Below are 57,671 nucleotides of genomic sequence, written 5' to 3'. Positions count from 1 at the left end.
CGACGACCAGATTGTGGCCAACCTGATCAGCGGTGCGCCGCAGGCATCGAGCACGATCATGGCGCTGAAGAACGGCAGAGCCTAAGCCGCCTCGGGCTCGGAGCCGTCTTCAGCAGCAAGAGCCTTAACGAGCCCCACAATTTTCTTCCTGATGCCAGGGTCCACGATTTTCGTGAATGCCCGGTTCAGCGCTAACCCCTCAGAAGTCGAAAGGAATGATGTCACCAAATTCTCAGGGGCATGTTGAACACTATCCGGTCGATCACTTCCCTCAGCGGTGGGCATCCCTTCGAAAAAATGTGACACTGGAACGCTCAGTATGCTGGCAATGTGCGATAGGCGGCTGGCGCCTACGCGGTTTGTCCCCTTCTCGTATTTCTGCACTTGCTGAAACGTGATGCCAAGCGCATCGCCTAGTGTCGTCTGGCTCATACCCAATATCTGCCGTCGCAAGCGAATGCGCTGGCCAACATTGACATCGATGTCATTCGGTTTCTTCTTCTCTACCATTGTGATCCCCTTAAAATGATCCTGTCTAGGATGCTTTCCGTTTCCGAGTAGCTTTGACCTTGGGCTTTTCGCCGTGCTTCGTAAGGAATGCCCCCGCAACATCGCTGGTGACGCCATCGGGCCATCCTGCTGGCGGCTTCAATCCTTTCTGCTCGATCAATTTCGCGATGTACGCGCACTGCGCCTCGCTGGCCGGTCGCGGCGGCACAGCGGCTCGGGAGGTGTCAATCCATGCGGATAGGGCCTTGGACGAGCCTAGAACGTCCTCAGTGAGCGAGAGGCCGGTTTCCTTAGCGAGTGTCTGCGCATACGCGATCTGCTTCTCAGACGGCGTGTCCGTCCGCTCGACAACTGCACCTGGCTTGCCCTTGTCATTCTCACAGATGACCATGCAGCCATCGCGATAGCCGGAGCATCCAAAGAAGCTCCTCGACTTTGCTGTGACGAGCCGGAGGGCTTTTCCGCAGGCAGGGCATGGGTGAGCTGGTTTGATCGCGGCGAGCTTGCCAAGCTCGACATCGAGGCGTTGATCGAGATCCGCGATCACGGCAAGATAATTCTCCTTGCCATCGGCAATGAGATCGAGGCGTTTTTCAAGATCCTTGGTGAAGTCGTATTCCGCGAAATCAAACCTGCCAACGAGATTGCCGACGATAGCTCGGCCACTCGATGTCGGAACCAGATAGCGCTTCTCCACAACGACATATTTTTTGTTGCAGATGTTCGAGACGATGGCCGCGAATGTTGATGGCCTGCCGATCCCCATCTGCTCAAGCTTACGAATGAGACTCGTTTCAGTGTAGCGGCGCGGCGGCTTTGTTGCCTTGCGCAGGATCTTACCGTTCGTCGCCGTCACGGACGTACCTGGCTGTAGCAGCGGCACGCGCCCGTTCGACGCCTCCTCATCATCGTCGTCATCGGACTTCTCGTCGGCCGCGACAACCTTCCAGCCCGGCCGCACAAGCTCGGCGCTGCGAGCCCGGAAGAGGAAGCTTTCGCCGTTAGCGTCAGCCGCGAGATCGAGCGTCACCGTCTTGTAGACCGCATCCGCGAGCTGTGAGGCAACGGCGCGCTGCCAGATCAACCGGTAAAGCGCCTTCTGCTTGTCGTCCTCGCCGCCGTCGCGGTCCTCGACATGCGTGGGCCTGATAGCCTCGTGCGCCTCCTGCGCACCTTCAGGAAGAGGCCAGCGGCGTTTCTTCTCCGATACCTGCCAGCCCTGCCCCTCGGCAAAGCTGGCAATCGCGGCCATGCCGTCATCAGAGAGATTGGGATTGTCTGTCCGGTGATAGGTGATCAGGCCTGCCTCGAATAGGCTCTGTGCGAGCTTCTGTGTGAGCGCCGGTGGGTATCCAAGCGTTGCCCCTGCGGCTTGCAACAGGGCCGATGTCGTAAACGGCGCGGGCGGTCCCTTGGCGACTGGCTTTTCTGCCGACGCTTTAACGACAAAGGCGCGGCAGGCCGCTGCGCGTTCAGCCAGGCGCTGATCGAGGATGTATTCATCGTCACCCTGCAGAAAGGGTTTCGTCTGCCAATCAGCCGTCCATGCGCCGCCGTCAAATTCCGCCAGTGCGGAGAAATGGTCTGTGACTTTGAAGCTGTCGATCTCGTTCTGTCGCTCGACAACGAGACGAACGGCTGGCGACTGGCAACGCCCCGCCGTCAGCGACTGGCCAGCGGCTGTCGATATCGGAAAGGACACTCGATAGCCGATAAGGCGATCAGCAGCTCGGCGCGCTTCCTGCGCTGCGACCAAACGTCGATCGATCGGTCTAGGCGCTGCCAGCGCTGCCTTCAGGCCTGCCTCGGTGATCTCGTTGAACGTGACACGTTGATACCGCTCGATGCGCAGATAGCGCTTCAGGTGCGCCGATATGGCCTCGCCCTCACGATCCGGGTCGGTCGCCAGATAGATTGCGCTGGCTTCGGCAGCGAGAGGCTTTAGCTTGCTGATCACGGAACTGCCGCGCTCTGATGGAACGTAGGTGAGCTGGTAGGTCTGCGGCTCGATAGCCATCTGATCCGCAGGCAGGTCAACGATGTGGCCCATGCTCGCCTCAACGCGCCAACCCGCACCAAGTAGCGATCCGATCTTCTTGGCTTTGGTCGGGCTTTCGACAATCATCAGTTTCAAAGCACCCTCCTGATAGCAAATCGCAAAAACATTTGATAACGTTTCCGCATATGAAATTACTGTCAATAACCGATTGGGGAAAGAGGAAATGGCTCCACGGGAACAGAAGAGCGTCGGATGGCTTGAAATCTGCACAGCTCTATTCTTCTGCTTAGCGATCCTGACCGTTGTCTGGGTGATTTTCCGCGCGCCGGTTGGACTGCTCTACCGCGCTGCGCGAACCGCTGAGACCGGCACGCTTTGGAAGATGACAGCTTGGGGCGATTATTTTGCCTACACGCCGGGGAAGGAACTGAGCATTCAGTCCATCTTTCTGTCATCCCTGCCATTCGGCGTGGTTTGTGCGGGCATTATCTTCCTCGTTGGCCTCTACATGAAAGCCAAGGTCGAGGGGAAGCACATCATCACGTACCTGCGGCCAAACAAGGATGCTGAGTATGCGATGAGCCACACGGAGCTGATGCAGCGATTTGCGCCGTTCTATCCGCACTGCGAGTTCTTCCTGAAATTTCCGATGCACCGGTATTCATCGAGCACAGGTCCGGCATCACAGCCGATGTCAGCCCTTGAGCTTCTGATCGACAGCGGCGCGATAGCCGCCGACAAGTTCAAGCCGGTCAACTTCGAATCGTCGCAGAACCCGGAAGAAGCTGACGACGAGCAGAAGGCTGGCGAACGGGCGATCAACAGGAACGCGCTGCGCAAAGCGCTTGAGAAGCCGTTCGGCCCTCACAATCCTTTCCTGAACGTGAACCTGCGAAACGATAGCGCCGTCAAGGCCGCTATCGAGGAGTTGCCCTGGTACGCCTGTATCATCCTGTATTCTTCGCTCGTGCGGGTAAACGCGCTCCACAGTAGCGACACCAAGCTTTCCAATGTTCTCGAAGCGAGTGAGGATTTCCTGCGCGACGTTTGGCGGGACATCAATAGAGAGAAGAGCAAGCTCGGTGACAAGCTTGTCATCGGCCCCTACGATTACCCCGACACGGCCAAAAAGACCGGCAAGCCCAAAAAGAAAGGGAAGAATACAGCGGTCGAGAATGGTGTCGAGCAACCGGCTAACATCGTGATCCTTGCAGATCATCTGGCAAAAGTTGGTCCTGACTTCAAAACGACAAAGCGGGCCAAGGAGGAACTGGTAAAGATCATCGTCAAGCCTTCGCCTGGGATAGACCCCAAGCGTCCCGTCGATGTCATTGACCGGATCTTGCTGCGGCACGGATATGTATTCGGCGTTCTGGCGTCATCCCTGACGGATGGTAAGGACGGCACACTGAAAGCGGCTCGATCTGCCGGTGTCTTCGCGCCCAACACCTTTTTGTGGCTGCGTTTCACTGACAGAAGCATGTGGCGGTTCCTGAACTATGTGGGGATGCAGACACCCTGCCCTGAAGCCGCAGGGATGTACGATCACTGGCAAACTGAGCTGGTCCTGAAGGCTGGTCGCACGAAGCCGGAGATTGCGGACAGCACGATCACAGCCATCGTCCAAGAGGCTCGTAAGCAGTCTCCTGACGCGCTGACGATGAGGGACTTCGATGAGCTGGTTGCGAAGGTCAGAGACCAGACCAACGCGGTCGATCAGATGATCATCAAGCAGTCCGATGATTGGAACAGCGAGACCAATGCAACGCCTGAACTCGGGCCAGTGAGATAAGGGAGCAGCAGCATGACGAGATCGGATAAATCGCAGTCCTCATGGGGTACATATTGCAGGAGCTATCTTGTCACCCTCGGGGGCCTCTTGGGCGGCGGCTCTGGCGTGTTCCTCCTTGCTCACTACGCTGACTCGCTTGCGCTGCCGGGGCTTGTCACAGCCATCCTCACAGCGTTTCTGATAGGCGGAATTTTGCTGGCCCTCGCGGGCCTATTGGGCACTTCAGCACAAATGGAAAGACTGGCTGACAGCACCTCTGACTATGAGTTGGTCGGTCGGATCGCGATAGTTGCCCATCCGGTTTATCTTATGCTGAGACCGATCTACGAGCGAAGTTAACCTCGACGCTAGTCGGGCTGATCCGTGGAGTGGACCACTGCTCGGAGCGGATCAGCCTGACGGCCTTCTGGCTCGGAGCTGGATAGCCAGGCGCACGCTACTCCACCCGGCAATAGTGAAGTGTCCGCTTTCCATTCGCGCTCTCGATGGCGATAGACAGTGCAAGTTTGCCATGCTGCGTGAGAGTACCGTGAGCTGGTTCAACGCCGTCTCCGCTGCCGTCAGCGGCCTCACTCTCGACGCGTATCGTGAAAGGGGTAACGTTTCCGGCTCGCTTCCCAAGCTCGACATCACCAGTCACAGCCGACACATCCTGATTATCGTCCCAACGACCAGGCGCTATCGTTAGGTGCTCTGCGAGTGACGGATCATACAAATCAGAAGACAGGAACATCCGGCAATCTTCATCGCCTGCCGGGCCTCGATCCTGCTTGGCAATCGTATCAGCTTGGAAATAGGCGTATCGCCCGTAAACGTCTTTGCCGTCACCGGCAAAAGAGGAATACGGGATCGAGACGCTCAAAACGATAGCCGTGATAAATCCGCGGCCAATCATTGCTGGCCCATTTCCGTCCGCGACATCAGCAGGAGCATATGCGCAATCGCGCTATCGGTACGACCTTCCAGATTCTGCGAAAGCGCTGATGCGGCGCGCAGCTCCAATGCGTTCTGACGGGTCATGTTGATAGCGAGGGACCGCAAATCGCTTTCGGCATTGGCGGCAGCACTCCCACCGCTCGTCATGTACGTGCCCTCTCCGCCTGCCATAGCGCCGGAATTGTCGCTGTCGCCGGAGCTGGTCGGCGTCTCTGCGACATCCTGCCCTGGTGTGCAGGTGTTGGGCAGCGACTGATTGCGACCGGCGCGAGCTGCGGCCATACCGACGACCGGGACACGCTCTTTCAGATAGCGCTCTGGATTGACGTAGTACCACGTGTTGGGAGATGCGGAAGAAAGAGCATCGGACGTTGCGAAGCCGTTCGGATCGCGCTTACCGCCACCAACAGGAAAGACGCAATCGTCTGTGCTTGAGCCCGGCACGCATTTGCTGGCCTTAACGGCGCTGGCAGGAACCTGCACCTCAAAGTGCAGATGCGGTTTGCCTGCCGACTGGTTGTCGCCCACCTTGGCGATCTCTTCGCCTGCCTTCACGTCCTTGGGATCGGGCCGGGAGTACGAGTGAAGATAGAGCGTGCGAAATTGACTGCCCGTAACTTTGACGCCCATTGAGCCGACACCAAGCTTGCCTTCGTGCGCAGCGAATAGTGGCTGGTTGGTCGAGGCTTGGCCCTGTGCGCCCTGCGGATAAATATCCGAGCCTCTGTGCCAACCATTGCCCGAGCCAGCGCCAGGACGGTTCCACGCCCCATACTCGCTGAAGACGACCGGGCTCTGGACCGGATGCGCAGTAAGGCAGGAGCCGCCACCACCGGCAGCAACCTCGTCGCCGCTGCACGCCTCGTTGACCTGATTTTCAGCAACGTAAGTGCCCGCGCAAGTGCCGTTGCCATCAACAGCTCTGCCGGTACATGAGCCGCCGCTGGTCAGCCAGTCTTTAAGACCGCCAGCGCCGGTTAGATGACTGCCAGCGATAAGGCCACCACGTGTGATGGTGACGCCGTTGATCGTCTGCCCAATGTACTGCTGATAGTTGCCGAGATAGGTGAGGTTGCGATTGCCGTACTCAAGGAAGGCCGCATCCTGCGCGGTTGGCGTGTTCAGATAGTCGTTTAGCGAGTTGATACCGTTTTTGCCCGTCCATGTGCCATCTCCGCGCATGTAGCCAACGTCGATCAGGGCTGATTTGCCCATTTGATATGCGCCGTAATAGCCGTTGCCGGTGTTGGTGCTGTAATTCCCGCTGCCTTCACTCTGGCGAATGTTGTTCAGCATCGAGCCGCAGTCGGTCGCGGTAGGCTGAGCATTGCGCGCCATGGCATCAGTGGCGAGCACCGTGCTTGCGAGAAAAACTGTCGCGGCCGTGAAAAGGATGCGCGAGGATCTGATCATGGGAGTTGCACCGGTTTGCCGCAGATCGATAGCTTTCCATCGGTAACATCAACCTGATTGCGATCCGCGCAAGCGTTGATCTTATCGGTGGAGTCAATCACCTTGAAGTCTGGCGTCACCTTCTGGACGGACCACGTGCACGAGTTCGCGCCACACAGCGGCGATGACATCATCGAGACGAGGTACTTGTTTCCGCCTGCGTCAAACGTCGAATACATGTACTCGTAGCTTGCACCCGTAATTTCCTGGAGTTCTTTCCGCCAGACCCTGTTCATGATCCCGGCGACCACGTTCTTAGGATCGCTGATCTCGGCAGGGTTGAACAGTTCCGTGAAGGTCAATGGTGCCGCCGTGGCTGATGTCGCCCACAAGGCTGTCGCCACTGACACTGCGCGATATATGGCCTGTAGCTTCAACTGCATGGGTTTTGCGTCTCCTTGCTCAAGCGTACGTTTATCCAACCACCGAAGGCACGGAAGTAGATTCCTGCGCCCTTGACTAGAAACTCTTTTGCCAGAAGAAAGGCGATATGACAATGTTTCTGCATTGCGATATGATGTCGAATGAAATCGCGACGGCACAGGATAACGGCATGTTTTCACGGATTATGATCACTACCACGCTATCAATTCTCTGTGCGATCTCCCCTACCCTATCGGTAGCGCAAGACACCCGCGCGCCTGATGCCGTGATCACCAAGCCAGGCGGTGAGGGTAATGTGTCTCGGTATGAGTACGCACCGGAGAACCAGCCAGCGCTTGAATACAAAGCACCGCCATCGGGGGCAGACTCAGACCTATTCGGCACTGAGGTAGACATTCTGCGGGATCAGGTTCGCGATCTTGAGAACGCTCTGATGGAGGTCCGCGCAGAGAACAGGCGCTTGAAGGCGCACAACGAGACGCTCCTGAAGGAAACAGGAAAGACGGAGTAACAGATGACCGATCTCACCGAAATCATCATCAACCTCTTCAAATTTAACTCGATCCTGCTCTCGATCATGATCCTGTCGATCACGATTTTCGGTGTGATCGTTGGCGGAATGGGACTGCTCGAGGGATACCAATACACGAGCGGAAACTCGCGGTTTTCAACTCGGCAGCCGACTTTCACCGGGGCAATCATGAAGCTCGCGCTTGGGAGCGCGGCAGCTATGGGCGCAGTGATCTTCTATCGGCTGGCCGGGACTTTCTCGTTAGCTGAAGACACCACAACGGGTAATGTCTTGGACTTCGCTCAGAATGGCTCCATCTCGGGGACGTACTGCCAGCAGTTTCAGTATTCGGTGACGCTGATCTGGATGGTGATAGGTACGGTCGCAATCTTCAATGCAGCCAGGTCCGCTTACAAAAAGTCGAACGGCGAGATGGTCCCATGGAGTACGCCGGTTGCGTACCTGATCGGCGGGATCATGTGCTATTTCGTCAACGGCATCACAGCGATGATTGCGAATACCATCGGACTCGAAGTTGGTCTGGACAATTTGTGCAAGGCGTTCGGAATGGCCGGGGCGTAGAGCATCTAAGCCCGCTGCCCGGTCCCCCGAGCAGCGCTCCTCATGCGTTAACGCATGATGCGTCAATCGATCTTGGCCCTATCCATAAGTTCCTTCAACGCGGCCGGATAGCTCAGATCGTTGTCGATAGCGAACCTCAGAAATCGATTGTAGGTCTTCAGCGGCGGGCGAATGTTGAGGTTTGCTGACGGTTCAGCTTCCTTTCGCCGCACGAGCTTCTGTGTTGGCTCGCGGGAGACAAAACCATGTTCCTTGGCTACTGCATCCAGGCGTTCCAGATCGACTGGCTCAGATGGTCCGGTCTCTGGTTTGATCAGCGAAAGCTTTTTGTTTTTTCCGAAGCCTAGATCGCTCATGCTTTATTCTCCTCGCTAACAAAAAACTCTACGACTTCCTCAGCCAATCGAGTTGCGTTGGCTATTGCCTGCGGAATGCCATTGACAAGTGCCGGGTCCATTTCAGTCAGATCCAGATTATACATGAACATGGACTTGTAGGCAGCGCGGTCATTCAACTGCGTATTGAACCTTGCCACCTCACCCAAGTCCATCTGCGCAATGATTTCCTTTTGAAGGCGGGTAGGAATAGCCTCCGAGGTTCGTGTGAAGATGACGCGGTGCGGAATTGGTCTCTCAATAGCTTCTTCCTCCGCACCGATCAGCGCGATGGATTCTGCGGCAGCTCCGGCGTCCATCGGGCTGGCTTGCAGCGGGATTAGGACGAGGTTTGCACGAGACATTGCGCGCGAAACAAGCACGCTTGCTACACCTTCCATGTCAACGAAGACGAACTGGTACTCTTTGCGATAGGCATCGATCTTTTTGACAATGTTGTTCTGATCGACATCACCATCGACGATGACGGGATTCTTCGACTTTCCCGATCTCCATTTTACGCTCCACTTGCGTGGGTCGCAGTCGATCACGATGACGCTGGCTCCTTGGGCGGCTAGCGTCGTGGCCAAAACCATCAACGTGGTGGTCTTCCCTGCCCCGCCTTTGGGGTTCGCAACGGTAATCACTGGCATGGTCTCGTCCTTAGCTATCAACAATGTAGCATCAATAATGCGTCGTGTTTACTTTATAACGCGTTAACATGCAACGTTGTAGCGTCATTAACGCGTTATGTTTTGCTGTTAATGCGTCAATGATTGACGCATGAAGCGTCTGATGACTTCTGATGCGAGATAGAACGGTATTCACGGCCAGCGGCAGGCGGATCGCGAGCGGGAACCGCGCTACCCAATTGCGCCGTAGGTGACGGGAGCGATCTTCGAGCCTGCAAACCGATCACGCCAAACAGAGAACTGAGAAGTACATCCGCAGCTCAGCGCCCGTGAACAAGCTTTACAGTGTTAACGCGTGCATGACGCAGCATGCGTCAATGCAACTCGGCAGGAGGATCGCGGCCGGGAACCGCGCTCCCAAATTGCGCCGTAGGTGACGGGAGCGATCAATCGAGCCTGTCGAATGTCAACCAGTCACAAAAAAAGACCTCCAGAAACGCTCCCTGAAGCGATTGGAGGTACCAAATGACAGTAGGGGAGGGGAGAGCGGCGAAACGCCTCTGTACGCCCTTTTAGCCGATTAGGACTCGTCTTCGTCCTCATGCCCCTTGCTAACACGCCTTTTATCCCAAACCCGATGCTTCAGGACGACACCTCGACGGGTGTCCTGCACCTTCTTGGTCCAAAGGAGATAGTCATCCTCAAGGCCAAAAAGACGGCGGTAGTCATCAGCCGTGATGTTATAGCCGACGAGGCTCCGCGTTAAAATTTGGAACTGTGCGCCATCGAGCAGGCTCGTGATGTGTTCCGTTGTCGTCGCGGTATCCACGTCTCTCACGGGGAGCAGACGAGGCGAACTATCGAGAGCATCCAGCTCATCGATTACGGTCGCGAAGTCTTTGGTGTAGTTTCCGAGCTGAGTGAGTTTCACGATGTACTGCGTCAGCGTGTCCTGGGCCTTCCTACGAGCCGGGGTAGAGAACTTCTCAAGTTCTTCAGCACGCGGCGAGGTGTGGTCCAACTCAGCGATCAGGGCTTGCTCCTGGCGCAACAACTCCGAAAGTTCACCGATGTATTCACGTTGCTTCTCGATAACGGCCCGAAGACGCGTGCGCAAACGACGTTCCGCCGGTCGATGACTGCCGCGTTTAACCGTCTTCCGCGTCATTGGTAAACCTCCCCACGCGGCAGAACACTTTTTGTCATTATTGGGATAAGCTCCTGTGGTATGCGATGGCGGCAAATCATAGTCCTTTAATCGGCCCGCCACAATTCATTAAAATGCGTCACAACGCTTTGATAAACTTAATCCTTTCGAATAGTAGCTAGTTGAGTAAATCGCTCGGCTTTGTTTCTAACTGCGGTTGCCAGATTTGAACAAGTTTGCAAGCTCAGCTTGAACAAACTCCCCAAGGGGGGCCTTTTCCTCATAGAACCGATTTTCGGAAACTTGCCATGCTCGATACCGCATAGCGAAAGCCCCCATGAAAACTGGCATCGAAAGCAAGAAAGCGGCAAACATCATACTGCCCGAACCGCGCCAGCCGCTATAGAGCACCGCGCCCGACAGCACTGCACAACCCACCACAAACAAAATAGTTGCCCATCGTTCGAAGTAGGCCTTCCGCGCTTCAGGGACATAGTGAACCTGCTCACCATTGATGTCGGCAAGTTCGCGAAGCGTGATGGTCAGGGCACAATCGGGATCTGAACACTTGCGGATATTCGGCCTGTTTGGAACGGGAAGGAGTACGCCGTCCCGACCCTCAGCCCGGCAGTCAGGGCACTGCGGCCGATCCGCCGAAAAAAACTCAGTTGTAAGCTGAAGCGTCTTGCGATGCGACGCCTTGATGGGCCGGGGGATTATCTTACCGGGCCAGCGAAGAAAGCCGCGTCTATCGACCTTCGGCGTAGTATCCTGCTCAGGCTCCGCTTTGCGACGCCGACGAAAGAACCCCATAGCTAAGCAGCCCCTTTGGAAAATGACTCAATGGAGCTGGATGTGCGGAAACCAATCCTCAAACAACTCGGCCTGATCGAGGCGATCAGCGGGAACCGTGAGCAAGGACTGCTCGCCGTTGCTGGTGATGGAAAGCGCAAGGCCATCTCCGGTTAAAGACAGGGAACACCAATCCCTGTCACCATTAGAGAATTCAGTCGATACAGAAAGGTCGCCAGAATCCACAGTGAAGGTGTATCCACGCCAAGCCACTTCGCCGTCACTGCTTCCCCAAAGCTCAAAGAGCTTTTTAATCGCTGGATGCGCCAACGAACCTGCAATATTCATTGAATAAAGAGCGGGCAGGGCCATCCAGATGGCAACTGGCGGCTCAGATCGGCTCACTTCGTGCACGGCTCGCTGCATGGGTTTAGGCTCCGTATTCAGATCAACGACAGAGTAATCGAATCGTGATCTGATATCAAGGGCGCTAAAATATTGCGAATGCTCGTCCCTGCTATCGCATGATATCACGTGACATCACCACATATCACATTACATCGCATTACACCGCAACATTCCAAGCGCATGCGATGCATATCGCAATAATTGCTGTTCCACCTGAATATGTCGAAACACCGCGAAACGTATCCCTTGATACTCATGCAACACACAAGACATCACGACAAATCAAACCGTTGCAATTGATCCCGCAACGTGTGAAATGTAGTAAATCAGAAACGATTGTCCGCTAATGTTTGCCGGGACACCGTAAGCGCCAGGAAGGGGAGACTATGGCTCCGCGTCGAGCAAAAGCCTCTGGGAGCGAAGCAGTAGCCGAGCGTCCAATCATAGACATGCACACGCTTCGCCTACCACGTGAAGAAGCCGCACGTGTCGAGATGTTCAAGAAACTCAATCGGCTCCCGACTGGCGATCTCTATGTGTTTCTGATGAACGTCACCGGCGTTAATGAAGATGGTTCGAACCGCGTGCTCGTGGATTACGCACGCTTTGATGCCGAGGACGATGTGCGGCCGACAATCGACAACTCGTCAATGCGCCTGCCGCGCGATCAATCCGATCGGATGAAGAACTTCAAGAAAAACCACAGGCTTTCAGTTGGCGAAATGCTCATCTTCATGATGGACAATGCCGGTGTTGCAACAGACGGGAACACCCGGCTGCTAATCGACTACGAAACTCTAACTTTGGCGGAAAAGTAGCAGGCAACCCATCCAAGATTGCCCGCAGAATAAACACGTAAGTGCGAACGACTAAACCAAGAAAAGGCCGATTAAGAGCCGGGTAAAAGCTAAACGCTTCGATCAAGCAAACTCATACTGTAGACCCGGATCAGTGATCACCCCAGGTGTAACAATACGCCCAACGATGAACAATCTTCCAACCGGCTTACCACCAGCTTGATCCTCGCGAACGCGTCTCATTGTTCGACGGAACGTAGTTCCATTTAGGCGCGCCTTCAGGAACGAATCCCTATTTTCAACAGCAACATCGATCTCAAGATCGGGCTGAGGCAAATGCTTGGCGCGGATAGCACAGTCGTCGAACATTTCGACTGCAACCGGAATGCGGATCAGCACGCCTTTCGCAGGCACAGTCAAGCGATCCACTGGAAAACTCCCACGCTGCTTGGAAAGGTGCGGCAGTGCGGCAGCGCTCGCAGACGAACCGACCCGGCGATCAAGACCGCCCGGCTGAAAATGATCAATGGTTGTAACTTCTGCTAAATCGCGCACCAGAAACCTCTTTGTTACCGCTTGAGAGAATATACCGGATGTTTGTCCTCATTGGGATGAACGCGTCCGTCTTCACGCAAATATTTGAGAGCGGCCCTACACCTTGCACCAGCCTTAGATCGGTCGATATCGAACAACTCTTCGAACGTCGATGAAAACACGCTCATCCTTGCCCCTGCAACATCGCCCTCTTCCAAAAGGGTAACGATTAATTCTGCGTCACGGCGCATCTGTGAATTGGCACGCCTACCGCCAGCATCATCGGCAAGCTTTTTGGCAAAGATATCCTTCGCCTTTTGTCTGTCGTAACCGAGCGTATCATCACGCTCGCTCTTTGCCCGCTTGTTACTCATTCATGCCTCACTCAATATAGAGAGAATACGTTACCAAACGCAGGAAAAAAAGCAAGTGATGCCCGCGTTGCAATCTAGCCAAATGTCGGGCCATCCGGCTTGATCCTGACGGATCGAGGACGCTCACCCCTCGGTTGATTTTCCTGACTGGAACCTACCTTCTGGACTGACTTAAACGAAGGTTTGTTCGCGCTGGTAGACGATGCTTTCGAAACCGACTTCGCCAGCTTCTCTAACGATTTCTCATCAACATTGTTAACACTCTGAATAGATGGCTTTACAGCTATTCCTGCTCTGCCTTTTTTTCGATTACCGTACGCTACATGCGCCGTTACCGCGCTACGGTGGCCCATGGCTGCGGCAACTTCACCACCAGCATAATTGAGTGACAATTTAGCATTTGCTGCAAATTGATGCCTTGCATCATACAGTCGCGTTTTCATCTGTTTTTTCGTAACAAGTCCCATGCGCTGCAACTTCTTCTTTGCACCCGCCAAGGCTCGCCTTACATTCTGTCCAACATCATCCCATTCTACGCCGTGAAGCGCCTCAAGAACTCTGAACACTGCATTTAAATGACTTTCTGATATCGCCTCATCATCTAGTAGAAGCTCACGCATTTCACCATTTCCAGAAATCCCCGGTCGGAACTTTGCATTCGGCACGTGAAGAACATTGTCCTCAATCCAAGCATCCTTCCATTCGATTGGTCTTAGACCCGTAGCAATTCCGGCTTCAATCATATCTGCGGCGAGTTTCTGATTTCTTCCGGGTGTACCTCGTCGGAGAACGGTTATCAGATCAGTTTCGAGTTGTTCATTCAGACCTTTAGGGAGACGCTTCTTGGGTTTAACATCGGGCCTTTCTGACCGAAAAGATGTGGTAAAACGTTCTGCTTCGTCGTCAGAAATCGTCTGACTAATCCACCACTTCAGAGCCGCGCGAATAAACCGCCAGCTTGCATCCGTTAGATCGGGTCGTTCCGCCGTGGCCACAGCAAGATACGTCGCGGCTGATGGAGACATTGAACGGAGCTTCAGTTCTTCGTCAAAACGCGCAGCTGTCCGCCTATACGCTCGCTCGGTTCTTGCCGATATCACAATCCCATCCCCTACGTTTACGCGTCACTGATATCAACAGATGTATGGCAACGTATGTGCGCCATCAAGTGATATCACGTGCTATCAGCCGATAGGGTGGTGCATCTTCTTGTTTCCTTTGATTTCTGGCTTTTCATTTGAGTCTCTTGCTGGCATAAAAGCACAGTGATTTCCATTTTTAGAAGGTTGTGAACATGCTGCGGAAGATGATCGTGCTGCTCGTTATCGCTGGTTCCGTAACGGGATGCCAGACCGCCTCCAATCAGCCGACCGACGCATTTGTGAAGAAGACGTTGGAGGGGAACGCGACGACAATGACGCCGCGTGTGTCGCCTGCGACTGAGGGCGATTTTCCGACCGCGCCTGGTGCATAATCATCGGCAATGGCTATGCAGGCACAAACATGCGCCATTGATCTCGGCACTGTCTTCGTGAAAGCTGTTGCAACCTTACCTGGGGTTCCCCGTGAAGTCGTCTTCCCTACGAGACTGGCGATGGGCTCAAGGGTTGTTTCCGGGCGCGAGCGTCCTCCTCAAGTCATTCAGTTTGATGACGCACCAGTGAGGGTAGGGGACCGCTCCTCCCGCGTAGGATTTGTGGAAAGCGAGATGCCAAGAGCACTTATGGATGCTCACGGTCATGCTGTGATAATAGCGGCGGCATTTGACCGACTTGGCATAAGCGGAGCATCTACATTGATGCTAGGATCTGGATTGATACGCGATCAATCCGATGCTGCCTATCTTGCTAATTTGATCGGTCGATGCCGTGCAAGTGATGGGCGCTCATTCAAGGTTGGTCGTCTTGGCTCAATGGGAGCGACGGAGGCCATTCTGGCTGATTTCTCACTGACAACGAGTGGCGCAATATCGCTGCGCAGCGGTAAGGAAGAAAGGGGACGCTTTGGCGTTCTTGATTTGGGGTCGTCGTCGTGGCGTCTCAGTCTTGTAGCTGACGGTGAAACATCAAATGAAGTCCTGTTTAGGACCGTTGATATTCCGGTAAAAATGGCTGTTGAACGCCGCGCATGCGACCTGATCGAGGAACGCCTTGGTGTTCCTGTCTCCGGCATAGCCGAGACGTTTAATAGCCAGGTTGTTTATTCCAAGCGAAAGAAGCTCGACGTTACCATGCTTATCTCCAACGCATGGCGTGAAACGTGGGCTAACTTTGGCCCCCGGATTGTTGACGAGATTTCTCAATTCGGTGCAACCACAATGTATGCGGCTGGCGGGAATGCAACGCTTCTAAAAGAAGTGCAGCCGTCCTTAAAGGACATTGATTTCAAGATTGCGAAGCAATGTGAAATTAGTATAGTACGAGGGCTACTCAAAAGCGCGAGGCGTTGGGGAGAGCAAGCTTGAAAGTGGGAATAGGCGAAGAGAAAGCGGATGACGTTTCGATAATGCTTCCTTTAGCGTTGCTGAGTGGGGATCTTTCGTCACACCTCTTGGGACTTCCTGCCGAGAAGCGCGCCGCAGCAATAGCGCGGTTTGCTCGAATCGGATTTGAGAAAAAGACAAATGCAACTGCCAAGCGAGGCTTGGGCGATCCACCGGGGAATGTGGCCTTGGTCGATTTTCTAGGAGGCACTATCAGATGGTTCGCATGAACAGCGCTTTTGCGGCGGCACTATTGTTGACGGGGGTGTCGGTCGCGCAAGCGCAAGAGGACACGTTGTCAGTTCGGCAAAACGTTTACCCAAACCAAGTCCAGGGCGGCTACTACCCTCCGACAGGATATCCCGGCGTGTATCCCGGTGCTTATCCCGGCGTGTATCCGGGCGCTTATCCCGGCGTTTATCCGGGGTATCCGCCTGTTGGCTATCCCGGCGGTTTTCCCGGCCAACAACAGCAGGGCGTCCCGTTGAATGCTCAAGGTATGGCAGGCCAAAGCGTCATTCGTGATCCTGTTTCAGGTCAGATGCTTCAAGCGCCTACCGGAGCTGGTTCCAATGTCGTTGTTGATCCGTCAGTCTACATGCGCGGTCAGACGCCAGACAAGCGTGGACCGCAGGTTCCGCCTGGATCGGGACTTGGTGGGCAAGGGCCAGCAAGAAAAGAATTGGTTCGCAAAACTGCACGAACAGCAGGTATCAGAGATGGATACGCGCAGGAAGCTGAGCGGATCAACGACTCTCTAAACAAGATGGCGAACTGGTTGGATCGGAAATATCCATTCCCTTCGTTGATGATCAATAACCATATTGTTCCCCCTGTCGTTATCCTGACGAATAGTCGTGTAGAAAAGAACGGACCACAGATTCTTGAGCTGACGCTTGGGCGATTTCAAATCATCACACCAGCTAAGGTGACGGCACAAGCGCCTTCGTGGCGCAGCTATTTGTTCATGCAGTCTGATCCCGACAGCGGTGTCGATTTGCGACCGCACTCGAAAGAGGATGGCAGCGCTTGGCAGAGTGGTTACAGCGAGGGACAGAAGGTCGGGATCGCTGAGGCCAGATCTTATTTCGAAGAAGCTGAGCGGCGTATGCGGCGCGACTATGAAGGTATGGCGCGATATCATGATCTTGCGTCACGTGGCGCAGTGTCGATGCCTGTTGCGTCTCAGAAGAGCAAAGCACTTCAAATCAGCAAGGATGGACGCGTGGCGTTGCGCGGATCTCAGACGATCAAGATCGTTGTGTCACCGACTTTTAACGGCAAGGCGGGTGCGTCCGCTTTCCCGGTCGGGTCCGCTGACGTAACCATGCGCAACGTTCCGGTGCCAATCGCAAAGGGCCAGTGATGGACGCCCGCGTAGTTGAAGATAATATCGGTCTCTGGACCGGTGAGCGCGACCTTACCCAAGACTTTCGCATGACGGAATCGGGCGAGGACGTGATGAAGATCCTCTGCTACGCGGCTCGCAGCGGGTGCCAGGACGTTATTTTCCAAACCGGCGCTCCGATCTTAATGAATAAGCTTGGTTCGTTGATTGCGCTAACAGCGTGGACCTACGACACCACGGACTTCATGCGGGCGGCGAAACATATTAGCGGCTCTGGCGGTGACGTGGAAACCCGTCTTGCAGGGGGCCGGGCGTTCAATAAGCGCATTGATGCTCGCGATTTCAATGACCGTGACGAATACGGCGAGCCAAGGGTGTACCGGTTCCGGGCGAACGTCACGGCGTGTGCCTATGGAGCTGCGCTCGGTGGACAGATGGTCCTTCGTTATATTCCAGAGCATCCTCCAACAGTAAAACAGATCTCTCTTGAGGAAGATATCATTGGAGCATCGACGCCAGAAATGGGCTCGGTGATCCTTTCCGGGCCTACGGGCTCCGGCAAAACCACGACTTTTGCAGGCCTTCTTCGACGTGTTATGGAAGAGGATACGCCAATCGAGGGTAATGTCGTCACTCTCGAACAGCCAATCGAGTTCTCGTTTGACTCGATCCAGTCTCATCGCTGCGTCATCGCTCAATCAGAAATCCCTACCCACTTTAGCAGCTTCGAAATGGGGATCGAGGAGGCAATGCGAAGGGTTCCACGCTTGATTGTCGTGGGCGAACAACGCGACTATCAGACAATGGCTGCTGCGCAGGAAGCCGCGAACACCGGCCACGCTGTTTATACGACCGTCCATTCGAACACGTCTTCGCTGGCGATCCAGCGTATCGTAGGCAAGTTTCCGCGCGAGATGCAAAGCCAGGCGTTTGAGATGGCTGTTGCCACCACGCACATGATCGTCAGCCAGGTGCTCGTTCGAAACACAAGCGGCGGTCGCGTCTGCTTGCGGGAATGGGTCATTCTGAATGATGACGATCGTCAGGAGTTGACTAAGGCTGGCTTCCTCGGATCGCGTGCGTTTCTTTCGGATTTGATGAACCGTGGTTTCAGGCATGGTAAGCCGATGAAGGCGACGGTATCAGAGCAATTCAACAGTGGGAATATCACGCGGGAGGCGGCCGAGCTGGCCTTGAAGCGATACGGCTACAGCTCGTCTGAGAAGGTTTTGTGAGATGATTAGCCGACGCTCTTTGATGGTCGGTGCCTTTTCGAGTGCCCTTGCAGTTGGGGCGTCTGCTTATGCTCAGAACGAGGACGCGAAGGGGGAGAAATCTGCGAAAGTGCCTTTCGCACCCTCTCCTGACGATGCCGACGACAGGGCGTTCACCAAGGAGGTCGAGAAGGCCGCGCCGAATTCTGATCCCCGAACGACCGGTTATGGATCGTTGCAGCTTTACAGGGAAGCAACGGGGGAGAGCATAGCTGCGCGCTACCGTTACGAGGGTGGTGTTGACCGTCGCTCTATCGCGGAACTGTCGTGGTTCTGGCGAGATGTGAAGGATGACGACAAGGCGCTCTGGATTGATCCGACGCTGTTCGATTTCGTGTCGTCTGTTCAATCAACGATGTCGATGATCCACGGATCTATGTTGCCCTTCATCCTGACGAGTGGGTATCGCACACGTAGACACAACGCCTCGATTGAGACAGCAGCTCGTAACTCGCTCCATATTGACGGCCTGGCTGGCGATCTGAAAGTACCTGGCTATCCGCCTCGATCTCTTGCCATTGCGGCCATGACTTTCAAAGGCGGCGGCGTAGGGGTGTACTCGCGCTTTACCCATCTGGATGTGGGGCAAATCAGGTGCTGGCCGTATTCCTGCAATCAGATCATGGGAGGCCGAAATGGCTGAAGACAGGCGCGTTAGCTTTTCAGGAGATGGATGGCGCTGGACCGGTGAGCCGATCAACGGTGCATTAGGCCTGCATGGATCGGTCATGCTTTTCATTCCCTCAGCGATAGCTACCGGGATGGTATGGCAGTTCACAAAGCTTCCGCTGTTCTGGCCGTTCGTCATATTTTGGGTCGTATATATAGGCCTTGCGGCTTACGCAGCTCGCAAGGGTTACACGCCGCGCGACATGATCGAGCGGCAAGTGATTATGAAGCTGTTTCAAGGCAGGTACAAAGTTTGAAAGCGCCGAGCCAACGATCAGAACACACAGTGTATCAGCTAACGCGTTTCGTTGTCGAAGGCGCTTATGCAAATGTGCTCAGCAGTCGCCTATCAGGAAGGCCAGACCCAGCCGATGCGCAGCGCGAGCTGTATGAGAAGGTTATCGAAAGAGCGCTGAAAAAGATGGGGCCGGAAGCCGCCGCTCTTCGCCCCGCTATGGCAACTCCTGATTTTCCAGACTTTGCTTCAGGGCTGTGGCTCGAAGACGGCTTCGTCATGCCGATAGTCATGGGATACACAGAGCATGTGGGCAGGATCATAGGGATGCTGCCCGTTGATCGGCCTACATTCTCGGTGAGTTTTGCGAGAGGCGGCTGGTTCGATGTGCGTTTTTCTCGGGCTGAGATCTATTCGACGCCGGAAATGAAAAAGGCAACAGCGGTCGCTTATGGACAGGTTGTCGCTCATTCAACACGAGAAATTTTCCGCGACGGTGATGCGCTTTCCATCGGTCTCGATAATGCTTGGAAGCTGGCCGCAGGGTGAACGGCTTGGCTGTCCTGCGAGCCAGCAATTCGACAGTGTTTTTTAGACTGACTTGACAATCAAACTCTTTCTGGCCTTTTATTTGGTTGTGAGTGCTGGCGAGTCTGTCAGCCGGTGATTTTAGTTGGTTGGAGAAGAACATGGCCGAGCGCAAATATGCGGGTCCAAAACTCCCTGCTACCCTTGGGAACGTCGCTCTGAAAGTGAGCGAGTACGCCACAAAAGATGGCGTGACGACTGTTAAGGGTAATCATCTCCAGACTGGCGACGAGCTATCGGTCCAACTCATGTCACCTGTTCGTGCCGCGAACATGATGAAGGGGCGTAATGACGTTGATGATCGCGAGCGCGTCAGAATTTGGGAAGAGCGCTTTGCCAATCGCCGCGATCTGACGGTTTTTTCTGATCAGAGCAACGAGCACAGTGTGAAGCCTGGCGGAGTCCTGCTCCTGAACAATACACGTCTCGATTTCAGTGATCGGCGCTACTATGCGCAAGCGGCATACGGGTTCGTAAGCGATCCCGAAGCACAGGCCGCGATCTCTGGCATGATCTCATTGTCAAAATTCAATGATGGATCGATCAGGCTCCAAGTTTTCCAACCGGAAAACGCTTCGTTGCTGTCGGCATCCGATAAGGATGACGCTCAGCGGTCCGTGAAGGCCGCTTTTGAAGCGCGTTCCCCGGTCGGATCGGGCGTGATGGCACGCGCGGTCATCGTCACGCTCAAGGAAGCCGGTAGCGAGGGACAAAGCAAAGCGTTCTACATGCGCAGCGCTAGTTTCGAGGCCGATTCAGGCAATGGCGTGCAGTTTCAATTGTCCAACGGTTTTGGTGATACGCTGAAGCGCACCAACCTTGACAGCAATTCGGGAGCAGGGGCGGCAGCGATTGCGGCGGCGACTGGTGTCTCGGTGCAGATGGTATTGGATCGTTTGGGGGCGGACGCCACAGAGGAAGACCGGGACTCCCTCAAGAAGATTTACGATGCTGTCGCTTCGGGGGCAACATCAGCCGCTCTCACTCCAGGCTACACGATCCCAATTGTCCTGAAGTCTGTAGAGCATTTGAGCAAACGGCCGGAGCTTTTCCATTCGGGAGCATTTAGCGGTGCGGTCGCAATTGCTGTTCGCGGTGCTGGCGGCGGCGCGCTTGAACGGCCCGCAGCGTATGCGGTCACAAGCTATTCTACACTGCCGAAATCGGAGCCTGAGAACGCACCTACACCAGCAAAAGAGGCGATCAAGGCTCATGATCGGCTGGTGTCATCTACAGGAGGAAGTGCGGAAGCAGCTCCGGCCACTCGGCCACCAACGCGGTTTGCTTCGCCCGGCCGTGACTTCTAGGCGGTGGCAAACTGATGGCTTCTGTCCCACTCCCCATTATCGGCATCGACGGCATCGGAGCCGCGTACATCCCTCGGGCATCCCGGATGCACGCGAACGCGGGTGATCTGCTGATTTCCGCTCCTACCGATTTGATGGCGTTTGCGGTTCGCGGAGGCCTGAAGCACTGCAATGTGCCAGTCCTCAACACCGTGACGAAGGGGGAGGCAACGATTTTCGTCGTGCGCCCGCCTGCGGATCTCGATCCTTCCGATCTATGGGTTGCCTGCGGACTGCCGCTTAAGCGGCTTTGGGAAAGTGACTTCAACGTTGATACCGCAGATCGCGCAGCGCTCTCCAAGCGGTTCCACGACTGCATGACAGCGACGGGCATGAGTGATCTAGTCACGCCTCGCCGGATTGGGCTCAATGTGGCAGGCTCTACGGTCTTTGACACGATTGGGGGCCGCGTAGCCGTCAACAAAGCGAACGAAGCCCACTATGAGTTCGACCGTTTCAGCAACGGTCGGGAAAAAGGGGAGCATCGTGACAGGTTCCTGAGAGCGCTGCGCACGTCTGATCTCGTTGGATGTGCGGCCGGTGTGGCGCTGGCTATTGTCCAAGGGGAGAGCTTTGACCGTGGATCGATAGCGCGGCTGCACAAGGATATCGTCATCCCTGACGCGCCTGCTATGGTCAGCGTTTTCGCATTTCAGGAAGAGATCGAGGCCGCACTTGCGGTGCAAGCGGCGAACCTCGTGCGCAATGGTGGCGACTACCGGGAAGTGGCGCGAGAGCTGACTGATCGTTCAGCAGCCCACGGGGACCGGAATGCACAGCGGCTCCGGCTGCAGCAATATTCAACGCCTCTGACCATCTCGGCCGTAGCACAGGACATTCTGCGTATCCGCGAGGGCGAACTTGTCTTGGAGCCTACGGCAGGCAATGGAACACTGGCACTAGGCGCGGCAGCGGCAGGCGCCAGGATCGAGGGCTTTGAGTTAGACAAAGTGCGTGCAGAGCGCGGCGCTCGGGTTCTGAAAGAGGCTGGTGCGCAGTTTGTAAATATCAGGCCGCGAGCTTTCGAAGTGAAAGCCGAAGGCGGTTCTGCCTCAATGTCGTTCGATGCCGTGCTGGCAAATCCGCCGTTCGAAGCGATAAAGGCTGAGAAGGTCATTGATCGTGAAGGCAGAACACTCTCGATATCGCGCCTTGATCATCGGATTGTCTATGATGCGCTAAACCAAGTGCGCGCAGACAATGGGCGAGCTTTTCTGGTGTTGCCCGGTGAGATGATGGGCGAGGGGAAGCTTGAAGGCGCAACGCGCTTCTTCAACAACTATCTCCATGCCACGTTCGAAGTCGCAGGGGCGGCAATGCTGGACGGCCGACTTTACCGGAAGTCTGGTGCTGAGTTTCCCGTGATTGTCTATGCGCTCGGGCCACGGCTGGAAAACCCGCTATCTGCTGACGCAGCCAAGAAGATCCCCGACCAGTTACCATACCTCCATACGACTGATCAGCTTTTTGGTTGGGGTGAGGCAGCACGGCTGGCGATGGACGAGATCTTGGCCCGTCGCGCAGCTCCTGAGACGATACAGGTGGCGCGAACCTTCGTGGCACCTGATTTCGATGACGATGACGAGGTAATGACCGTCGAAGATCAGAGCCCTGAGATTTCGAGCGGTGATGATGTTGCGATGTCGGAGGACGAAGCCGATTTTGCCGTTTCGCCTGATGTTCTCCTCGACGACCTGGTGATTGAGAACGATCCCTTCCAAGTGACCTACGAGTCTGCCTCGCTTGTTGGCGGACCCGTTTTGAAAATCCAGAAGGCTCTCGCGGAGCCTGTTGCGCTCGCTCTGACCGAGCTTGAACGCATACGCGGGCCGGTCGATCAGTTCGTTGCAGACAGCATCGGTGTAGAGGTTGACCAGCTAGGAAGCCTACTTCACGCCGGTCAGGTGGATGGCGTCGGACTAGCTCTGCATAAAGCGTTGCGTGCAGAGTCAATTATTGTTGGAGACCTGATGGGTGTCGGCAAGGGTCGCCAGCTCGCTGCGTTGGCGCGGGCAGCACTGAAGGACGACCGTCCTGTGCTGTTCTTCACCGACAATGCCTCGCTCTTCACCGATTTCGTGGCCCGCGATCTCGCGACGGTTATGCGGAGGCCTGCGAGTGACCTACCGCAAGTTATCCGGCCATACATCGTCAACAGCAGCAAAGATGCTTCCATCCTCGATCCAGATTATCAGGGCGAGCGTCGGCGCGGACAGGGGTTCGTGTTCCGCGCTTCTGCCAGCTCGGCCAAGCGCGAAAAATCCATCGATCCGTCGATGAATATGATCCTGTCGTCTTACTCACAGCTTGGAGCGCAAGGCCGTGAGGCAAAGCTGGCGGCGATATCGGATTGGCTCAACAAACAGGATAAGCCGCCGCTTTTGATCATGGATGAATCACACCGAGCTGCCGGAGAGGGGTCGAATGTAGGCCTCTCGATGACAGCCTTGGTTGAAACCGTCAAAGCTGCGGGCGGTTCTGTCGCCTACGCTTCAGGGACCGCGCTCAAGGGCGCGAGAAACCTGCGTGTTTACGGGTCCGCTTTGCCAGATGTCGGGATTCCCCCTGATCGTCTGGTGGAGCTGATCGAGAAGGAACCGCTTGCCCTCCAAGAGGCACTTTCTTACGAGATGGCGCGATCCGGGGGTCTAATCGCTCGTGAGCTGGACAACACAGAAGTTGCTCGCGAGACGGTTTCTCTTCAAGACGTTGACCCTGTTCGTTTCGCGCAAGTGCTGGAGAAGGTCGATATCTTTGCTCACAAGATGTCTGAGCTGCTATCCCTTGGCCGCGAGGTCAAAGACTGGTCTCAGCATCGGCAGAAAGAGCTGAAAAAGGACATTGAAAGCTTGCCGGAAGGTGCAGAGCGTGACCGCGCCCTTGGGTCCGTCGGCGTGCATTATCAATCGCCCGCTTCCCGTTTTCATCACCTTTCGAACTATCTGACGCTGGCTATCAACGGCGTATTCTTGGAAGATCTCGTTTTGAAGTCCGTCGCGGAGGGCCGCAAACCTCTCGTAGCGGTCGCTAACACAGGCGATACCCTTATGCGGGATCTGATCGCCAGCCATTGGGACAATGACGACGCTGAAGAGGACGAAAGCGCAAGCGTCATGAAGGGATCGGCATATGTCCTGCCGGAAAAGCCGCACCTGGGGCATGTGATCAAGCGCGTTGCCGACCGGCTGTTGACGGTCAAAGAGAGCAATGGGTTTGGCGCTGTCACCGAGATCCGGCTTCATGAATATGAGGACTGGCTGGTTGAATTCAACGCGGGCGTGGACGCCGCGGATTTCTCAATGCTGTCCATGACGGTCATTGATGACCTGGCTGTAGCGCTCGAAAAGCATGGCCTGTCACTCGGAGAGATCACAGGGCGAACGTTCATGTCTCGCCCGGCCGAAGACGGCAGCGGATTTGTCATCAGCGCGCGGACAAAGCCCCTGAAGCACGATGTCGTGTCTGATTTCAACAATGGCCGTGTTGATGTTCTGATCCTCAACCAGTCTGCTGCGGTTGGGCTCTCTGCGCAGGCATCGCCAGCCAATGGCTTCGACGTGCGGCAGCGCGAGATGATCAAAGCACAGATGCAAGGGGACGTGACGCAAGAACGCCAAATGGACGGGCGTATCAATCGAGTGGGCCAAATTCATCCGCCGCTCTACACGGTTCCGCTTCAAGGCCTGGCAAGCTCTGACCGCTTGGCGCAATTGTTCAACCGAAAGAACCGCTCGCTCACGGCAGCTTCCACAGCCACTCGTGAGAATGAATCGAACATCAAGGATACGCTCGACCTTCTCAACGAGGTGGGCCAGTTCGTCAGCCGTGAGTACCTGAAAAACAATCCCGACATCGCGGTCACGCTCGATATCGACCCGGAATCGGAAATCGAAACCAAGTATTCCGAAAAACTGATGGGCCGGATGATCGCGCTTCCGTCTGGAATGCAGCGAACGATCATGGGCGAACTGGACACCGCTTTCCAGATGCGCGTAGCTCTTCTCGATGCGCTCGGTGAGAACCCGCTGCGGCTACGGGAGTACGACTGGAAGGCGGAGGTCAAAGAGGTTGCAGCTCTGATCAGTGGTAATGCGTCTGCCGCTCGAATGTCTGAGCGCCCGTTGGTGCTCAACAAGCTCACCTACAAAGAGACCATCAAGCCGATAGACATCTCCTCCGTTGAGGATGCGGTCGCCCGTGGCAAGGATTGGATGATCGATCCGACACTCGGCCGAGCATTGTCAGTCAATGAGCGCCTGGAAGAGCTTGCACCAAGCGGCCAGGACATCCGTTTTACTGATCCGATCTTTGATCGGGTTATGAACCGCTCTGACGAGCTGCGAAGCCTCGGCGCGACGGAACACCCTGTCGAAATAGCTCAGGCTTTTTGGGACAGCCAGTATACAAAGGATGCCGAAAGGGAAATCAAAGGCCTTGAGAAGATGGTGCTTGATGCGGGGCACAAGCTCAACTTCCTCCTCGATATCGCTCCTGTGATTTCGCCCGGCGCTATCGTGACGGTCTATCCCAAACTGGTATCCCGACTGCGTGATTCCACCCTGTTTAACGCTGCGGTCGATTACATCGACGGGACGGATCACACCGACAGAGAAGTTGGTGTGCCTGCTGTCATCGTAGATGTGCGGTTCAATGAGGAAAAGCCGCTCAATCTCGGTGAGTGGAACATTCGAATTGCGGTTCCCGGTGAGGAGCACTTGATCGATATGCCGATGGCATCGGTCTACGCGATCCTTCGGGAGGAGCACGAGGCGACAGTCGCTGCCAAGGGCATTACGAAGATATGGGCTTTCAAAAGCGCGCGTCTTGATGATGACGGCTTGGGGCTGGCACGAGCTATTGCGCCGCTATGGTCCCAACCTCTGGCAAAGGCGCTCGATGATGCTGAAGCCATGGGCAAAGCACCTGATTTCGCCACAGGGTACGAGAGGCTTCACTGGAAACCATTCCTGGGCGACGGTAGCCCGGAAAACAGCGTTTTGGTGGCACTGTTCCAGAACGTTCATGGAGGCAGCGTCAGCCGGTCACGGTATGCCGTTGAAGGAAACCTTTTCGCCGCTGTATCGGCCCTCGCAGGCAAGCGTATGGGGGAGAAGGCCATGTACACGGACGATAGTGGCGCAATCCGCCACTGCTTCCTGCTGAAGCGCGACGGCCACAAGAAGGTGCTTGATCAGCTAACGGCAAGCGTTGCGAGCCGTGTCGGCTTCATGAAGGCTGACGTTGGCTCCGTATCAGGTCTCTTGACGGGGATGACCGGGATTATCAGCGGCGCTGATGATGAGGCGCGCGCCTCTTACGTAGCCTTTGACCTTCTGACCCGGATGTCACAAGGCGGCTGTAAAACATCGATCGATCAAGCTCGTGACCTTATCAGGCCGCGACTGGCGGAACTGCACACGCAGATAATCAAAGCGGTGCGCCAGCAAGGATCTATCAATACCGGTCTATTCGTCGGAACAGATCCATTCGGGGACTCGACACAACGCTTGTTCACGCCCGGAGCGTCGATCAGGGTACGTGAGGGGGCTTCGGACGAAAGTAGCGGCTTCAGGGTCCATTGGGACCCCAAGGAGATAGCCAGGTCCTCAGCCGCTTTGAGCGATAAGGGGGCGCTGGCAGCGTTTGGCGGGAAGACGTTCGGCGTTATCGTGAAAGCGAAAAACGATGTCTGCGACAAGGCAAAGAACGCGCTGTGCGCCGACTGGAGCAACAAGCTTGGAACAAGCGTCGTCCGTAACTCGACGGTCGCAAAGGAAATCGCGTCGGCCATGGATACGGCAGAGGTTTTGTGTGCTGCCGCTCACGACAAATCCCTCGATGGAATGATCGGGCTTAAAGGCGCGCTTGTCGTGTACAATGAGGTGATGACGAATCTGTCGCGCGAGCTGATTGCGCAACAGTTGCAGGTAGGTACTGAGATAACAGCGTCGGTGCGCTCTGATCGAGCGTCGGCACCAGCAGTTGCAGCAGTCTAGAATGAATTACCCGATATTAAAAAGTTTGACATACTTTTTTGTTCGGGTTTCATTGTGAAAAATTTTGGGAAAGGGAATCATCAAGGACTAGAAAGCTAACCCCAGAAATGCCGAACCCCAGACGGTCTCCCGTCCGGGGTCGAAAATAAAGATAGAAAAGAACGCTTTTGGTCGGGCGTCGTTCTCCTCAGAAGGTAAAATCCTTTGAGGCGAAATGCAAGTCTTTTTGTCTTTTTTCTCGGCGTTTCCGGCTAACCGGAAAGAGAGAAAGATGAGCGTTTCCGCGTTGGCGATGAGCCAACACAACGAGAGAAATATCCTATCCATAGTCAGCAATACGTGGTCGCAAGGCGCACTGGACGACTGCATCAAAACCGTCCTCGGTGCCCATGCTCGTGGCCTGATTGGCGACGGTGTTGTCGAGTCCGTCTATTCTGCAGTCACGGATCGACGGGCAGCATTGATCACTCAACAGAGATCGGCTGCGCGTCGGCCTGCTAAGTGGGGATTGCCACTAGCGGCAGGACCGAAACTATCCCTGGACGAGAAGCGGAGCCGGGCAAAGACGCGCCATAACTGCGCGGGCTGGTTCTCGGCAAAGCTGGAAAAGGCCGGGGCCAACGTTGCCGAGATCTATGAGAAACTTCCGCGAGCGAGCGTCAGGGCAGTTCTCCATACGATATGCGAGCTTTGCGCCCTAGCGCGTGGCCGATGCGACGCCTCCATTGCGACAATAGCAGACCGCGCAGGATGCAGCCGCTCGGCTGTTGAACAGGCTCTGCATCATCTGAAGGCTGGTGGCTTCATCGAAATCGAAAGTGGCAAGGCTGCGGGCGTCACGTCGATCATCCGACCCGCACAACAATACCTCACGAAGGTCGTAGCCTGGTGCCGCGCGCGTTTGGAAAAAACACAGAAAAAAATGCGTGAGGCCGACAGATCGGCGTCCGTCGCAGGGGGTACACAAATTAATGGGAAGAAATCAGATTCTTATTTTTTAAATAAAAGATTTGGGCAGAAAGAGGGGAGAGACCAGCCTGAAGATGCGACTGAAGCAGTCGTCTTCCCTGCCACAGGTTCTATCTATTTTACCCGTTGGCGGGATCTCGTGAGAACGCATTCGACAGGTGTCACACCAGACGCCGACATTGTGGCAAACGCGTTCCGAAAGTTCTGCAAAGAGAAAAATATCGCCCTTGATGCACCAAAGATCGAAGATCGCTTTATCAAAATCGTCCAGAAGTTCCGCATCTAGGCGGTTTTGCCGTGTTTCTCTTGGCTCTCAACTCTACGGGATTGCATGTATCGCAAGCTCGTAAGGGGCTTGGATAATTGACGATTATGCAGTAAATCTGATTTTGATTTCACAGTGAAATGCAAAGGCCGAGCGATTTGCCAGACAAAGCAGACAACGCAAAGACCGACACTGAAGCGCAACCGCTAGTAAATCCGGTTAAGTCGTCGGACCTTGAAGAGCTGTACAAGCCCCTCGCTATCGAAAATCCGGAGCGAGGATACAAAGAGTCTGCCGCTTACGGCGCTGATAACCTCGCGGCGGTTCTTGCACTGCCGAATTTGAAGATAGCATTGGCGGCGGTTGCCGTGTGGGAAGAAGGCTAACAGGAGAGAGACGGACATGCGTGTCACAACGAAGGCAACGTTTGCAGGACTAGCAGTTTGGGCGGCTGTTGCGATGGCGTCGCCTGCGGCAGCGCAGGGAGCAGGAGGCGGCTGCGGGATCACGCAGGCGGCTGATGCTGCGGTTCAGCGTCAGATCGCTTTGCTCGATGCCGCCAAGGTAGATAGCTCTGAGTTTTTCAACGGTGCCAACAGTTGCCTCGGCTCAAACCTCCTCGACTCCTTGGATCTTTCAAACCTCATTCCAACCAGTTTCGATTTCCTCGGCGGCGCTGCTGACTCCTTGATCAACGGGCTAATGCAGAAAGCACAACAGCAAGTCTGCCAGGTTCTCAATGATCAGCTTCAAAAAGTTGTCGGCAAGATCAACACGAACATGTTCCAGTTCGATTCCGTCATGGGCGGTCAGATGAACGAGCTGCTTGGCGGTTCGGGCAACAGCGTGACTGAATTGAAGATGCCCAACATTCCCGGCATCGGAAAATATGACTTTACGCTGGCGTCCGTCAGCACCGGCAACGGAATCGACCAGCCGATCATGACGCCTCCTGCATCGCAGGCAGGCGGAAATCAGGTCGGTACACCGGTTGGTAACGGCACTGGATCGGGTGCGACGAACGGTTCGAACAACGCATTCGGAAATCTCTTCCAGCAGTAAAGGGCCGTTCGAATGCGAAAGACAGCAGCAGCATTGACGATCAGCGTCTGCGTAGCCGGGTATTTGCCCGGTACGGCTAACGCGACAATGGTGGAGTGGGCTACCAGCTTCGAACGCTTCATGGCCGGTCTCAAGACCGTCGATAGGCAGGTATCCGGTTCGGCATCTCAAACGCAACAGGTCATCAAGAAATCTGAAGAGGCGGCGGTCAACGCTGAGCTTGCCCAAGAGCAGGCCCTCCGCATGGCGGACATCAAAAATCGGTACTCCTACGAAACCGGGCAGGGCGAAACGTCTTGTGCTGTTGTTGATGCTCGCTCCGGCCTCTCGGGCGTGGACAATTCCGAGAAGAAGATGCTGACGGCGTTTCGTGCGTCCGATCAGAAATACCTGTCAGGAGGCGGAAACGCGGCTGCGACGATCAAGAACTCTCTCCTGAAACGGATTGGTCATTATTGCACCGATGAGGAGCGGGCAGAGCTTGGCCCAACATACTGCCAATCGACCGTGAGGAGTGAACGGAATGCGGGTGATTCCAACGCAGCGCCGTTCTTGGTGAACCGGAACTACGGTGGTGCAGAGGTTGTGACCGCTGCGGACTATATCGATGTCCTGGCTCCTCTTCCGACGATTAAACCTGGCGCTGAAGTGGTTGGGGATCAGTTGGAGCTGATGGGCGCACGTATGCGCGGGGCCGCGCTCTCCGCATCACGTTCAACAATGATGGGTGTGGCTGTCTCTGGCATGGGAGGCGATATGCAATGAGTGTTTTTTCTAAGAAACGTCTTGCTCTTTATCTAACGGCGGCTGCGACGGTTTGCGCCGGATCGCCGGCTCTTGCTGTAACGTGCGCGGTAGAGGCTCATGTTATCGAGCGGACGTTGCAGCTCGATGGTGCTGTGACCGCCCAAATCCTGAAGTCAAAAGGTCTTCTCATCACGGAAGAGCTGAGGCAGCGCCAACTTTTGCTCGCGGCGCTGAAGGTGCTGACTAAGCAGGAATCCGGTTCCGGGCAACAGACAGCGACTGTCGTCAAGAAATCTGCGGAGGCCGCTGCGAGTGCGAACGTTGCACAAAGGCAGGCCTATGCGATAGCCGACGCTAAGGAGCGATATGGCGTCACTGGCTATGATAGCTGCGGCGTCCAGACCAAGAGCGCGTCTTTCTATGCGGCGAACAAGGCTATGGAAAACAGGGCTGCATCATACAGAAACGGCACGTTTTTTAAGCCAGGGGAATACGGCACGCCTCAACAGTGGGCATCGCTTGCTCAGAACGGATCGAATTTCGACGCTGAAGCCATTTTCAGCGGTAATTCATCGGCCGCTGCCGACTACATCAATTTCGTAGCGGGTCCGCCAGTTGCGAAACAAGCTGGCAACGGAATGGCGGCTGATCTTCAAACCTTTGAAAAGAACCGCAACGATGTCCGTCGATCAGTGGTCGTGAACGTCTTGTCTTCGATTGCTGCCGAAAACGCCCCTGGCGGTCCTCGGGAAAAGCTTGCAGAGCTGACAAAGCACTGGACCGGCGATGATGGCGGCGTGAAATGGGCACAAGCCAGTGCCGATAAGCCTCTGCGCGCGACTTTGCTCGATGCTGTTCGGATCGAGGCCGCGAACATCGCTCTCATGGCGTTTCAGGTGAAGGACAACGCGAGAACCGAATTGGCTCTCGCTTCCTACGCCTTGTCTCGCGTGAACAACCGCGTTTTCAACGGAAATGAAAGCGCTGTCTCTGTCGGTGCAGGCCAGCGCCGCGCCGGACTTCAATAGGAGCTAGCTCGATGAACAAGACTATGCGCCTCGCTGTCAGTACGGCAGTTCTCGGTGGAAGCATTCTTCTCAGCTCCAACAGTGCATATGCGGCTTGGTGCGCAATCAGCACTGGATGGCTTGCGACCCACGAGCAGGTTGAGAAGCATCTGATCATGGAAACACAAGTCCTCGAGAACGATGTTGCGCGCGAGGGCGCGACTACGCTTGAGCAGGTTTTGGCGGCGTTGAAGGTCTACAATCGTCAGAACTCGGGCGAAGGACAGCGTTTGCAGCAGTCCACGAAGAAGAGCCAGGAAGCATATGCCAATACCGTCACGGAGCAGATGCGACGAGAAAAGCTGGTGGCGATCAAGGAGAACTATTCCTACGAAACCGGCCAAGGACCAAACGCCTGTGCTCAAGTGGCATTTCTTCAGAAGGTGACAGGCGCGATCGATGGCTCGGGCAGCTCGACATCGCGTGTTTACAAAGGGATCGATGTCGCGCCCGGTTCAGTACCGAGTGTCGCGCAGCAAGCCGCTGATCGCCGTGATCCGCGCTCTACTGACGCGTCTCTTCTCCTCGACGTAAGCGCCTCTGAGGAAGACAAACGCAAGGTTATCCAGCAGCTCGCCGGTTTTGCGGTGGCGAAGCCGGGCGCTGATCAAACCGGAACAGTCGGAGGCGAGTTCTCGATGCTGAGAGCGCGCGAAGCGGAAGCATGGCGTTCTCCGGCTCTGGTCTCGCTGGCGTCGGTCGCCGCGATGTCGAACAAGGCAAGCGGTGATGGCGATGGAGCTGGCAGTGTCCTTCAGGCCATGGATGCGCTGATCGACAACTACGGCGGTGGCCCTGCTTACGAGAAGTGGACGAACGCTTTGCAGATGCAGTCGGAGCGTGGTCTGATGACCGAGCTAAACAGGTTGCGTGCGCTGTCGATGCGCCTTCGTACCTACCACTCCGAATCTGAAGCAAGAAAAGCGGCGGTTGTCGCTGGTATGCTGGCAGCGGAAGCGCAGGGGTCAAATTGAGCGGAAACAAGCCAATCAACGCGCCCGAGCAGCTAGACGCGCATGACTCCACGACCGTCGATATCGACGTGCAGGTTCCTGATTACGACTTCGACGGCGATGATGGGTCGATGGAGATCGGGGACGGCGATATCGAGCTGGCTGTTGATGGCAACGATCCGAGCCGCCCGTCCACGGCGCGTGATATTCGCGTGGGTGAGATGGCGATTGCGGTTAAGCACGAGGAGGCGAGCCGCAAGTCGGATGTGAGGCTCGACATTGAGAGGATGCGGTCGGCCATTGCAGAGGCGCAAGGCCGCGTTCAGGAAATGCCTAAGATGCTTTACGCCGCGAAAGAGATCCAGAAGACGGTTGATGCGCTGGTGGATGAGCATCTCTACGGGAAAGGTGTGGAGAGTGAGCTATGAGGGATAGTGAATACTCCTATCAGGACGAAGACGCGCCGACCGATGCGATCTTAGAGAAGCAGGCGCAAGCGGAGGTAGGGTTTACTGACGAGGACGAGCCCGGCGAGTTTCAGCAGCGCCTGCCAGAAGAGGAGCCCGCTCGGATCGCTCCCTTGGCAGAACAATCTAGCGAGAAGAAAACGCTGTCCCAAGTCGAGGCGGATGCGTTCAGGGACCAAGCCCGAAATTCAGTTTATGCGGCCACCAGAGAGGCGATGAGGGAAGACAAGCCGAGCCACATGGCGCTTGGCGAGTACCTTCAGGAAATTGGCTGCGAAAACGTCGCGATGGGGACCAGTAAGCTCTGGTACAGGGGAGACGGGCCAGACGCCGGTCATTGGCTCTTTATCATCGCGGTGAAGCCAACAGGAACGACCCAGGTGCAACCTGGCTATCGAGTGACACTCGCTTTCGGGAGAGAGAAAGCTGGTCAAATCACCATGGAGGCCTGTGCTTTTTTGGAGGCTCTGGATCGCAACGGCGACGAACTGAGATTTGAGAAGTGCAATGCGGTGAAACATGATGGGGCGAAGTTTGCGCCTGATGGTGCGTTGAGCGAGTTCGATACGGCTAGACGCATTATGAACATGGAATTTGAAACGACGACCCCCTTCAGTTTCAATGAATGAAAAGGTGAGTAGGATGGCGGATAATTCTAAGAAGTGGTTCGACTTCGGCCCCGGAATTTCGCTTTCCGTTGTACAGAAGAATGGCGGCTATTTGCTTCGGCTTGAAATGGCACACAAGCTCAGCCCTGCGCTGGTCAACAAGGTGCATGATGCCAAGTGGGCGCTAGTCCAGAGTGCTCAGGACGGTCGTCCTGCTGTTTATGAGCATATGAAAGATGTTCGGTCGCTGAGTGATGTTGCAAAGCGGCTTGAGGCGTTTTTCGACAAAGAGCGCATTATGGGCGCTCTTACTGTGACAACGCGCCCGCCGACAAAGGTGGAAGCCCGCTCGCGTTCCCCGCAAGATGTTTCAGATTCAGTCCTGAGTGCTTTTGCTGATGGTACTCCTGCCCCGTTGTTGCAGCACATTAACAGGTCGATACAGCACGCATTTGCGGTAATGGGAGCCAGATCGGCTGCGGCGAAACAACTGCCGTTTGAGGGAGATGCTTTCGGCGTCTACGACCGTCTTGTTGCCAAGACCGGGGAACAGCGAGCCGCTGAAATTTGGGGCTCGGTTCTCTTGTCCGTTTCGTCTACGAAGCACGGCTGGCAGGAAAAACTTGATCGGTTGATGGAATGGGATGCCGGTGGACGTGAGGCTGAGATCGCCATTGACCCAACGGTTAAGGCCTTGGTCGAAGCTGTCACCCGCGAAGTCGCGACTGTTAACGCGACTGGACTAGCTCAGGTTGATCTCGCAACGGCATTGCGAGGTCGGCTTGTCGAGGCAGCGGGCGAGCGCATCAGCTACCGTGCCTATGATGGCGCAAGTTTTCATCCAAAGGGCGCACCAGATCTAGGGCCGAACACGTTCACGGTTCAACAGGGGTTGTCGCTCGACCTCGCGACGGATGCGAAAGCACGCATCACTCAAGCGCTCGCGGCTTCCGCGAAAGCGATGGGCCTTCCGCGTGATCGCTTGTTCGGCAACGAGTCGGTCAAGTTTTTCTTTGCGCCGGATATGGGAAGAGGACGAAGCGAAGATCGTGGCTCGGCTACGCTGTATCGCGCAAACGAAGATGTGCAGCTTCATGCAATTCACATCGTTCCCACGCGGCCTGGCGCACTCCTTCACGAGATCGGCCATCAGATCCACAATGTTGGTGATCGAGATTTCATATTGGAGAAGGTCCGTACGCATAAGTTTGCCCAGTCCACGCGTCGGATCGTTTCAGCTCTAGAGGAGAAGGGTATCATCTCTCCTCAATATGCGACCTATCTAACAGAACCTGCGGAGATCTTCGCACGGGCGTTTGAAGCATATGTGGTTGCCTCGCAATCTCCTGATCAAACGGGTGGATCGCTTTCGAGCGTCGGCGCTCCAAGCTTTACGCCAACCGGCGAGGAGCTGACTACGTTCATGACGAATATGCGGGCTGTGATTATGGCAAGCCGGTCTGATCTTGACCGGGGGGATCGTCCATCCGCAGTGCAGGCAAGGGCCGTATCTGCACCACGGATGGGAATGTAACGTCTTAGGGGGATTCAATGGCTGAGCGGCCGGATATCACAGAGCTATTCACTCCCGAAGATTATAGCGCGGGCCTAGTGTTCCTGCGCCGTATTCTCGGCTGCACTTTCGATTATCTTTGGGTGCCTGGTGGGCAAGCCGCTCCGTCAGGCGGTACGTGCGACAACACAAATGATATCCTTGCGCAGCTCGTGACAACGTTGAATTGGGCGATGCTTGCGGTGATTGCCGTTGTCGCGACATACCTTATTTTTGCGGCGCTGAAAGACACGGCGAATGATGGAGAGGCTGGTGGCCGATCCATGAACCCAAGCTGGACGCTGGTGCTTGCCGGTGTTGGGGCAATCCTCTGCTTTCCGGCCTTCAACGGTTATAGTGCGCTTCAGATGGGCACGATGCAGGTCGCTGTCTGGTCATCCGGTCTCGGGGACTCGATGTGGCGGATCGCCGGTGACAAAATGGCCAGCGCCAATGCCGTCAACAAGACGTTCACAAACCTCAATGATAGTGGATGGTGGAGCGACGGCGGTGACGGTACTGAGACTGATCTACGGACCTCAATCACGCAGGCATTGCAGGCTCGTGTTGGCGGTGAACTATGCAAGCGCTCACTGAATACAAGCCTGTCAACAATGGCGACTTCAAACGGTCAGATCACGCCTGTTACCGGCACGGAAGTGAAAGATACGCAGGAAGGCTTTGCCCAACGCAGTATCTACTTCAAAGCTCCGGCTTCTCTGAACGATAGCATCGGTTTGTGTGGCGGTGTGACTGCAACCTATTCCATCGAGAAGACTGTGCCGCAAGCGCAGGCGAATGCGAATACTGACCCGTCGAATATGGCGATCCAAAACCAGATCGCGGGCACGATCAGCAAGTATGCTGCGAAGACTGGAAAAGCCGGTGCTGACGCGATCCTTACAGCCCTTGATGCCGAAGCAGTGAAGCTGACGGATGTCCTCTATCCGGCCAACGGCACTCGTAAGCGTGGACCGGCTGAAGTCGATGCGATAGGCCAATCGATCTCGGCAGTTGTTGCTGCGGCGAAGGCGGCAATCAACACGCAATTCCAGCAGTCGGAACCTGAGCTTCGGCAGATCACGGGGCAGGCTATGTCTGCTTCGAACCGCAACGGGTGGTTCTATGCGGTTCTGTATCAGCGTATCCTTGTGAATGCGACATCAGCTCGTGATGGCATCCGCAAGGGTATCTCGGTGTCGGCCACCCCGGCCTCCCGAGATCTTGCGGCGGCGTGGGGCTGCGTTGTTTCCAGTTCCTGGGCTTTCTGGAAATCCACATGCTCCAATGAGCTTGAAGTTTTCTTCAAGCAGTATTCATCTGACATGGCGAACCTCGATCAGATGTCAGGGACGTTCCTCAATAATGCGAACCGCGATAGCGGACTTGGCACAAACTCGTCAGACATCGCCGCAATTCGCGGAGCAGGTATGGGTTGGGGCCGTCTGACGGATTGGGTTCTCGGTCAGATGGGCCAGAATAACGAGGGCAATTCGTTGAACGGCGAAGGTTGGGCTGATCCGATCCCGCAGTTGCAGACGACAGGCGGTGCCATGCTCGGTGCCGGTGGAGCGCTCGTCGCGGCTGCGAAGGGCGGAGAGATACTGTCGGAAAGCGCTGTGGGGATGGTCAATCCTCTCGCATTCGTCGGAGGTAAGCTGCTCGAAATGGTAGGTCCATTAGGCTGGCTGCTTGTGGCCATCGGGTTCCTACTCGCGGTGGTCGTTCCCTACATGCCGCTCATCTACTTCTTCCTGGCGGCGCTGTCCTGGCTCATCTTAGCGGTGCAAACGATCATCACAGCGCCGTTCTGGTTGATGCAAATGTTCTATCCCAACCGGCAGGGAGGGATTCAAGGGACAAGTATTGCGCGCGCGTTGATGGTGCTGCTGGCTCTCCTCGTGCGGCCAGCCCTGATTATCATCGGCCTCATCTTCTGCATGATGTTGATGCGTGTTGGTCTCGACTTCCTCAATATCCTGACGCGGAACGCTTACGCTGCGATGGCTTACTCGGGACCGGTCAGCGCAGGCGGTCAGTTGGGCAACATTGCTTTGGCGATTGGCGGGTTCATGATCTACGCCTCTGCCGCTGTTGCGCTTGTCTCCATCTGCTGCGGGTTGATCGACGGCGTTGGTGATGCCGTCATGGACGGCGTAGAGGCGGGCATGAGCCGCTTCCTTGGATCGCAGGCACAGCGGGGCGAGGGTATGCTTGGAAACCCGGCAGCGGCAGCGGCTTCTCAGATCGCCATCGGCGGTCGGGGATCTCTTGCCGGAACCGGAAGTCAGATCGCCCGTATGCGCAACCAGCCGCGCGGGGGCCTCGGCGGCGGTGGGGGCAATCCTCCGCGCTTAGGTGGCACAGGAAAGTCGTAACATGGCGAAGCGCACGAGTGAGTTTGAAGGCGTCGAGCATACGGACGTAGTTCGTCTATCGTCTCGCCGTGAACGCCGGAAGAGCCTGACGGAATGGGTAAAGGACTGCCACAACGATCCAGCGGACGTTCTGAAGCCTTACATTGGTCTGGCCGTGATCGCGTTGCTCTTGTCGTGGGCTCCCTTCTGGCCTGAAATCTTGGCTATAGGTGCAGTCTTTCTTGCCCTGTCTCAGGGAAATTACGGGCGAAAGCTTTGGGACGCGCCATATCGAGTGCCGATGGATCTTGGGCGGAAAGGCTTCAAAGATAAATCGACCGGCGATCTCGGTGCGGGTGTCATCTACCACGGCGTGGGTCGTGGTGCCTATGCGGGACAGGAGGTCTGGTCAGGGGCAAAGGACATCCAAACACACCGGATGGTGCTGGGAGGCACCGGCTCCGGTAAGTCGGAAGAAATCTTCGGCCTCGTGTTCAATGCCTTGTGCCTCAACAGCGGCGCGATCATGGTTGATGGTAAGGCGTCCGCCGATACCCTCAACTCGCTGAAAAAAATAACCCGCCTGTTCGGTAGGGACGAGGACTTTCTTACCCTGAATTTCATGATGGGCGCGAAGGACTTCTACGGGCACTCTGAGGTCAAGATGACCAACACGTTTAACCCGTTCTCTATGGGGTCGTCAGACCAAAAGAGCACGCTGATGGAGACGTTCATTCCACCAGCGGAAGGCTCGAATAGCGTATTCGCACAACGAGCGATGCAGCTAAATAAAGCTCTCCCTCGTCCTCTGACCTTTCTTCAGGAGCGTGGGTACGTCGATTACAATCCTCGGCTCCTGACAGAGTTCTTCCAGCTCAATAATGTCGAAAATCTCGTCTGGTTTGGCCGGTTTCGTGACAAGCACGGGCAAGTCGTAACCCTCACAGATGACCGACATGAGGATTTCCTACGCCTGAAGCAGGCCTGCCAGAGCCTTGAGCAGGTTCTCATGGATCTACCGGGGTACAGCCAGGTGCTCCCGAAAGAGCCGCCGCCGATGATCGATGCCAACGACACACGCATCGCCTCGGCACTCCTGGGCGGCAAAAGCGAAGTCGAGAGGCTTTCGCGGGACATGATGCAGAACTACCAGAAGATTTCCGGTGGATCTGGTGGCGAAGGTCACAACCAAGCGGCAGAAACAACGAGAGCTGAGATCTATCGTCAATGGGGCTACATGACCATGAGCCTGTCAGAGCCCGCATCGATGCTGACCTACTCGTTCGGTCACGTGTTCAATGCACAGGTTGGCGAAATCAACATGAGCGACGTGTTCCTGAACCGTCGCATTGTATTCGTCATGATCCCGTCGCTCGAAAAAGCTCCTCAGAGTACGGCAGCGCTTGGTAAGATTACAGTTGCTGCGGTGAAACAGGTTCTCGGCAATCTTCTTCATAAGCCTCTTGAAGGCGACCGGCGTAGTATCGTTGATGCGTCTCCCAGCAAATCGACCATGCCATATCCGCTTATCTTCGATGAGTACGGGTATTATGTCGTGGAGGGATTTTCGGTAGCGGCAGCGCAGGCGCGTTCTTTTGGCGTATCCTGCACTTTCGGTATGCAGACGCCAGATTCCTTGGAAAAAGCATCACCACAAGAGGCACAAGAGACCCTGCAGAACACCACTCTGCGGCATATTGGCCGTTTCGTTGGTGGTGAGGATAGCAACACCTTCAAGCTTATACGCGGTTGGGGGTCGAAGGTAATGACGCCCGTTTCGCGCGGAATGAAGGTTGATCAGCGGGCGGCTTTCAAGACGACGCGGCTGAGCGATGAGGTCAGCTACGAAGAGGAAGACGTGATCAAATATGCTGACATCGCTGGTCAGCAGGATGGCCAGTTCCATTTGATCGTCGGCACGCAGACACGAGATGGCAAGTCCCGGCGCGGCGAAAGCAGAACCATCCGCTACACAGCATTTTATACGGGTGGTGTTCCTGAAGTCACCGAATGGAGGCTCAACCATTTTGTCCCGGTAAAGTCTCGCGACCCGGCATCTATCGAAGCGATCCGAAAGAGGGATCGCCAAGAGAAAATGCTCGAAAGCCTTAGCGAGGCGGGTATCAAAGAGTGGTCATTCAATCAGGCCGATCCCGCTATGCGCTACATCGATCACAAGGGGGTTGATGCGATTGCGGTGCTTCTCCGAAACGTTCTCAGCAGCGTTTGCAGCGTCACTCGCGAAGAGCGGTTCCGTCGCAGCAAGCCACAGGCGGACACTTCGATTGAAGAGATTGCCGCAACGCTCAAAGATATGCTTGAGAGCGGCGCAGTCTCACAGGCTCACCTCGATCAGGCGATAATTGCGAGTTTGGCCGCTCTCGATAGCAGCAGCAGCGCCTTTAAGGCTAACCGAGAGGTTGATAACCTAGAGGACGCCGTGAAAAAACGGTATGCTGATGGCCTCTCTACAGCGAAGCTTTCTGATGAGGAAAGTGAGCTGGCGTTGTCGGCTTTCGGAATATTGATAGACCAGCCGCTACGTGCGGCCCGCAGAACGGCACTTCGCAACACAACGATCCGAACAGCGACTTTGAATACCAGCGCCTTAATGGCGGCGGCAGAGTAAGCAATTCATCCCGAGTTGAGGTGGAACAGACTTGAGTTTTCAACGTTTTTGACATACAATTGAAATCGAAAAACATTGTCGAGCGTAGTTTAGGAGGCTAAATTGCTAGGATTGTTCGGGAAAAAGACGCAGCCGCATTTGCGCTCTACGGATGTTCGCGACACCTACGATGCTTCGCTTTTCAACGGCATGACCTTGCTTGAAGGGAATGTGACGGCTGAGGGTACGTTGACCAACCTTTTGATCCAGGGCGAATGCTCAAGGCTGACAATGGTTGAGCTTCTTGAGGCAACTCGGGCTCTGCATGAAACTCAAAGAGAGCTGGTTGAAGAGTTACGCGCCGCGAGACTGGCGAATAATTCGCGGAACGCTGCATAAAAGTACACTTCAACTTGCGAGATATAGAAGGCACCTGCCATATAGGCCGGTGCCTTTTTTATTGGTTGGAATCGGTGAGACAGGAGAGGACATGCGGATGAAACGAATAGGTATTCTGGTTATTTGCGGCTTTCTCGCTGGATGCGGAGAAAAGGGGCCAAGTAACGCAGAAATTGAAACTGCCGTCCTTAACCGGATGGCGCAACAGTATCAGGAAGCGGTGACGACTTATGGCCAGGCTGCTGCGGAGTGGCACGTTATTCCACCCCAAGCCGTCAAGGTTGTCTCAGTCGATAATATCAGATCAGAGGACGAAGCCACCTATCTCGCTGACGTGACGTTGGAGCGGATTAAGACCGGCGCTAAGGACACAAGAGCCCTCAGTTTGCGCAAGATCGAGGGTGATTGGCGGGTTGTGAGCCAATAGAATTTTGGAGGTTCGTTATCCTAAGCGGCACATTTACAACTACCCCGAAATGTTTGATAGAAAAATTGATTCTAAAATCGTTGTCGTTTAAGGTGACGGCGATTGATTTGTAGAGGGCTTTCGCGTGAGCGCGAAAACCAATTGATCGGGTTCTAACAACGGGATTGTCATGGCTGATACCACGTCATCGAAGGAAAGCGTTTCTGGAACGCAGAAGGTTATCATTCAAGGGATTTGGGCCTCTGCACTGGTCGGTGTAGCTTGCCTCGGCGTCTTTGTTCTTCCCAAGCAATTCGCTCCTCAAAACCCCTCTATGGCGCAAAACGGATACCAGCAGCCCCCCCAGGGCGCGTACCCGCAACAGCAGCCATACCAACAGCCGCAGCAACCAATTCAGCAGGGCTACTACCCTCAGCCGGGATATCCGCAGGGTCAGTTCCAGCCGCAGCAGGTGCCGCTTCAGCAGCCTTACCAGCCGCCGCAGCAAGCTCAGCAGCAACAGTTCCAGCAATCTCCGGTCCAGCAAACTCAGCAGACGCCACAGGCGCAACCGAACGCCATTGTTTCCGCGCAGCCGATAGCGCGACAAGGGATAGATTCTGGTTACGAGATCTCGGATCTGAATGTGGCCGGGCAGTTGTTGAACGGCTTGTCGTCACTGGCAAGCATCTCGGACACTCCGGCCGGGCAGCAGGCCACGGAGAAGAACACGATTGTCATGTTCTTTGATCCTCGCTGCCCATATTGCCAGGCAGCACATAAAGCCCTTGCTGGAAAATACCCGATCCGTTTTGTCCCGATCAGCGTCCTTGGTGATCAGGCAACGCAGCTCGATGCTCTGCCGGGCATTCGAGGCGTCCTGAAGCAGCAGGATAAGGTCAAGTCGCTCCACAATCTGATGGCACAGCAGACGCAGGGCCTCGACATGTCGCCCGATGCGAACCTCGATAAGGAGATCAATCAGAACCTTGAAGTCTGGTTGACATTGGCCGCGAACCTGCCTGATCGCGCGCCTGCCGTCCCGCTGTTCGTCGTGCCGAAGGCTTCTGGCAAAGTGGCTGTTCTCAAAGGTTGGGACAATTCCATGATGCCAGTGGTCGATGCGCTCCTGAAGGAGTGATCGGCGTCCATGGGGCTGTTTGATAAGCGCAAAAAACTGTCGGAGGTAAGGGTGCCAAAGTTCGCTTTGGCAACCCTTCCAGATCCCGTCGCGCCGTCGCTTGCGCGGGAGCAGATCATTGCCAAACAGAGGCAGATCACAGTCCTTTGGACTGCACTTTTCGTTGGAACCTTCGCGGTTCTCATATTCGGATACGTTTTGCAGGCGAATGCCGTGACTGAACCATACGTTGCCGATGGCGGGGTCTTCGGGTGCCCGGTGCCGATTTTGCAGGGGAACTCGGGTCAGTGAAATCGAAAGAGGCAATATTGAATGACAACGCGGCAATGGCAGCGATTCTGCGCAATATGCGCGTTTTCACGCTGCTCTTGGTCGTTGCGGTCGTCCTCGTCTACATCCATTTGGCGCAGCTTCTTTATGCGCGGTATGTGAAATTCCCCGCGACTGCGTTCTTGGGGACAACCGATGCTCAGTCGGTGTGTGCGCCGATTGGTTTGAACGAGCCAATGGTCGCGGACGCGACAGCGCGAGATTTCGCCGTCAACGCGATCCGCTTGATCCAGACATATGACTGGACGTCCTGGCGCGACCAGATCAACAGCAGCACATCACTTTACATGACGCTTGAGGGCCGAAACAATTATCGTCTCTCCGTGAGCGAGTGGGGCATCATCAAGGATGTCGTGTCGAAGTATCAGAACGCGACAGCAACTCAACGCGGGCCAGCTTCGACCACAAGACAGGGCGCTGTGCGTCAACCGGACGGCACCGAACGCTACGAGTGGGAGTTCGTCATTCCCATGACGCTGATCTATCGAAACGCGCAAGACAGGCGGTCAGAAAACCGCGATTTCTACGCAACGATCGTTCGCACCTATAAGTCTCCGCTTAATCCCAAGGGCATTGCAATCGGGCGTCTTGTCTCGACACAGCCGGTGGAAGAGGGAACTCGCCCATGAGGAGCGTCGAGACCTATCGGTTTGCGATTATAGGTCTTGGCGGCTTGCTAGGTCTTGGCGTCGTGGCAAGCTTTGCCATGACGGCCGATGTCTTCCTCATGAAACCCGTCACACAGTTTGTATGGCAGGAAACAGGCACAGGGAGTTCCTGCCAAGCAACGGTTTTGGAAGAGGCGGCGATCAGCCAGGCGCGATTGATCGATTTCGCGTCGGATGCCGCCGTGGCGATCAATTCCTACGACTACTACAATCAGGCAACGATTATAGGCTCGGCGCTGCGGCAGTATTTCACCCCGGCAGGCCAGACGACCTACGTGGCGGAAGTCAACCGGACGGGCTCTCCTATCGCTTTCCGAGAAAATTTTGTCACACAGACCGCGTATCGATCCGGTGTGCCAAACATCAAGGAAGTAGGCTTTTTGCAAGGGCGGCGGTTCTGGCGCGTAGAGGTGCCAATCGTGCAGTTTCAGCAGTCGAATATTGACACGAGGCGGGCCGATATCCTGCTGACAATGCTTATCGTTGCGCTACGACCTTCTGAGGCCAACCCGAACGGGATCGGCATCGACAGTATCAGCGCGACTTTGAATTTTAATAACAGCGAGTCTTGATGGAGCAGGGCATGAAGATGAAAACCAAAGGGGTTCCGGTAGCACTGCTACTCTCCGTCATGATGGGAAGCGCGGTCAGCGCACAAGAACAGCAGCAACAGCAGGATATCAACGCTCCTGTTGGTGAGCAGGGTATCCCACGGCAAGATCCCGGCCAGTACCAGCCGCAGCCAGGTCAACAGACATACTCGCAGCAGCCTAATCTTCCTGCCCGGGAGCTGACGCGTGAAGAGCTGGAAAAGATCAGGCAGGGAATGGTTGACCGGACAGAGGGGATGATCCTCAAGCCGAATGAGGTCGGCCGCATCAGAGACGCCACGTTGGGCTCCACAAGCGCGGCTGTTCGTCCAACCTACTCAACGGACCCTTATCCAAGTGCCTTACCTCGGGTGGTGAATGCGGCCAAGACGCCTATGCAAACGCCTCCAACGGTTCGGATGGCCTTCGGCCTGACAACTCCGGTTACGTTTGTCGATAGCGACGGCTATCCGTGGCCGGTCGCCAACGTGACTTATAACCCGCAGATGATCGCACAGGATGGTGCAGGGTGCGGAAACGCGACCGGTGCGCAAGCGAGCGAAGCGGGGGAGCGTCCAACGACGATCAATCTTACCCCGTGCTATTTCGAGGTCTTTGGAAACATCAACGTTGCTCTCGATAAGTGGCCCTATCCGATTGTGCTCCTGACGCAATCCGGGTTTCGCCCGCAAGGTGGTCAGAAAGTCAGCATCGACATGCCGCTGACGGTGGTGATCGAGGGCCGTTCGCCACTTGCCGAAAAGGTAAAGCCGGTCCCATTGAGCGCGCGCAATACGCCGAGATCTGGCAAGAATGTAGCGAGACGGCCAGTGCCAGAGGGCGATCTGGCGACGTACATCATTGGGCGCATCCCTGCTGGCGCGCAGTCGGTAGCTCTTGAGGGCGCTCCTGACTTGCGCGGCTATACGACGCCTGGCGGCGATCTCGTTGTGGTAGGGCGTGTTGAGATGCTGACGCCAAATTTCGCGCAAAAGGCTCCGACACCGGATGGCGAGACGGCATACAGGTTCAAGGGACAGCCTTACCGTCTGCTTTTCTCAGACAGATCGGGCGTCGAGCGCCCTGCAACCGTTCGATACTAGGAGGGGTCGATCATGAACAAGCTGGTACTTGGCGCAGCAGGCGCGCTTGTCGTAGCTATCGGAGCCGGGGCATTCATGCTCTCAGGCCAGACCGCTCCTGATAGAGGAGCGGGAACCGCGAGCAATCTGCCGAACGGGCAGAATGTGCCGCGAAACGATCAGATGACGCCGGTCGATCCGGGCGAGGCCAACAGGCGCGCTACCGTGAACAACGAAGACGCGCAACAAGCTCGTCAGGGAAGCCGCGATTATCAGGCGCCAACGGTGATTACCGGTGTCGGCCCGGCTGACAAGGGAGAGGAACCAACGGTTCCGCCCGAAAAGAAGGCTGAGCCAGAAGAACGGGTGATCAAGGAAACCACGGAACGGACGGTCTATGTGACACAGGTTCCCGTGCAGCAGCCCGTATCTGATGAAACGGCTCGATCTGCCATCCAAGCGCAGATCGACGCGCTGGCCCGTGGCGGAAGTGGCAACGGAAACGGCGGCAGCGGACCCCGTGTTCAGATGGCTTCCCAAAAGTACAAAGCCCCGCCTGAAGTGAAAGAGGAAAAGCCACAGGCAGGGCCACGGACAGCGCCACAGCCTAAAATGACGATGATGGCGCGTACTGGCGATGTTATTTTCGCCCGCTTGGATCGCGCATTCAACTCTGATGATCCGGGTGCACCAATCATCGTCTCGCTCGATGACGTGATCTATGACCCGGCAAGAGGGACAAGAAACGGTCCTTTGACCGGAATGCGCCTCGTCGGTCAGATCAGCTATTCTGATAATCAGGCCGCGATCTCCTTCAATCAGATCGTGACCAATAACGGAGCGCAGTTCCCCGTAACAGCAATTGCGGTTTCGGAAACCCAAGCGCGTACCGGTATCGCGGCTGATGTCGATAAGCACACCTTGCAGCGGTATAGCGGCCTCTTCCTTTCCTCGATCCTTCAAGGTGTGGGGCAGGTTGGCCAGCAGCTCGTGCAGAATAATCGCACGGTGGCTGTCAGCGACGGCGTGGTCACTTCTGGCGCTAACAAGGTGAACTATCCGCAGGCCGCACTCGCAGCGTTGCAGCCGCTCGGTCAGAGCCTTTCACAAGCGGCCGGACAGAATTTCAGCCGCCCGCCTACGATGTCGGCTCCTGCCGGTATGGGCTTGGGCATTGTCTTCTTGGCTCCTGTGATGATCCCGCAGGGCGTCCGATAAGTAGATTGGAGGCGATATGAACCCGTCGAACGACCAAAACTTAGAGACCATGGGCAATTCGTTCTATGAGTTTCTGGCGTCGGCCGCAAACCTCATACCGTTTCTCTTCGCGATTATGAGCCTCGTCATTTGCATCAAGACGGGGATCAACATTTGGCGGTTGGTTGACCGGGGAGATGCAATGAACGCTCACAGCGCTGACCAGAGCATCTTCCATCAGGTGCTCGCTTTCGGCTTCGGAGCCCTGCTCGGTATTTCCGCGGTCGTTACCTACGCTCTTTCCAGCATTTGGGTTTGACATAATCCCCCGGCGAGGGCGGCACGTTTTTTGGAGGTTTGGACATGGCAATTGAGGCTGACAACCAAGATGAGATGGCACGCCGGGGCAAAAAAGTGCTGGCAGAGCTTGACCTGGCGCGAGCGCATGTGACCGATCCGGTGTTGCATTCAACCACACGCGATGACGCGGTTCTCAGGCTCCACGATGCTGTCGTAGCTGCAAAAGCGGAAGCAAAATCATCGAATCCCTATGTCCTCGATCACGCTAAGCGCTTCCCGACAGAGTACGGCTTTCTTGATGACGGGTTTGATGAGGAAGGCGAGGTTCAAGCTTACGAGCGCGCTGTTGAAGCGTTTGGGGAGCAGAACGTTTCAGTGGTCAACGGTATCCTTGAGGAGATAGATGCTCTCTATCAGATGGGTGCTGACATGGAGCGCCCGGAACCGTCTTTAGACAATGAGACGGGCATGTACATGTACAATGCCGATGAAAGTAATCAGGAATGGCTTGAGAAAGCCCGTTTGGACAACGAACGGCAAATTGATGCCGCTTGGCAGCGGCTCGCAGCCCTGCACACCGATGGCAACCCTTATGTCGAGAAGGTCGCGCAAGAGAATGCGGAGCTGTTCTCCCACCTCGTTGAAAATGCGTCTTCGTGGAAGCAGTTCGAGGCGCTGCGGACGGCAGGCCGGGAAGGTGAGGCAGTACCGCAAGAGGCTTTCGGGGAAGAGCGCCTTCTAGGCTACTATCAGGCAGGCCTCTTGGAGCTGGAAGCTGGCCTGAAGCAAGCTGACGAAGAAATCAGCTTAGAGCGAGATCCCACGGCCACACACCCTACGACTGGATGGAGCAAGGAGATCTCCGAAGCTCAATGGGAGAACCTGGCTGCGCGGAAGGCCGAGTTGGAGAGTGCCCGCCACAAGGTTGCAGGCACCTTCGATAATCCGATCCAGATCGGCCACGGCGTTGGGCAGCAACTCCATTATGCTCTGTCGGGTGCTTCAGCCAGTCAGGCCGCACCCGCGCAAGAGAAGTCAGAAACCCCCGAAGCCGTGCCGGGCTCCGTCGATAACCCGATCCAGCTCGGCCATACCATCGAGCAGCAATTGAAATATGCAGTAGCTGGAAGAGCAGAGCCGCAACGCGAACGCCGGGTGATCCATAATTCGAAGCCTGATCCCGTGGAGATGTTTCAGGAGCTTTACGATGACGTGGTTCGCACTGCCAACAATTTCCCTATTGGCTCCCTCGAACGTCATGCAGAAGGGCGCTTGCAGCAGACCTATGCCGCATTGGTTCTGATCGAGAATGCGAAGGCCGCACACATCATTCCAGAGAATGCGAAATTCGTCGCGACGGGTGCAAAGGTTCAGGACAAGCGGGCCAGCAAAGAATATCCCGCTGCGCACCGACTACCGGCCGATCTGTCCATACAGGCCGATGACGGTTCCCTCCGTCGCCTTACGGACTACCTCGATGTAGATCTTGATCGGATTTGGGTTGATCAGAATATTTTCGCGCCGACTGATCGGATTCACCGGCTGGCGAACGTAGCTGATCAGTGGGTGGAAGACGGGGGCATGAAGACCGCTTTCGTGAATGCTGCAAACGCGGTTTCGAGCGGGAAGATGACCGCAGAAGAGGCATTGGAGGACATCGTTCAGCCAGGCTACGCTGCCGCACACGCTAAAGCGCTGGAAAAGGTAGAGCGGAATTTCACGCTGATCGAGCGGCAGGCGCTCTCGGAGCGGATTGTCGATCAGCACGGGCAGGCTTTCCGCAAAGTGCCGGAACCAACTGTCCTCAAAATCAAGGGTCTTGACGAGCGAGCCGCTGCGAAAGACGTGATGGAGCGGACGTTGAAGGCCTATAGCCGCATGGAGGAGCTGTCGCCGGGCCTGCGGATGATGAGCAATCTGACGGTCAACGGTATCATCGACAACGAAATTCGGTTGCGGGAAGAGGGTCCAAGCGCGCGCCGCACTCTTGCTCCTGGCGAGGCTATGGTCGAAGCGCGCCGCGCCGCAAACGAGGCGAACACGGCCTTAACAAAGCAGATGGATGCGGTCATTCAGCTCGGCAACAAAGCGTCCGCCGCCGCTGTCGCCGCTGCTGATCCTTCCCGGCCCATGGAAGCCCGCGTACGGGCTATGGGTGACGCTGGTGCCTATGGCGAGGCAATGAAGACGGCTTGGTCAAAGCTTCAGAGCGAAACCGGACCTGAAGTCGTCAAAGGTTTGTCGGATCGCCTTGAGCGGGTTGGGCCACATGCTGGTGGTCATTTGGCCGCTATCAACGCTCGCCTCGTTTCCCCACCGAGAGAGGTCCTTGATGCGGTGAACAAAATCGATGACGCCCAGGACAGGCTTCAGCGCGCGACCCGTCAGAACGATTATGGCCAGCAAAATTCTCAGCGACCGGCCCTTGGTCAGCGGCCAGCACCGTCAATGGAGTAGCGAATGGCTATTAGCAAAGAACCTGCGAAGATCGCGTTCATGCCAGAGCTTCAGGGAAGCGAGGCGATGAAGGGCTTGATCGATCGGATACGCACTTTAGCGAGAGACAACCAGTTTGACGCTGCCAGCGATGCAGTTGATCAGTCGTTGGAGCTTCGGGTTCGCATTGCAGAAGGCTATGCTTCCAGCAAGTTTAAGACTGATTTTGATGACCTTCCTGAAGACGCCAAGATCGGCGGTTTCTTGTATCCGTACACTCAGAGGGGCCGCACATGAGCATCTTCAACCGGAATGCTGACCAGTTTTGCGACCTGAGTGGTTTTGATCCTGACACTCCTCGTCCTGTCATTTTCGCGCATGACGGTTCTGATATCACGCTGATCGAGATCAAGGGCATTCGCTCGATTACCTCCGACGCCGAGTTCGCAGAGAGCATGGTTGAGGTGTTTGCGGCTGAGCTGGCACAAATCATGAAATCGCCCGGCCACAACATGTCGATCTCATACGAGTGCTCGTTCAATGCTGAAAAGATTGTCGATGAGCATCTGGATCGAGCGCGCCATAACGCCGAGCTGAAGCAACTTCGGATCGACACCATCCTTCGTGAAACACGCGAAGTCGTGCTGAAGCGGGCAGTCAATGAACGCGTCATCATGGCGCTTACGTCACGGCCCATTGCAGGTCCACAGCGCGAGTTGATGTTGCAAAAGCAGGCCAATGATGAGGCCAGGGCAGAGTTGCCGCCGATGCGTTCAGCGATGGACCCATACCTTGAACTGAAAGGGCTTGAAGGCCCTCATATGGCCTATGTGCAAAGCGTTCTGACGGCGCTGCGGCGCTGCGGGGTGATGGCTGAAGTCATCAGGCCAAAGGAAGACGGATCTCGTCCGGACATCGCCGCTATTCGGCAGGGCATTTTCTATCATGAAACACCGGATGACTGGTTGCCGCACGAGCCAGGCGCTGTGAAGTATCCGCCGATCAAAAAGACCTTTGACAGCGATGTATCCGATTTCTTTGCGCAGCCGCTCGCAAAGCAGATCTTGTCGTCAGCGCCTGTCGTGTCGCAGGACATGCGGCAGATCAAGTGGGGGCCGCGCACGTTTTCCGTCTGCCAGGTCCATCGTTTTCCAAAGAACTTGCGGCCGTTCAATCTTCTCGTTTCACGCCTTCGCCAAGAGAAGATGCCTTACCGTGTCACCCTTCACCTTGAATCGCTGAACCACGCGGATCGGCGGTCGATTGGATTGCGGCAGGTTGCCGCGCAGCTTTTGGGCATCTTCAATTCGACAACGAAACTCCTCGGCCAGAATCTTCAGCTCGTAACGCAGGCTCTAGGCTCGGATACCGAAGCGGTCGTGAAAACGAATCTTGAGGCCACCACGTGGATCGAACCGCACGAGCGCCCGGAGTTGCTTCCAACGCGGGCGTCTCGTCTCTTGGTCGATATCCAATCGTGGGGCGATTGCTCTGTCTCGGACAGTCCCGCAAATCCAGTGCGGGTGCTGGCGGAAACAGTTGCGGGCATGAACGCGACATCAAAAGGATGGCGCGGCGTTCTTGCGCCCGTGTCTGACCTGTCCGTTATCATGCCTTTGCATCGCACGGCTCCGGTTTTTGAGACGGGGGATAGCCTTTTCACCGGCCTTGATGGCTCTCTTCTGCCCCACAAGGCCTTTGCAGCGGAACAGCCTGCATGGCTCACGCTTGGGAGCGCCGGTACGGGCTCTGGTAAATCGGTTCTGTTCAATCGCATGAACTTCGACCTGATGGCATACCGGTCAGGCAGCGAGCTGCCGTTTATGATGATCGCTGACGTGGGCGTGTCATCGAGCGGCTGCATGAACTTGCTCAAGGAGCTTCTGCCGCCTGAACGGCAGAACGAGGTTCTTTATGTTCGTCCGAAGAATACGGCTGAATGGGCGGTCAATCCGTTCGACATCGCGCTCGGATCGCGTAGCCCTCTCGATAGAGAGTTTGTCTATATCAAGAATTTCCTGCTGACCGCGATCCCGATGAAGGACGAGCTGATGCCACAGCTCGCGACCCGCATCATCTCGCGCGTCTACGAAGTCAAAAGCGATCTCAGCATCGATTCACGTCCGAACAGGTGGCAGGCGAACCTCGATCCCGTGCTCAATGAGGCGGCTGCCGCAGCCGGGATCATTCTGAGCGACAAGACGCGCTACTGGACGCTTGTGGACGAGTTCATGAGGCGAGGTCAGCCTACGATGGCTGCGAGGGCGCAGCGCTATGCTGTCCCACGCTTCAAGGATATGGCCACCATCATTGCCGAACCGCAAATGAAGAAGGATTTCGGTGAGGAGATGATCGAGAAGCTTCAGCGCTATCTCGAGTCGCTCGAAGCGACCTACCCGATGTTTGCCAGCCATACGACGATGGAGACCGGCGCAGCGCGGGTTATGGCTGTCGATCTTCAAGATCTATTGACGGTCGGATCTTTGAACGATGAGCTGAGCCGAAAGAATACGCTCATGTTCCTCATGACGCGTCAGTTGTTCATGGCAAAGATTGCTGGCGACAAAGACGACATTCGCGCCATGACGTTCCCCCAGGACCCGCCGACGCGTGCGCTGTACGAAGACTACTGGACGAGGCAATTTCAGACGATTGCCGAAACACCAAAGCGCCTGATGATGGATGAGTACCATCTGACTGGCACCATCGACACCATCAATGAGGTTATCTGGCACGACTGCCGTACCGGTCGTAAGTGGAACCTTGAGGTATGCCTGGTCAGTCAGGAGCTAGGCGACTTCCGTGGTCTAACCTCACAGGCCACGACGATCATGATCCTAAACTCGGACTCTCAGGACGCTCGAAAGAAGATCATCGAGGAGCTTGGTGGTAATGAAGCCATCGACAGGGCTCTGACCACATACGTCAACGGCCCTGATCCTTCCGATCCGTCGAAGGGCGCAAATGTGCTTGTGATGTACAAGCTTCGAAACGACGAGAAGCGGTGGGTAATTTTCAATAACGCACTAGGTGTTCGAATGCTTTGGGCCTTGTCGACCAAGGCGGAAGATCGAGCAGTACGTGACGAAATCTATCGTCGCGTTCCGCTGGATCGGGCGCTCGATATCTTGGCTCGGCGCTTTCCTGAAGGCACTGCAATCTCGCGTTGGAACGAGATCGCGAGATCTAAGACGCGCAAGGACGGCTCGCTGGCGAAGGTTCTCGCGGATGAGGTCATGCAGTATGATGCGCAGTACACTTACGAGCAGGCTGCGGAGTGAGTTTTTAGGGGTTTGCATTTCACAACGAAAACTTTATCTGTTATGTTGTGAAGGGTAACAGGTTGTAGTAACACTGAGATCGATTTATCGCCCCCGGATACAGGGATGAAAAGGAGATGGGAATGAGTGGAGTCAGTGCGGCCATGACGGCTGTTAAGGACAGATATTATGGTGCCCTCGCAACTGCGAGTGTATCCTACTTTGCGTTGACGACATGGGCGTTCGCACAGGGTGCAGATCCCAAAGCGCCGCTCGATTTCCAAAAACAGGCGCAGTCGGCCGCGAACAGCTCTCGTCTAAACCCGGACGATGCGCAGAGCGGCTTGAACAATGTGGGCTCGACTTTCCTCTATGCTGGTAGCGCGCTCTCGATCATGTTTGCGCTTTACTCGCTCTACAAGTGGTGGGATGCGGTCAACAACGAGCAGAGCCGCCACAGTGCCGGCGGATCGTTCATGGCAGCGTGTATCGCTGGCGTGATCGGCATTGTAGGCATCTTCGTTGGTTGGGTGCAGTCCGTTGCTCTCGGCGGCGGAAGCTAAATCCCGCTTGATTGTTCGAGCATTGAAGCCCCGGCCACATCGCCGGGGCTTTTTTGTTTTGGCCTCGATTGGCACAAAAAAAGAGAGCCGTGAATGTGATCACGGCTCTCTTAGGGACAGGCGTTGCTTGGGAGGATTCGACCCGTCAGTTGTTCATATAGCTGGCGTGGCATTCGCTAACCTTAACTGGCGACCAGCGATCAGACGCCGCGCCTACAGCGGCTGTCTCAGCCTCGTTGATGGTCTGTGTTAGACGCTTGCGCTGTTCATACAGGGCCTCGACCGGCGCAAGGTGTTCAGTGATGAAGCGATCATCCACTTCTGGAAATTCTCGGAGCCAGTGACGCATTTGGATGCCTTTCCATTTCGCGTGATATAAGCTACAGATACTTATCTTTTCATCCGAAAACAAAGTCAATATAAGTGACAGATAGTGATCTAAAAAAAAGCAAGAAGAGCAGAGAGCTGACGCCTTGGCAGCTCCGTGCCCACGCGGCCGGTCTTCAGCAGAAAGTTTTGGCTGAGATCACCGGCAAAACAGAGATCAACGTAAGCCAGCAACTTCGTGGAATGTATGGCGGCAAGGGTGAACCCCCTCGCTACGTTGTGGCAACGATCATCGCGTGGGAGCTGATGACCCTCGATCAGAGGGAAGAGTGGCTTGCGCAGCTTGGCAGCAAAGGGACACTGCCAACACAGCAGTTTACGCGATCCACGGTCATGGAACGGTTCCGGTCTGCTGTAAGGGCACGCCGGGAGGAGTTGTCTTTGTCACGTGAGCAAGTTGCGAATGCGATTGGCACCACTCGTAGGGCCATCAAGGATTTCGAAGACGGAGGGGACATATCGATGTCGCTTGCTGCGAAGATCGCGGAATCCGTTGGCTTGAGCATCGGCGTGCTCGACACGGCGACCGCAAGCGGGATCGCGGGCTCCTCGGCCGTTTCGAGAGACAATGATACTTATGAGATCATGGATTCCCTTCCTGACGACTTGGAGGGGGCATGAGCGACAACAAGCTGACCGTCTTGCTGTACGACCGGCAGGTTGGAACGATGGAGCGGGGACGTGATGGCGTCTTCTTCACCTATTCGAGCACCTGGCTGGATGACGTTCGGAATGGCCGTGGTGGGCACGCCCTGTCCATTTCGATGCCTCTCACGGAACGCGAGCATGGCCCAAGGGTGGTCGAGCCATTTATAGCGGGGCTCCTTCCTGATAGCGCAGTACACAGGCGCAAGATCGCTGAAAGCTTTGGCATCGATCCGGGCCATGAAAGCGATTTCGAGTTTTTGAGAAAGATCGGGCGGGACTGCGCCGGAGCTGTGGTCTTCACAGATCCTAGCGACCCTTACGCCGGTATTCGAGAGCCGCCGAAGCTCAAGCGTCTTGGCGACACCGAGCTGGCGCAATATCTGCGGGATCTACCAATTCGCCCGCTGGTGGACGATCCAGAGACTGGTACGCGCCTTTCGCTTGCCGGAGTGAACGACAAGACTGCTGTCGTCATTTCAGGTGGCGTCGTTTCATTGCCTCTGAACGGGTTTCCTTCGTCCCACATCTTGAAGGTGGATATTGCCGGGCTGAAGGACTCGATCAAGACAGAACACTTCTGCCTGCGTCTTGCCGAGGCCTGCGGGATACGTGTGCCAAAGTCCTCGATCCATCAGGTCGAAGATGTCGTCTACATGCGCGTGGCGCGCTATGACCGGCGCTTGCAGGTTCGTGAGGGCGGCGGCGCAGTGCTGATCCGCGCCCATCAGGAGGACATGTGCCAGGCGCTGGCGATCCATCCTGAATCCAAATACGAGGACAATCGCTATAGCCCCGGCCCCGGCTGGAAAGATATGGCTGAGGTCATGAAGATGATGGAGCGACCGGCAGTCGATCAGGCTGGCTTGCTCGACAGGGCTCTATTTCAATATTTGTCAGGCAATCCAGATGCCCACGGCAAGAACTATGCGATTAGGTATTCTCCGAACGGTCAGATGTCGCTGTCGCCTTTGTACGATCTAAATAACCAGGCCGCGTTCGCAGTGAACTACAAAAACGTGAAACCTCGCATGGCGATGGCGGTCGGCCGTGATCGTGACGATCCTGAAAAGGGCGAGTTTTGGCGGACAAGGATCACGCGCGACCATTGGGCGGACTTTGCAAAAGACATGGGAATGCCTGCCGCTCACGTCCTGAAGAAGCTCGATGAGATGACCACGCGGATCGGCGCGGCTGTTGGCACACTGAGAGAGGAGTTCCGTCATACGTTGAGCGACACTCCGCTGCTCGATGTCATCGTAGAGGACATTGCTGGACGAGCTGACGCGGTTCGTCACAATCGGCCAGAGCCGGAGCGCCAGCAGTTCAGAACGCCTACCAGCGCGTCTGCTGATGCCCCAAACGTAGATCCTCCGCGCCCGGCCCCGAAGGGGCCTTCAATGGGGATGTGAGAGGGCGGATATTTCAAAGAGGATACGGCACGAGACGGACGGATGAACGATGACTTCAAGAGAGCAACTATTGGCGGCGGTTCATGACATCGCTGATCCCTGCGAGGAGATCAGAAAAGGCTTTCGTGCGTTGGCCGCAGATCCTGCAACTGCCCCTGACGTACAGCAAGCCTCGCTCGACCTGGCTCAAGCGATAGATGAAGTGTTCATGATCGCGCACTTCATCCTGAAGAGAGATGCGTCCCCGAGAACCTAAAATGACAATGAAGAGCATCGGAGCTTTCAGCATAGCGACGGCCTTTTAAGGCCGGGAAAGCGGGAATTCTCGACGCGGTTTTGGCGGGAAAAAGGAAGCCGCAGGAGGCTTAGCCTGCGCCGCGCAGCGGAAGCCGGGACCGACTTCCTCCGCCAAAACAGCTCCACACTTGGCTTTTCTGGAAATGGTGAGCCTGCCCACAAGCGGAGCGCCCGATACTCGGAGCGCAGTGGGCAGATCGAGATGGATGCCATCTCGTCATTTTATGTATTGCCGTTACGGCTGGTTGCAGATCCTGCTATCGGTAGTCCATCTGGCGTTATCGACCGGACGATTTCAGCAAGGTAGCGGGACTGCGTTTTCCGTTTAGCTTGGTCAATCTGGGATCAATCCCAGAAGCTCTGAACCTTTGAAATTCACAATAATTTTTGATATGAAAACACTGTGAATAGGTCCGCGTCAGATTGATGCGTTAACGCATGGTGCGTCAAGTATGCGTCAATTCTCCTTATTGAAAAGTCTCTTGCTATCTCATCTATGGCTTATAGCAGGTGCGATTTGCGTAATTGTCGGGTTGTCATTTCTAGTTGCGGCGATTTGGACGCTAAGTGGACCAGTGGTCTAGCCAGGTGTTGGCCGATCAAGAAAAGCGCCGTTCGATTTCAACACGAACGGCGCTTAACGGTGCGAGCACCAGTCCCCTATTTCCAAGTTCAGGGACAGGCAAAACCTATGATGATTTTGAGAGATTGTCGTTGTGCAGATCTGCATGTTAGCGCAACTGCATAGAAAGCTCTTTGAAGCTGTCTACGATGTTCAGGATTACTCGCCTCTTTGCCTGATCGGTAACGCGGGCGAACGCGGTGTTTAGCTCGATGCACTGGTCTGATTTAAGGTACTGAAGAAATTCGGGCTCTTCGGAAAACGCGTCCAGGTGCGCTTCAAAGAAATAGCTGACAGGTGCGTCCAGCGCTTTGGCAAAAATCATAACGTCGCTTGGGTGAACGCGATTAGTTCCGGCCTCGTATTTGCCAATTTGCTGGTGCGACAGCCCGGCCGCTTCGCCAAGTTGACCCTGAGTAAGGCCAAGTGCCATTCTACGTTTCCGAATCCTAGTACCTACTAGAACGTCAATATTCGTTGCTTGCTTGGGCTTCAATTAGGTTTTAGCTCCCATATAAAAGTCATCGTCCCGCTGGATAATGCACTTTTATTTGAGTTTTTCTCAAGCCTTGATGACATATTCAGGCTTCAGGGGCACACCGGCTTCCATGTTTACGCAGCATGGCGGAATAGGGATCAATCTTCCATCCGCCAAATGACGGATATGCCCACGTCTCCAATGCGGTCTCACCGTATAGCTGCCTTCGCCTCGTTTCGCCGCTGCGGCTTGCTGGCTGGCTCTAATGTCAATGACGACCATGGGGCCAATCGGCTCCCGTCCCTTCTGTATGCGCTGCTTGTTGAGCTTTACAGGTGCGGGCTCGTCGCGGCGGATCGCTTGAGGGGTGGCGAGCGCGCCGATCAGCGCGGCTGCAACCTCGAAACCGAGATCCGTGAGGTGCATGGTTGAGGGATTTTGAGCGTCGCTGACAAGGATATGCTTGTGATCGCCAATAGCTTTGAAGCCATGCTGATTTAGGAAGATCACACCGTCACGCCGCTTTGTCTCGTACATCGAGCGAACAGACAGAGAGGCAGGCTTGCCTTTGCCATCGAGATTTCGCTCGCAGTAAGCGGCCATGTGAACGACATCAGCGCTTACCTTCTGATCCCACGAGATCCAGAAACTATCGTGGGGGATAGGCGCAATGCCCGCGTCCCAAAGCTCGTTGGAAAAGTCGGTGAACGTCTGAAGGGTATCGTCGGCAGACTCTGGATCGAGGAAGCTAAACGAGAACTCGGCGCATGTGGGAGCCGCCTTCTGAAGGTGACTGACAAATTGCTCGAGCGCTCCCGGTTCCCACGGCTCCATAGCTTTGAAGCGGCGTTCCTTCAGGTGCTCAAGGGCTTGATATAGTCTCATGCGAACAGGCTTTCGGCAGGTTTCTCGTTCATCGCGCCATCCTCAACTGATGGTGTTCGTTGTGGACAGGCGCGAGATTACCCGAATGATCACATGCGCCAACCTCGACGTCAAAAGACTCGCCAGCCCGCACTCTAAGCAGCTCGACATGCCATCGTGGCCGTCCGACACCCGGAACAGGAAGTGGTTCTGATGGCTTTGACGAGACGCGCCAGCGTGTCGCGGATGCCGTTGGCTGGCCGTAGTCTGTTGCCTCACTTTGCCGCCGCCAGCGCCGGATGATGAGGCCCATCGTGCCGGTATGTTCTGCGGCCAACTGCAAGCGGCGTGAAGCTACCATCGGGAGCCTGACCGTCTCCGCGACAACCGCACCGAGACCGCCGAACCTAAGAGCCTCTTCAGCGCTCTCCAAGATGGCCTCCTCGTTATCGCACTCAACGAAAACAACACGGTTCATATCGAGGCCAGATTGCACCAGGGCAGGCGCGTAGAGATCTGTGCGGGACAGACACCAGATGATCTGGCCTTTGGTTCGAGCAGCGATGCCAGCGACGAATAGGGACGACGTGGCTCCATCAACGGCGTCTTTGCCTCCTCCGGCAACCTCATGGGTAGCGCCGAAGGCCAGACCGCGACCGGGCAAATGGTCATCGATCTCCCGTATGCCAAATGGGAGATGTGGCCGTGTTTTAGCCCGACCTCCTCCAAGCTTATCAATCTGCTCCTGAAGATCCGCGATGACCGCAGACGTTGCGG

At 55.7% G+C, this 57,671-nt stretch carries 56 protein-coding genes (1 of these 56 running past the window's edge); 38 read left to right on the top strand and 18 right to left on the bottom strand.

Annotated elements, in window-relative coordinates:
- A protein-coding gene (locus tag A6U87_RS16155; RefSeq protein WP_065692314.1) for a PH domain-containing protein crosses the window boundary here: on the top strand, positions 1-85 show its 3' portion. It extends 437 nt beyond the left edge of the window; 85 of the gene's 522 nt are visible here — the last part of the coding sequence; the start codon falls outside the window, past its left edge; its stop codon occupies positions 83-85.
- Here the strand turns inward: A6U87_RS16155 and A6U87_RS16150 are convergent.
- Both A6U87_RS16150 and A6U87_RS16145 read right to left on the bottom strand, forming a co-directional pair.
- A complete protein-coding gene (locus tag A6U87_RS16150; protein WP_065692313.1) occupies positions 82-510 on the bottom strand; it encodes a helix-turn-helix domain-containing protein in 429 nt (142 codons plus the stop codon). The genes A6U87_RS16155 and A6U87_RS16150 overlap by 4 nt on opposite strands.
- 25 nt (positions 511-535) lie before the next feature.
- Positions 536-2,635: a type IA DNA topoisomerase gene (locus A6U87_RS16145; RefSeq protein ID WP_244499514.1), complete on the bottom strand. Its 2,100-nt coding sequence runs from the start codon at positions 2,633-2,635 to the stop codon at positions 536-538.
- 382 nt (positions 2,636-3,017) lie between these two features.
- On the opposite strand from A6U87_RS16145, the gene A6U87_RS16140 reads away from it, so the two are divergent.
- Positions 3,018-4,301 (top strand): hypothetical protein, encoded by a 1,284-nt coding sequence (locus A6U87_RS16140; protein WP_141683979.1) that lies wholly within the window; start codon positions 3,018-3,020, stop codon positions 4,299-4,301.
- A 436-nt stretch (positions 4,302-4,737) separates the two neighbouring features.
- Here A6U87_RS16140 and A6U87_RS16130 read toward each other — a convergent pair whose 3' ends face one another.
- From A6U87_RS16130 to A6U87_RS16120, 3 genes are read right to left on the bottom strand one after another with little or no spacing between them, the layout of a single operon-like run.
- Positions 4,738-5,196, bottom strand: a complete 459-nt coding sequence (locus A6U87_RS16130) for a hypothetical protein (protein WP_065692309.1) — start codon at positions 5,194-5,196, stop codon at positions 4,738-4,740.
- Positions 5,193-6,650 carry a M23 family metallopeptidase gene (locus tag A6U87_RS16125; protein ID WP_065692308.1) on the bottom strand — a complete coding sequence of 486 codons (1,458 nt, stop codon included), beginning with the start codon at positions 6,648-6,650 and terminating at the stop codon, positions 5,193-5,195. The genes A6U87_RS16130 and A6U87_RS16125 overlap by 4 nt, the downstream gene beginning before the upstream one ends.
- On the bottom strand, positions 6,647-7,072 hold the full coding sequence (locus A6U87_RS16120) for a hypothetical protein (protein WP_065692307.1): 426 nt from the start codon (positions 7,070-7,072) through the stop codon (positions 6,647-6,649). The genes A6U87_RS16125 and A6U87_RS16120 overlap by 4 nt, the downstream gene beginning before the upstream one ends.
- A 170-nt stretch (positions 7,073-7,242) precedes the next feature.
- On the opposite strand from A6U87_RS16120, the gene A6U87_RS16115 reads away from it, so the two are divergent.
- Both A6U87_RS16115 and A6U87_RS16110 read left to right on the top strand, forming a co-directional pair.
- Positions 7,243-7,584, top strand: coding sequence for a hypothetical protein (locus tag A6U87_RS16115; protein WP_141683978.1), 342 nt, complete (start codon positions 7,243-7,245; stop codon positions 7,582-7,584).
- A gap of 3 nt (positions 7,585-7,587) precedes the next feature.
- Entirely contained in the window at positions 7,588-8,166 is a 579-nt protein-coding gene (locus A6U87_RS16110; protein WP_065692305.1) for a hypothetical protein, read from the top strand.
- Positions 8,167-8,228: 62 nt separating this feature from the next.
- Here A6U87_RS16110 and A6U87_RS16105 read toward each other — a convergent pair whose 3' ends face one another.
- The 5 genes from A6U87_RS16105 to A6U87_RS29715 all read right to left on the bottom strand — a co-directional run bounded on the left by A6U87_RS16105 (position 8,229) and on the right by A6U87_RS29715 (position 11,537).
- Complete coding sequence (locus A6U87_RS16105; RefSeq protein ID WP_065692304.1) at positions 8,229-8,522, bottom strand: hypothetical protein; 294 nt, start codon at positions 8,520-8,522, stop codon at positions 8,229-8,231.
- Positions 8,519-9,193, bottom strand: coding sequence for a ParA family protein (locus A6U87_RS16100; RefSeq protein WP_065692325.1), 675 nt, complete (start codon positions 9,191-9,193; stop codon positions 8,519-8,521). Before A6U87_RS16100 ends, A6U87_RS16105 begins: the two co-directional genes overlap by 4 nt.
- Before the next feature lie 559 nt (positions 9,194-9,752).
- Positions 9,753-10,340 (bottom strand): MucR family transcriptional regulator, encoded by a 588-nt coding sequence (locus A6U87_RS16095; protein WP_065692303.1) that lies wholly within the window; start codon positions 10,338-10,340, stop codon positions 9,753-9,755.
- A 186-nt stretch (positions 10,341-10,526) separates the two neighbouring features.
- Positions 10,527-11,132, bottom strand: coding sequence for a hypothetical protein (locus A6U87_RS16090; protein WP_065692302.1), 606 nt, complete (start codon positions 11,130-11,132; stop codon positions 10,527-10,529).
- A 27-nt stretch (positions 11,133-11,159) separates the two neighbouring features.
- Positions 11,160-11,537, bottom strand: a complete 378-nt coding sequence (locus A6U87_RS29715; protein ID WP_141683977.1) for a hypothetical protein — start codon at positions 11,535-11,537, stop codon at positions 11,160-11,162.
- A 368-nt stretch (positions 11,538-11,905) separates the two neighbouring features.
- On the opposite strand from A6U87_RS29715, the gene A6U87_RS16085 reads away from it, so the two are divergent.
- Entirely contained in the window at positions 11,906-12,337 is a 432-nt protein-coding gene (locus A6U87_RS16085; RefSeq protein WP_141683976.1) for a hypothetical protein, read from the top strand.
- Between the two features lie 102 nt (positions 12,338-12,439).
- Here the strand turns inward: A6U87_RS16085 and A6U87_RS29710 are convergent, their stop codons facing one another.
- From A6U87_RS29710 to A6U87_RS16075, 3 genes are all read right to left on the bottom strand, one after another.
- Positions 12,440-12,871, bottom strand: a complete 432-nt coding sequence (locus A6U87_RS29710) for a hypothetical protein (RefSeq protein ID WP_141683975.1) — start codon at positions 12,869-12,871, stop codon at positions 12,440-12,442.
- Between the two features lie 14 nt (positions 12,872-12,885).
- Positions 12,886-13,224: a hypothetical protein gene (locus tag A6U87_RS16080; protein ID WP_065692300.1), complete on the bottom strand. Its 339-nt coding sequence runs from the start codon at positions 13,222-13,224 to the stop codon at positions 12,886-12,888.
- Positions 13,225-13,298: 74 nt separating this feature from the next.
- Positions 13,299-14,249 (bottom strand): hypothetical protein, encoded by a 951-nt coding sequence (locus tag A6U87_RS16075; protein WP_141683974.1) that lies wholly within the window; start codon positions 14,247-14,249, stop codon positions 13,299-13,301.
- Between the two features lie 269 nt (positions 14,250-14,518).
- Here A6U87_RS16075 and A6U87_RS16070 point away from each other — a divergent pair, with 269 nt between their 5' ends.
- The 31 genes from A6U87_RS16070 (at position 14,519) to A6U87_RS15900 (ending at position 52,189) form a co-directional block, all read left to right on the top strand.
- Positions 14,519-14,698 (top strand): hypothetical protein, encoded by a 180-nt coding sequence (locus A6U87_RS16070; protein ID WP_065692298.1) that lies wholly within the window; start codon positions 14,519-14,521, stop codon positions 14,696-14,698.
- Between the two features lie 15 nt (positions 14,699-14,713).
- Complete coding sequence (locus A6U87_RS29705) at positions 14,714-15,688, top strand: hypothetical protein (protein ID WP_141683973.1); 975 nt, start codon at positions 14,714-14,716, stop codon at positions 15,686-15,688.
- Between the two features lie 235 nt (positions 15,689-15,923).
- Positions 15,924-17,072, top strand: a complete 1,149-nt coding sequence (locus A6U87_RS29325) for a type IV secretory system conjugative DNA transfer family protein (RefSeq protein WP_083199478.1) — start codon at positions 15,924-15,926, stop codon at positions 17,070-17,072.
- Complete coding sequence (locus A6U87_RS16045; RefSeq protein WP_083199476.1) at positions 17,072-18,289, top strand: ATPase, T2SS/T4P/T4SS family; 1,218 nt, start codon at positions 17,072-17,074, stop codon at positions 18,287-18,289. The genes A6U87_RS29325 and A6U87_RS16045 overlap by 1 nt, the downstream gene beginning before the upstream one ends.
- 1 nt (position 18,290) lies before the next feature.
- A complete protein-coding gene (locus A6U87_RS16040) occupies positions 18,291-18,971 on the top strand; it encodes a DUF882 domain-containing protein (protein WP_065692293.1) in 681 nt (226 codons plus the stop codon).
- Complete coding sequence (locus A6U87_RS16035) at positions 18,964-19,254, top strand: hypothetical protein (RefSeq protein WP_065692292.1); 291 nt, start codon at positions 18,964-18,966, stop codon at positions 19,252-19,254. The genes A6U87_RS16040 and A6U87_RS16035 overlap by 8 nt, the downstream gene beginning before the upstream one ends.
- A 29-nt stretch (positions 19,255-19,283) precedes the next feature.
- Complete coding sequence (locus tag A6U87_RS16030; RefSeq protein ID WP_065692291.1) at positions 19,284-19,781, top strand: hypothetical protein; 498 nt, start codon at positions 19,284-19,286, stop codon at positions 19,779-19,781.
- Between the two features lie 140 nt (positions 19,782-19,921).
- Positions 19,922-21,127, top strand: coding sequence for a hypothetical protein (locus tag A6U87_RS16025; RefSeq protein WP_065692290.1), 1,206 nt, complete (start codon positions 19,922-19,924; stop codon positions 21,125-21,127).
- A 14-nt stretch (positions 21,128-21,141) separates the two neighbouring features.
- A complete protein-coding gene (locus A6U87_RS16020) occupies positions 21,142-27,162 on the top strand; it encodes a strawberry notch-like NTP hydrolase domain-containing protein (protein WP_065692289.1) in 6,021 nt (2,006 codons plus the stop codon).
- A 214-nt stretch (positions 27,163-27,376) separates the two neighbouring features.
- Positions 27,377-28,417, top strand: coding sequence for an Rrf2 family transcriptional regulator (locus A6U87_RS16015; RefSeq protein ID WP_065692288.1), 1,041 nt, complete (start codon positions 27,377-27,379; stop codon positions 28,415-28,417).
- A 137-nt stretch (positions 28,418-28,554) separates the two neighbouring features.
- On the top strand, positions 28,555-28,782 hold the full coding sequence (locus tag A6U87_RS16010; RefSeq protein WP_141683972.1) for a hypothetical protein: 228 nt from the start codon (positions 28,555-28,557) through the stop codon (positions 28,780-28,782).
- A 160-nt stretch (positions 28,783-28,942) separates the two neighbouring features.
- Complete coding sequence (locus tag A6U87_RS16005) at positions 28,943-29,458, top strand: hypothetical protein (protein WP_141683971.1); 516 nt, start codon at positions 28,943-28,945, stop codon at positions 29,456-29,458.
- Between the two features lie 12 nt (positions 29,459-29,470).
- Positions 29,471-30,223, top strand: a complete 753-nt coding sequence (locus A6U87_RS16000; RefSeq protein WP_065692285.1) for a hypothetical protein — start codon at positions 29,471-29,473, stop codon at positions 30,221-30,223.
- 116 nt (positions 30,224-30,339) lie between these two features.
- Positions 30,340-31,233 (top strand): hypothetical protein, encoded by an 894-nt coding sequence (locus A6U87_RS15995; RefSeq protein ID WP_065692284.1) that lies wholly within the window; start codon positions 30,340-30,342, stop codon positions 31,231-31,233.
- An 11-nt stretch (positions 31,234-31,244) separates the two neighbouring features.
- Complete coding sequence (locus A6U87_RS15990) at positions 31,245-32,246, top strand: hypothetical protein (RefSeq protein WP_141683970.1); 1,002 nt, start codon at positions 31,245-31,247, stop codon at positions 32,244-32,246.
- Positions 32,243-32,653: a hypothetical protein gene (locus A6U87_RS15985; RefSeq protein ID WP_065692282.1), complete on the top strand. Its 411-nt coding sequence runs from the start codon at positions 32,243-32,245 to the stop codon at positions 32,651-32,653. The genes A6U87_RS15990 and A6U87_RS15985 overlap by 4 nt, the downstream gene beginning before the upstream one ends.
- A complete protein-coding gene (locus A6U87_RS15980; protein WP_065692281.1) occupies positions 32,650-33,321 on the top strand; it encodes a hypothetical protein in 672 nt (223 codons plus the stop codon). Before A6U87_RS15985 ends, A6U87_RS15980 begins: the two co-directional genes overlap by 4 nt.
- 13 nt (positions 33,322-33,334) lie before the next feature.
- Entirely contained in the window at positions 33,335-34,834 is a 1,500-nt protein-coding gene (locus A6U87_RS15975; RefSeq protein WP_065692280.1) for a hypothetical protein, read from the top strand.
- Positions 34,835-34,851: 17 nt separating this feature from the next.
- Entirely contained in the window at positions 34,852-37,230 is a 2,379-nt protein-coding gene (locus A6U87_RS15970) for a DotA/TraY family protein (RefSeq protein WP_083199474.1), read from the top strand.
- A gap of 1 nt (position 37,231) precedes the next feature.
- Positions 37,232-39,838, top strand: a complete 2,607-nt coding sequence (locus tag A6U87_RS15965) for a hypothetical protein (RefSeq protein ID WP_065692278.1) — start codon at positions 37,232-37,234, stop codon at positions 39,836-39,838.
- 102 nt (positions 39,839-39,940) lie between these two features.
- A complete protein-coding gene (locus A6U87_RS15960) occupies positions 39,941-40,216 on the top strand; it encodes a hypothetical protein (protein ID WP_065692277.1) in 276 nt (91 codons plus the stop codon).
- 91 nt (positions 40,217-40,307) lie between these two features.
- A complete protein-coding gene (locus A6U87_RS15955; RefSeq protein ID WP_065692276.1) occupies positions 40,308-40,643 on the top strand; it encodes a hypothetical protein in 336 nt (111 codons plus the stop codon).
- 169 nt (positions 40,644-40,812) lie between these two features.
- Positions 40,813-41,763 carry a hypothetical protein gene (locus tag A6U87_RS15950; protein ID WP_065692275.1) on the top strand — a complete coding sequence of 317 codons (951 nt, stop codon included), beginning with the start codon at positions 40,813-40,815 and terminating at the stop codon, positions 41,761-41,763.
- A 326-nt stretch (positions 41,764-42,089) separates the two neighbouring features.
- Positions 42,090-42,722, top strand: a complete 633-nt coding sequence (locus tag A6U87_RS15940; protein WP_065692273.1) for a DotI/IcmL family type IV secretion protein — start codon at positions 42,090-42,092, stop codon at positions 42,720-42,722.
- On the top strand, positions 42,719-43,333 hold the full coding sequence (locus tag A6U87_RS15935) for a DotI/IcmL family type IV secretion protein (protein WP_065692272.1): 615 nt from the start codon (positions 42,719-42,721) through the stop codon (positions 43,331-43,333). Before A6U87_RS15940 ends, A6U87_RS15935 begins: the two co-directional genes overlap by 4 nt.
- A complete protein-coding gene (locus A6U87_RS15930; protein ID WP_083199472.1) occupies positions 43,333-44,454 on the top strand; it encodes a DotH/IcmK family type IV secretion protein in 1,122 nt (373 codons plus the stop codon). The genes A6U87_RS15935 and A6U87_RS15930 overlap by 1 nt, the downstream gene beginning before the upstream one ends.
- A gap of 12 nt (positions 44,455-44,466) precedes the next feature.
- The gene (locus tag A6U87_RS15925) at positions 44,467-45,651 is read left to right on the top strand and encodes a DotG/IcmE/VirB10 family protein (protein WP_065692270.1); all 1,185 of its coding nucleotides are present in this window, start codon (positions 44,467-44,469) and stop codon (positions 45,649-45,651) included.
- A 342-nt stretch (positions 45,652-45,993) separates the two neighbouring features.
- Positions 45,994-48,387 (top strand): hypothetical protein, encoded by a 2,394-nt coding sequence (locus tag A6U87_RS15915; protein WP_065692268.1) that lies wholly within the window; start codon positions 45,994-45,996, stop codon positions 48,385-48,387.
- A gap of 3 nt (positions 48,388-48,390) precedes the next feature.
- Positions 48,391-48,663, top strand: a complete 273-nt coding sequence (locus A6U87_RS15910) for a hypothetical protein (RefSeq protein WP_065692267.1) — start codon at positions 48,391-48,393, stop codon at positions 48,661-48,663.
- Complete coding sequence (locus A6U87_RS15905) at positions 48,660-51,647, top strand: hypothetical protein (protein WP_065692266.1); 2,988 nt, start codon at positions 48,660-48,662, stop codon at positions 51,645-51,647. The genes A6U87_RS15910 and A6U87_RS15905 overlap by 4 nt, the downstream gene beginning before the upstream one ends.
- A gap of 122 nt (positions 51,648-51,769) precedes the next feature.
- On the top strand, positions 51,770-52,189 hold the full coding sequence (locus A6U87_RS15900) for a hypothetical protein (RefSeq protein ID WP_141683969.1): 420 nt from the start codon (positions 51,770-51,772) through the stop codon (positions 52,187-52,189).
- Positions 52,190-52,334: 145 nt separating this feature from the next.
- Here the strand turns inward: A6U87_RS15900 and A6U87_RS15895 are convergent, their stop codons facing one another.
- Positions 52,335-52,538 (bottom strand): hypothetical protein, encoded by a 204-nt coding sequence (locus tag A6U87_RS15895; RefSeq protein ID WP_065692264.1) that lies wholly within the window; start codon positions 52,536-52,538, stop codon positions 52,335-52,337.
- A gap of 74 nt (positions 52,539-52,612) precedes the next feature.
- Between A6U87_RS15895 and A6U87_RS15890 the strand changes: the two genes are divergently transcribed.
- Both A6U87_RS15890 and A6U87_RS15885 read left to right on the top strand, forming a co-directional pair.
- Complete coding sequence (locus A6U87_RS15890; protein ID WP_065692263.1) at positions 52,613-53,197, top strand: helix-turn-helix transcriptional regulator; 585 nt, start codon at positions 52,613-52,615, stop codon at positions 53,195-53,197.
- Complete coding sequence (locus tag A6U87_RS15885; protein WP_065692262.1) at positions 53,194-54,633, top strand: type II toxin-antitoxin system HipA family toxin; 1,440 nt, start codon at positions 53,194-53,196, stop codon at positions 54,631-54,633. Before A6U87_RS15890 ends, A6U87_RS15885 begins: the two co-directional genes overlap by 4 nt.
- A gap of 67 nt (positions 54,634-54,700) precedes the next feature.
- Here the strand turns inward: A6U87_RS15885 and A6U87_RS30295 are convergent, their stop codons facing one another.
- The 4 genes from A6U87_RS30295 to A6U87_RS30455 all read right to left on the bottom strand — a co-directional run.
- On the bottom strand, positions 54,701-54,922 hold the full coding sequence (locus A6U87_RS30295) for a hypothetical protein (RefSeq protein ID WP_141683968.1): 222 nt from the start codon (positions 54,920-54,922) through the stop codon (positions 54,701-54,703).
- A gap of 739 nt (positions 54,923-55,661) precedes the next feature.
- Positions 55,662-56,048 (bottom strand): helix-turn-helix domain-containing protein, encoded by a 387-nt coding sequence (locus tag A6U87_RS15875; RefSeq protein WP_065692260.1) that lies wholly within the window; start codon positions 56,046-56,048, stop codon positions 55,662-55,664.
- Between the two features lie 66 nt (positions 56,049-56,114).
- Positions 56,115-56,915, bottom strand: coding sequence for a hypothetical protein (locus A6U87_RS15870; protein ID WP_065692259.1), 801 nt, complete (start codon positions 56,913-56,915; stop codon positions 56,115-56,117).
- Between the two features lie 28 nt (positions 56,916-56,943).
- Positions 56,944-57,671 (bottom strand): ImuA family protein (locus A6U87_RS30455; protein ID WP_065692258.1); only part of this gene is annotated, 728 nt, incomplete at its 5' end.

Source organism: Rhizobium sp. AC44/96 (assembly GCF_001692185.1).
Lineage (GTDB): Bacteria > Pseudomonadota > Alphaproteobacteria > Rhizobiales > Rhizobiaceae > Rhizobium.
Note: the sequence above shows the minus strand (reverse complement) of the source record. Positions and strands in the feature narration are given on the sequence as shown.

Excerpts from the sequence above, each read along its gene's own strand:
- A6U87_RS16110 (WP_065692305.1), top strand. The coding sequence starts at position 7,588 with ATGACCGATCTCACCGAAATCATCATCAACCTCTTCAAATTTAACTCG.
- A6U87_RS16020 (WP_065692289.1), top strand. The coding sequence starts at position 21,142 with ATGGCTTCTGTCCCACTCCCCATTATCGGCATCGACGGCATCGGAGCC.
- A6U87_RS15935 (WP_065692272.1), top strand. The coding sequence starts at position 42,719 with ATGAGGAGCGTCGAGACCTATCGGTTTGCGATTATAGGTCTTGGCGGC.
- A6U87_RS15900 (WP_141683969.1), top strand. The coding sequence starts at position 51,770 with ATGAGTGGAGTCAGTGCGGCCATGACGGCTGTTAAGGACAGATATTAT.
- A6U87_RS15975 (WP_065692280.1), top strand. The coding sequence starts at position 33,335 with ATGGCGGATAATTCTAAGAAGTGGTTCGACTTCGGCCCCGGAATTTCG.
- A6U87_RS16035 (WP_065692292.1), top strand. The coding sequence starts at position 18,964 with ATGGCTGAAGACAGGCGCGTTAGCTTTTCAGGAGATGGATGGCGCTGG.
- A6U87_RS16115 (WP_141683978.1), top strand. The coding sequence starts at position 7,243 with ATGTTTTCACGGATTATGATCACTACCACGCTATCAATTCTCTGTGCG.
- A6U87_RS15980 (WP_065692281.1), top strand. The coding sequence starts at position 32,650 with ATGAGGGATAGTGAATACTCCTATCAGGACGAAGACGCGCCGACCGAT.
- A6U87_RS15885 (WP_065692262.1), top strand. The coding sequence starts at position 53,194 with ATGAGCGACAACAAGCTGACCGTCTTGCTGTACGACCGGCAGGTTGGA.
- A6U87_RS16120 (WP_065692307.1), bottom strand. The coding sequence starts at position 7,072 with ATGCAGTTGAAGCTACAGGCCATATATCGCGCAGTGTCAGTGGCGACA.
- A6U87_RS16015 (WP_065692288.1), top strand. The coding sequence starts at position 27,377 with ATGCAAGTCTTTTTGTCTTTTTTCTCGGCGTTTCCGGCTAACCGGAAA.
- A6U87_RS29325 (WP_083199478.1), top strand. The coding sequence starts at position 15,924 with ATGGTTCGCATGAACAGCGCTTTTGCGGCGGCACTATTGTTGACGGGG.
- A6U87_RS16150 (WP_065692313.1), bottom strand. The coding sequence starts at position 510 with ATGGTAGAGAAGAAGAAACCGAATGACATCGATGTCAATGTTGGCCAG.
- A6U87_RS15915 (WP_065692268.1), top strand. The coding sequence starts at position 45,994 with ATGGCAATTGAGGCTGACAACCAAGATGAGATGGCACGCCGGGGCAAA.
- A6U87_RS15895 (WP_065692264.1), bottom strand. The coding sequence starts at position 52,538 with ATGCGTCACTGGCTCCGAGAATTTCCAGAAGTGGATGATCGCTTCATC.
- A6U87_RS15905 (WP_065692266.1), top strand. The coding sequence starts at position 48,660 with ATGAGCATCTTCAACCGGAATGCTGACCAGTTTTGCGACCTGAGTGGT.
- A6U87_RS15950 (WP_065692275.1), top strand. The coding sequence starts at position 40,813 with ATGGCTGATACCACGTCATCGAAGGAAAGCGTTTCTGGAACGCAGAAG.
- A6U87_RS15940 (WP_065692273.1), top strand. The coding sequence starts at position 42,090 with ATGGCAGCGATTCTGCGCAATATGCGCGTTTTCACGCTGCTCTTGGTC.
- A6U87_RS16095 (WP_065692303.1), bottom strand. The coding sequence starts at position 10,340 with ATGACGCGGAAGACGGTTAAACGCGGCAGTCATCGACCGGCGGAACGT.
- A6U87_RS16085 (WP_141683976.1), top strand. The coding sequence starts at position 11,906 with ATGGCTCCGCGTCGAGCAAAAGCCTCTGGGAGCGAAGCAGTAGCCGAG.
- A6U87_RS16145 (WP_244499514.1), bottom strand. The coding sequence starts at position 2,635 with ATGATTGTCGAAAGCCCGACCAAAGCCAAGAAGATCGGATCGCTACTT.
- A6U87_RS16040 (WP_065692293.1), top strand. The coding sequence starts at position 18,291 with ATGATTAGCCGACGCTCTTTGATGGTCGGTGCCTTTTCGAGTGCCCTT.
- A6U87_RS16075 (WP_141683974.1), bottom strand. The coding sequence starts at position 14,249 with ATGTCTCCATCAGCCGCGACGTATCTTGCTGTGGCCACGGCGGAACGA.
- A6U87_RS15870 (WP_065692259.1), bottom strand. The coding sequence starts at position 56,915 with ATGAGACTATATCAAGCCCTTGAGCACCTGAAGGAACGCCGCTTCAAA.
- A6U87_RS15990 (WP_141683970.1), top strand. The coding sequence starts at position 31,245 with ATGAACAAGACTATGCGCCTCGCTGTCAGTACGGCAGTTCTCGGTGGA.
- A6U87_RS15965 (WP_065692278.1), top strand. The coding sequence starts at position 37,232 with ATGGCGAAGCGCACGAGTGAGTTTGAAGGCGTCGAGCATACGGACGTA.
- A6U87_RS16100 (WP_065692325.1), bottom strand. The coding sequence starts at position 9,193 with ATGCCAGTGATTACCGTTGCGAACCCCAAAGGCGGGGCAGGGAAGACC.
- A6U87_RS16070 (WP_065692298.1), top strand. The coding sequence starts at position 14,519 with ATGCTGCGGAAGATGATCGTGCTGCTCGTTATCGCTGGTTCCGTAACG.
- A6U87_RS29715 (WP_141683977.1), bottom strand. The coding sequence starts at position 11,537 with ATGCAGCGAGCCGTGCACGAAGTGAGCCGATCTGAGCCGCCAGTTGCC.
- A6U87_RS15910 (WP_065692267.1), top strand. The coding sequence starts at position 48,391 with ATGGCTATTAGCAAAGAACCTGCGAAGATCGCGTTCATGCCAGAGCTT.
- A6U87_RS16130 (WP_065692309.1), bottom strand. The coding sequence starts at position 5,196 with ATGATTGGCCGCGGATTTATCACGGCTATCGTTTTGAGCGTCTCGATC.
- A6U87_RS15925 (WP_065692270.1), top strand. The coding sequence starts at position 44,467 with ATGAACAAGCTGGTACTTGGCGCAGCAGGCGCGCTTGTCGTAGCTATC.
- A6U87_RS16000 (WP_065692285.1), top strand. The coding sequence starts at position 29,471 with ATGCGAAAGACAGCAGCAGCATTGACGATCAGCGTCTGCGTAGCCGGG.
- A6U87_RS16045 (WP_083199476.1), top strand. The coding sequence starts at position 17,072 with ATGGACGCCCGCGTAGTTGAAGATAATATCGGTCTCTGGACCGGTGAG.
- A6U87_RS15930 (WP_083199472.1), top strand. The coding sequence starts at position 43,333 with ATGGAGCAGGGCATGAAGATGAAAACCAAAGGGGTTCCGGTAGCACTG.
- A6U87_RS29705 (WP_141683973.1), top strand. The coding sequence starts at position 14,714 with ATGCAGGCACAAACATGCGCCATTGATCTCGGCACTGTCTTCGTGAAA.
- A6U87_RS30295 (WP_141683968.1), bottom strand. The coding sequence starts at position 54,922 with ATGCTGAAAGCTCCGATGCTCTTCATTGTCATTTTAGGTTCTCGGGGA.
- A6U87_RS16090 (WP_065692302.1), bottom strand. The coding sequence starts at position 11,132 with ATGGGGTTCTTTCGTCGGCGTCGCAAAGCGGAGCCTGAGCAGGATACT.
- A6U87_RS16080 (WP_065692300.1), bottom strand. The coding sequence starts at position 13,224 with ATGAGTAACAAGCGGGCAAAGAGCGAGCGTGATGATACGCTCGGTTAC.
- A6U87_RS16105 (WP_065692304.1), bottom strand. The coding sequence starts at position 8,522 with ATGAGCGATCTAGGCTTCGGAAAAAACAAAAAGCTTTCGCTGATCAAA.
- A6U87_RS15970 (WP_083199474.1), top strand. The coding sequence starts at position 34,852 with ATGGCTGAGCGGCCGGATATCACAGAGCTATTCACTCCCGAAGATTAT.
- A6U87_RS16025 (WP_065692290.1), top strand. The coding sequence starts at position 19,922 with ATGGCCGAGCGCAAATATGCGGGTCCAAAACTCCCTGCTACCCTTGGG.
- A6U87_RS16125 (WP_065692308.1), bottom strand. The coding sequence starts at position 6,650 with ATGATCAGATCCTCGCGCATCCTTTTCACGGCCGCGACAGTTTTTCTC.
- A6U87_RS15955 (WP_065692276.1), top strand. The coding sequence starts at position 40,308 with ATGCGGATGAAACGAATAGGTATTCTGGTTATTTGCGGCTTTCTCGCT.
- A6U87_RS16140 (WP_141683979.1), top strand. The coding sequence starts at position 3,018 with ATGAAAGCCAAGGTCGAGGGGAAGCACATCATCACGTACCTGCGGCCA.